This window comes from Bradyrhizobium sp. G127, assembly GCF_021502575.1.
Lineage (GTDB): Bacteria > Pseudomonadota > Alphaproteobacteria > Rhizobiales > Xanthobacteraceae > Afipia.
The window spans coordinates 514,305-571,235 of sequence record NZ_JAKFGN010000002.1 but is presented as its reverse complement, the minus strand read 5'-3'; the positions used below and the strand labels follow the sequence as shown (position 1 = coordinate 571,235).

Genomic DNA, 56,931 nt, shown 5'->3' with positions numbered 1-56,931 from the left:
CGAAGAAGTGCGGGCGAAATTTATCCTCCAGCCCCGCCAGCGCCGGGCCTTCCGGCGCGATCCTCGTCGCAAAGCCTTCCGGATACATCGTCGTGACGTCGGGATTCCATACCAGATCGACGCCCTCGGCGGTCAGGCGCGCGATATCTTCCTTCCAGGTGCGGGGATAGGAGCCGAGGTCCTCGTGCGCGGCGAACTGCGTCGGGTTCACGAAGATCGATACTGCGACCTTCTTCGCGCGCCGTTTGGCAAGACGAACCAGCGACACATGGCCGTCATGGAGCGCCCCCATGGTCGGCACGAGGGCGAGGGTGGCATTGCGCTTGCCGAGCTCGGCGCGGGCGCGATGAAGCGAGGAGAGGGTGCGTGCGATGATGGGGGAACGGGTCATTCGTGCCGATGTCTGAAGGGGTTTGTCGGGGCGTGTGCGCGGACCTTAACAAGGCAGCCCGGGCGAGCCAACGACCTCAGGCATCGATCGTCGCGCGCCGCCGATTCATCATGAAATCTGACGCCAGCCGCATTTCGCTTGATTCTTTCCGCGCTTATCGGAAGATATCCACAGGGGATCTTGCATGCTTTTGCAGACGAGTCAGGGGCAGTCCGGGTCGGCGCATGTCGTCGTGCTGGGTAACGAGAAAGGCGGGTCGGGGAAGTCCACCACCGCGCTTCACATCGCGGTGGCCTTGCTGAAGGCCGGGCAGCGCGTCGCCACCATCGATCTCGACTCCCGTCAGAAGAGCTTCACCCGTTACATCGAAAATCGCCGGGCCTGGGCGCAGCGCACAGGCCTCTCCCTTGAACTGCCGCATCATTGCTGCATCGCGTTGGGCTCCAGCATGCAGATCGACGACAACGAGGCGTCGGAGTTCGAGCAGTTCTCGGCGGCGATCAGCGCGGTCGAGCGGGCCTATGACTTCATCGTCATCGATACGCCGGGGGCGGACAGCTATCTGATGCGGCTGGCGCACTCGATGGCTGACACCTTGGTCACGCCGCTGAACGACAGCTTCCTAGATTTCGACGTTCTCGGGGCGGTCGATCCCACCACCTATTCCGTGATCGGTGAAAGCCACTACGCCACGATGGTGAAAACCGCGCGTAAGCAGCGGCGCGATCTCGACGGTGCCACCACCGACTGGATTGTGGTGCGGAACCGGCTGTCGATGCTGGGCTCGCGCAACAAGCAGCTTATCGCCGAGGGGCTCGACCAGCTCTCGTTCCGGCTCGGCTTCCGTCCGGTCGACGGTTTTGCCGAACGGGTAGTGTACCGCGAGTTCTTCCCGCGCGGCCTGACCGCACTGGACGATCTGGACGAGGCGACGCTGGGCACCCGTCCGAACATGGCCCACGTCACCGCCCGCGAGGAGGTCACTGGCCTTCTGCGGCACCTGAAGCTGCCGCTCGACGAGCGGGGCCGCCGCCGGGCTGCGACTCGGGCAGAGTGGTTCGCTCAGGTGGACCGGCCGCTGGAAACCCACGGACTGACGGCCTAAATCCGGTTCAGGCGGACCGGTTCCCTTGGGTATTTTTGCGGCGGATCAAACCCCGTTTTCGGATTAAGACTACAATTTTAAATGTTCCGACCCGAACTCATTGGGAGGTGGGGGCTTATAATCCATAGGCTGGGGGAAGAAATGGCACATTTGATGCATCGCACAAAATAGGTGTCGAACATCAGGTACATTCCCAGGAATTATTTTGGTTTGTCACATCCGTGTTACGATCGGGCTGGACAAGCGAGAAGGATTCCAAAACACTATGACCACGGGCCGATGCCGGAAAACATTCGGCCGGTTCTGATATTTCGAGGACGTGATGAAGCGCGGAATTTGCATCCTGCTTGGTCTGAGTGCGGTGGCGGTCGTCGCCTACTTCACTGCGAGCAAATGGGCGATCCGTCACGAGACCTTGACCTTCTACGACGCGGAACGGGGGCGGCCGATTGACGTGGCCATTGCTGTCCGGCGCGACAAGGAAATGGCCGCGAACGCGGGCATGAACGTGTTGCCGGTTGCGATTGTTAATCACGGCAATACCGTCAAGTTTACGGAATATTCGTTCCTTGCAAACGTCCTCGCCGCCCGCGGCTATATGGCGGTCAGCATCCAGCACGATCTGGCGAGCGATGCGCCATTGGTTACCAAGGTTGGCGAACTCTATGTCGGCCGGCTTCCGGTCTATGAGCGCGGCGTCAAGAACATCGAGTTCGCCGTCGCCCAAATGAAAAAGATTCAGCCGAATGCGGACTATGGTCGCCTGACCATGGTGGGCCATTCCAATGGCGGCGATATCTCGATGTATTTCGCCAAGATGCGTCCGGACGAGGTGAAGAAGGTTGTTACGCTCGACAATCTGCGCGTCCCGTTCCTCACCGAGGGCAAGTTCAAGATTCTTTCGTTCCGCTCGAAGGATCCTGTGTTCAAGGCCGATCCTGGAGTCGTGCCGGATGACGATGTCTGCGAGCAGACGGGAATTACGGTGGTCAACACCGGATTCCAGCACACTGACATGAGCGATCGCGGACCGGACAATGTGAAGACATCGATTCAGGGTGTCCTCGACAAGTTCCTGGAGGACGACAGCAAGCTGGGGCCGGTCAACACCAACAAGATCGTGGTGCCGAAGCCCAGCCCTGTGGCGCAGGCTCCTGCCACCAACTGAAATCTCATTGCGAAGCTGCGTCTGACCTCCGGGGCGCAGGTCACACGTTTGCGTGAATGCAATTCCGGAATCGACCGCTCACCTCGTACCGCCACATTCCATTGATGGCATGACTTCTGCTTGCGTTGATTCACCCAAGTCCATGAGGTGACAGTCATGACCACCAACAGCTTTTTTCGGTCTCCTGCGCTCGCACCGTCGGCAGACGAGCGGGCCACTACACCCGCTGTTAGCGACGACGAATGCCTGTCGCGTCTGGCGCAAGCCGTTGCGGAACACGATGACCGGCGGCTGACCGAGGTGGCGCAACTCATCGGGCGGCTTGCGGTTCCTATCGAGTAGGCAAACCCCGACGGAGCATCATTGACCGCTCTGTAATCGCGCTCCACATAAGACGCGCAACCGAATGCGAGACTTGATGGCCCGCGATCCGACCATACCAACACCCGGCACGTCGCCGGTCACCGGCGGCAATCGTACCGTCCCGGAAACGCAAACGTCGGCCGCCGACATCGCAGCATTCGTTGCCAAGGCGCGCGCGATGACGCCGGGCAAGTCCGGTACGGGCCGTCTGATCTTCGCGCTCGACGCCACCATGAGCCGGCAGCCGACATGGGACATGGCTTGCGCGCTTCAGGCCGACATGTTCCGCGAGGCGGGCAGCATTGGCGGCCTGTCGGTTCGCCTCGTCTATTATCGCGGCATGAACGAATGCCGCGCGAGTCCGTGGATATCCGATACCGCACAGCTTGCCAGGTTGATGGGCAAGATCGATTGCCAGGGCGGCCAGACTCAACTCGGCCGCGTGCTGTCGGACGCGCGCCGGGAAGCGATTGCGTCGGGCGTGCGCGCCATTGTGTTCGTCGGCGACGCCATGGAGGAGAACGTCGATGCGCTGTGCGCCACGGCCGGCGAACTTGGCCTGCTCAAGGTGCCATGCTTCATGTTTCAGGAGGGGAATGACCCGACGGCGGAAGCCGCGTTTCGCGAAATCGCGCGCCTGACCGGTGGCGCGTGGTGTCGCTTCGACATGGGGTCGGCGGCGCAGTTGCGCGAGTTGCTGCGCGCTGCGGCTGCTTACGCGGCCGGCGGACGCGACGCCCTGATGCGGCTGGCGAAGAATACCTCCGGTGCCGCGGCGCTGCTCGGGCAGATGAAGTAAGCGTGTTTCCGAAGCGGGAACCGGTTTTCGAACAGGTCACACTTAACCTGCGAACCATGCTGCGCTATTTCGCAACAAACCGGTTTAACAAGCCCCGGTATCACCATAGATCGGGTATGCGTATTGCTGGCGCGTGTCGAAGACTGACTTTGCAAGGATGATCTGATCCCCATGCCGACCCTGATCGCAGGCATTGTCGCCGTCGCGCTGATCTACGTTGCTCTCAACGTCATCAAGGGCGCAGATCCAAAGTGGCTCGCAAAAATCATCCGCGGTGGCGGAGGCGTGGTCACGCTGGCCGCGGCGCTGTTCATCGGGATCAGGGGCGAACTGGCTGTTGCGATTCCGCTCGGCGTTTTCGGCGCGGGCCTGCTGGGGTGGTCGCCGTTCGGCGCGCAACTCGGCTCGGCCTGGGGCAGCTACGGCCCCGGCGCGTGGAAATCACAGGGGCAGAAGTCCCAGGTACGGTCCCAGTTTATAGAGATGACGCTCGACCACGACACCGGTGCGCTTGAGGGGCTTGTTACCGCCGGACCCGAAGCGGGGCGCGTACTGGACGAATTCACGCTCGACGAACTCGTTGCTCTGGCGCGGGGGTTCGACGCGGAGAGCTGGGCGCTTCTTGAAAGTTATCTGGACCGCAGGTTTCCCGCCTGGCGTGAGCACGCGCAGGGCGCAGGGGCAGGCGGGGGTGGCGGCGAGGATCGCCGTGCGGCGTCGAGCGGCAAAATGACGGCGGAGGAGGCTTATCAGATCCTTGGCCTGAAGCCCGGCGCGGGGCGCGACGACATCAGCCGGGCTCACCGGGGTCTCATGAAGAAACTTCATCCCGACCAAGGGGGCTCGACGTACCTCGCTGCCCGTGTGAACGAAGCCAAGGACACTCTTCTTCGCAATCATCGCTGACTCCAGCACGCAACATCACGCTACAAACTGCGAGCAGCCTTTCCGTCTCTGTTTTGAATGCCCCTGCGGACGCCCGCCGTTGTCCGGCGTGATCGTTTCCACGATTAAGGTTTTAGAGACCAAATCTTGAAAAAGGGTTGTCGTGCGCACTCCGTGTTCAAAAAGAAAAAAGCCCGCGGCAGCGCTGCGGGCTTTTTTGTATTCGGCAGTCTGACCGAATTGGCGATCAGTTTCTGATTGCGATGCAGGAAATGTCCGAGCGCTTCAGCGTACGGCACGCGGCTTCGGCGGAATCCTGATTAAGGCCCGCGAAGCGGGCGCGATAGAGCGTCTTGCTGCCTTTGGAGACGGTCTCGGTGAATTGCTCGGCGTCGCTCAGCAACTTGCTGGCACTGCCGCGTGCGGCATTGAGACGCTGACGAGCCTCGCTTTCGCTTTCGAGTGCGCCGACCTGAATGATCCACCCCGAGCGTGCCACCGCCTTGATCGCGCCGTTCTGCTGCACGGTTTGGACAGGCTGTTGCTGAACGGGGGACAGGGCGGCTTGCTGGACCGGTTGTGGAGCGGGTTGCTGCGGCGCGGACGACGTCTGGAGCGCCATGGCTTGCGCGCCCAGCGTGGTCGGAGGCGTGCCGCGCGGATTGGGATCTGCGTAGGCTAAAGTCTGCGCATGAGGTGAGGACGATGAAGAGGCGGGAACGCTGCCGATGATGCCTTGTCCGATCCCATTGCTGGTGTTGGGCTGGGCCGGCAGCGGCGCCGGGAATTCATTGCGCGGCTGCGCGTAGGCGGCGGGCCAGGGTTCTGCGCGGCGCTCGGCCTTCGGCTCCACGGCAACGTCGGGCTTGATCTCGGCCTTGGCGACGACGGCCTTCGATGTTTCGGCGACATCCGCCTTGCGCGGTGCAGGGATTGTGCTGGTCGAGGCCGGAGCTACCGGCGCGGCGGAGGCAACCTTCGTCTGTCCCATGCGGACCTGAACGGTTTTCACCCGCACCGGGGTCATCGGTTCCGCCGAACCTGGGATCGTCGCGAGCGGCGACGAAATCACGCCGCTGGTGAGCGGAGCGGGCGCGGGCTTGTCCTGAGCAAGTCTATCCTGGACCGGATTGTCCTGGGCTTCCGCTGCAGCCTTCGCCGGAGTGGTGGGCGCGCGCGGCAAAGGAAGAGGAACGGGCTCCGCCGGGGTGGACGCAACCTTGATCGCGCCCTGCACCTGAACCACCGGCGCGGGGCGGGACTTGGTCTCCACCTTTGTCTCGGTGTCGTCGGCATCTGCTGCGCTGGCAATTCTGGTATCGCCGCTGCTGCGTTCGGTGATTGCCGCGACGGTGCGGCGGGTCGCGGCTTCATCGAGATGTTCGGCGAGCAGGTTGCGCATGATGGCGTCGCGCGAACCGCCGCTGCGGCCGCCCATCACGACGCCCACCAGATAACGGTTGCCGCGTTTCATCGATGTGACGAGGTTGAAGCCCGACGCCCGCGTATAGCCAGTCTTGATGCCATCGACGCCTTCGACGCGGCCGAGCAGCTTGTTGTGATTGCGGATCGAACGGCCGCGATAGTTGAAAGCCTCGGTGGAAAAATACCGGTAGTACCTTGGGAAGCGGTCCTGGATGGCGCGGCCGAGCGTTGCCTGGTCACGAGCAGTGGTGACCTGATCGTCATCCGGAAGACCGGATGCATTCTTGTAAATCGTTTTGCTCATGCCGAGCGCGCGCGCCTTTCGCGTCATCAGTTTGGCGAAGTCGTCTTCGTCACCGGCAATTGCTTCGGAAATCACGACGGCTGCGTCGTTGGCGGAGCGTGTCACCAGGCCCTTGATCGCGTCCTCGACGCGCAACGTCTGGCCGGGGCGAAGCCCGAGCTTGGTCGGCGCCTGTTGCGATGCATGCTGCGAGACGTCCATCTCTGTGTCGAGCTTCATCTTGCCGCTCTCCAGCTGCTCGAACAGCAGATAGAGCGTCATGATCTTGGTCAGCGAGGCGGGATGGCGCAGGCTGTCGGCGCTGGTCGCCTGTAGCGTGCCGCCGGAATTGGCATCAACAATGATGGACGAGAAGGCAGGACTGTAACTGGAGACGGCAACGCGGTGTTGGCGGTGGCGCCGCCGCGCGTCTGCGGTGTCGGTGGTGAAGGCAACGGCCACGGAGATCGTGGCGAGGCCGAGAAGGCAAAGACGAAGCGCGCGTGACGCCGCCGACGATTTGACCCCAAGCATGAAATTCCCCGTCCGATTCCCAGTTTATTCGCCTCGTTCTGAGGCCAAATTTGGTCCGCGCAGCCATTCCTTCGCGGCCACGGCGTCCATGCGAAGCCGCTGCTCCGGACCTCTTCGGCCGGATGCTCGTTCATCCGGCTAAGGTGTTGGAGCAGCGCCGCTTTTTCGGATTCTCGACCGAACGCGAAAAGCGCAGGGAATCAAACTAGGAGGCGACGGTTTCAAAAGGGTTAAGCAAGCGTTTCCGCGATCGGCGGGATTCATTGCGGATTTGAGACAATTGTGCGACGCACCAGATTCTTGACATTTTTTGTGCAATGCGGCATATTTAGGCGTGGTTAGGGAGCCGGGTACCTCCCGGCATGTGCAGGTTTCAGTCTCAAGTCTGGGAAAGGATACCGTTAATGGCTCAAGTTGAAGAAATTCAGAAGTACGGCAAAGAGCAGTTCGAGGCGGCTGTCGCTTCGGTCAATACGTTCTCGACCGGCATTCAGTCGATCGCGAATGCCTACGGCGAATACGCCAAGAAGTCGTTCGAAGACACCAAGGCTTTTGTGGAAAAGCTCTCCGGCGTGAAGTCGGTCGAGAAGGCCATCGAAGTCCAGACCGAATTCGCGAAGACTTCTTACGAGACCTTCGTTGCCGAGTCGCAGAAGATCGGCGAACTCTACAGCGATCTCGCCAAGCAGGCCTTCAAGCCTTTCGAGACGCTTGTCGCCAAGGTCGCTCCGACCACGCACTGATCTCACGGCTCTCCACCAACGAAAAAGCCCGGCGAGCAGCCGGGCTTTTTTATTGGTCGCGTCGCCGCGGCCTTATTTTGCGAGGCGCAGTTTCGACAGGGATGCCCCGATCGAACTGAACGCTGTGTTGATGCCATCCGCAGTGGTCGTCGAGAAGTAGTTTGTGCTGCCGCTCGCGCAGTACGACATGACACTCGAATTGTTGTCGTTGTTGGTGTTCACTTGGATCGTGTAGATCGTGATGCCCGCCGCCTTGGCGTTGTCGCAAAGCAGTCTCTGGCGCGCGTCGATGGTCGATACGCTTGTGCTGGTGCGGTTCTGCGTGTTGTCGCCGTCCGATAGCAGGATGATCGCCTTCGTATATTTGAAGTTGGAATCCTCCGCCGGCGCGTTGAACGGATTTTGCTGCAGCAGGGACAGCCAGCCCCAAGCCATGCCGATGGCCTGGTTGGTGTTGCCCTCCGGCTGCATCGCATCGACCTTGTTCTTCAGTACCGTCCAATCGTAGGTCAAAGGCAGGATCGAGGTCGGACAGTCGGAATAGTTTTCTGCGGGGAATTGCGTGTTGCGATTGGAAGCATTGTTTGCAGTCTGGGTCGTGCTGTAGGGCGCTGTGCTCAGCGTGTCGTAAGCGGTCGGTGTGTCGTAACGATCCGAGACGCAGCCGGTCCAGCCGGTTTTTGTTGTCGCGGTCCAGGACGAGTTGTTGATGTTCTGGCAGTCGCTCTGGGTCATGAAGCCCTTCCAGCTCGAACTCCAGCCATTTGATTGATAACATTGCCCAAGATCCCAGCGCAGCCACTTGGTGCTGGTATTGGCGATGCTGCTGACATTGACGTCCTTTGCGAAGGGGACGATGGAAATATAGACGTCGCCGTTGGTTTTCGCCGCGGTTTGCATTTGATCGATCAGGCTCTTTGCGGCTGTTTTCAGCGCGCTCATCTTGCCCGCACTGGACATCGAGCCCGTATTGTCCAGCACCATCGCCACGCGCAGCTTGGTCGTGCCCCACGCCGTGGTTGAACTCGCGCCAAAGTCGATGGTCGGGTAGCCCACGACTTTCATGAAATCGGTTGCCATGCTGGCCGTGCCGGTCACAACCACCCGCGACCCCTGGCTCGCGCTGTTGGTGTAGGTCGCATTCACAACGACGTTTTGTGCCTCGGGATGCTTGTAGAGCGAGTTGAAATAGGTCTGCGCTTTTTGATTGATCTCCGCGGCGGTCATGGTGCTCGTCGCGTCCCTGGAAATCATCAGGGCTGCGGTATCGAGCGCCGCCTGCATCGCCGTGCGGGCGTTATTGACGCGGGAATAGTCAATCGCGCCGCCGACGAATCCCAGTATCGGGAGGATTGCGATGCCAAACAGCACGGCTACGTTGCCGCCTTCGTCGCGGCGGAAGCGTGTGATGGAACTGCGGACCCGGTCGAAGATCGATGCATCAGGCATGACGTCACCAGAAAAATGAGGTTCTGGGACGCGGGATAGTCCGCAGGCATGAAGAGGTAGTAAAATGCGCCGCAGAATAACGGGTACACCTGAGACGCAGGCGTCCGGGGAGGCCGGCCCGGTAGCTTCATCGTAAAGGTCCGGTTGCCCGCTTCGTTCGAATTTTATCGATTTCCCAGCCGCACGAGCAGCAGTCGAAGGCAGGGAACGCTTCAAAATCGATGCAACGGTCATGGCAATCACCAGAAAATGGGTCGTGCCAAGTCGTAGGGATGGGCGATGAAGGGGCGGTAAAAGTTGACGCCAATCTGGCTAAAATGCCCGATTAAGTGCGGACTCTGGCGTTGATTCGGCGCTTATCGCCAACAGTGCCTCAACGGATAGCGACGGAATTAGCGTGATTTTCCGGCAGCTGCATTAACCAAAGGCATCAGCGGCGAGATGACGGCGGCGATTGTTAGGCCCAGCTCCCGTCCGTCACGGCGTGCTTGCGGGCGGCGCAATGGCGACCCATATTGTTAATGTGATCCGGGGGTGCTTTGCCGCCTACGGACCGCGTTTTGTGGGGATTTCGAACTCTCAGGCCATGCTGCAATTGACTTCATATCCGGAACCGATCGCGGCGCCTCAGGTGACCGGCGAGCGAACCGCCAGCGTCAACCCGCGCATGAGCAAGGATGACAACGGCAATAGCGGGCGGGGTGGTCCGGGTACGTCTGTCATCACCAAGGTCAAGCCGAAGACCAAGCGGCCGAACCTGTATCGCGTCCTGATCCTGAACGACGACTACACTCCGATGGAGTTCGTTGTTCATGTTCTAGAGAAGTTCTTCAACAAGGATGTTGAAGCCGCGACCACGATCATGTTGCATGTACATCACCACGGCATCGGAGAATGCGGCGTTTTTACATACGAGATCGCCGAAACCAAGGTGACGCAGGTGATGGACTTTGCACGAAAACATCAGCATCCTTTGCAATGCGTGATGGAAAAGAAGTAGCATTTGAGTCTGATCCGGAATTGGGAACCGGATTGGGGAGATTACAACGCTGACAGGTTGCAGGAACTGATCAAGCCGGACCGGAGACCGAACGATCAAAGTGAACTGGCGGGGGCCATAAGGGACGCGAATGCCGACTTTTTCTCAGAGCCTTGAACAATCCCTGCACCGCGCGCTGGCGATCGCAAACGAGCGGCATCATCAATATGCGACGCTTGAGCATCTCCTGCTTTCGCTGATCGACGACTCCGATGCAGCCGCCGTGATGCGCGCATGCAGCGTCGATCTCGACAAGCTGCGTGGCAGCCTTGTCAATTATCTTGAAACCGAATTCGAAAACCTGGTGGCGGAAGGTACTGACGACGCCAAGCCGACGGCCGGATTCCAGCGCGTTGTTCAGCGCGCCGTCATCCATGTGCAGTCGTCCGGCCGCGAGGAAGTCACCGGCGCCAACGTGCTGATCGCGATCTTTGCGGAGCGCGAAAGCCATGCGGCGTATTTCCTGCAGGAGCAGGACATGACGCGCTACGATGCGGTGAACTACATCAGTCACGGTATCGCAAAGCGTCCCGGCGTGTCCGAGGCTCGCCCGGTGCGCGGCGTTGACGAGGAAACCGACGCCAAGGGTGCTGAGGATTCCAAGAAGAAGGGCGAAGCGCTCGACACCTATTGCGTCAACCTCAACAAGAAGGCCCGCGAGGGCAAGATCGATCCCGTGATCGGCCGCAACGCCGAGATCAACCGCGCGATCCAGGTGTTGTGCCGCCGCCAGAAGAACAATCCGCTGTTCGTCGGCGAAGCCGGTGTCGGCAAGACCGCGATCGCGGAGGGGCTCGCCAAGCGCATCGTCGACAGCGAAGTGCCGGAAGTGCTGGCTGCGGCGACGGTGTTCTCACTGGACATGGGAACGCTGCTCGCCGGCACCCGTTACCGTGGCGATTTCGAAGAACGCCTGAAGCAGGTCATTAAGGAACTGGAAGCGCATCCCAATGCGATCCTGTTCATCGACGAAATCCACACCGTGATCGGCGCCGGAGCCACCTCTGGTGGCGCGATGGACGCATCGAATTTGCTCAAGCCGGCGCTGGCCTCGGGCTCGCTTCGCTGCATGGGTTCAACGACCTACAAGGAGTATCGCCAGCATTTTGAGAAGGACCGCGCGCTGGTGCGCCGGTTCCAGAAGATCGACGTCAACGAGCCGTCGGTCGAGGATGCGACCGCTATCCTCAAGGGCCTCAAGCCGTATTTTGAGGACTACCACAAGCTGAAATACACCAACGAGGCGATCGAAGCGGCGGTGAACCTGTCGGCGCGCTATATTCACGACCGCAAACTGCCGGACAAGGCGATCGACGTGATCGACGAGTCTGGGGCGGCGCAGATGCTCGTGCCGGAGAACAAGCGCAAGAAGACCATCGGCATCAAGGAAATCGAGACCACCATCGCGACGATGGCGCGGATTCCGCCGAAGTCAGTTTCCAAGGACGATGCCGAGGTGCTCAAGCATCTCGAGGCGACTCTGAAGCGCACGGTGTTCGGTCAGGACAAGGCCATCGAGGCGCTGGCCGCGTCGATCAAGCTCGCGCGTGCGGGGTTGCGCGAACCGGAAAAGCCGATCGGCTCCTACCTGTTCTCGGGACCCACCGGCGTCGGCAAGACCGAAGTCGCTAAGCAATTGGCCGCATCTCTCGGCGTCGAACTGATTCGCTTCGACATGTCGGAATACATGGAGCGGCATACCGTCTCGCGCCTGATCGGCGCGCCTCCGGGTTACGTTGGATTCGATCAGGGCGGCCTGCTGACCGATGGCGTGGATCAGCATCCGCATTGCGTGGTGCTGCTCGACGAAATCGAGAAGGCACATCCGGATCTCTACAACGTGCTGCTCCAGATCATGGATCACGGCAAGCTCACCGACCACAACGGCAAGCAGGTCAACTTCCGCAATGTCATCCTGATCATGACCACCAATGCCGGCGCGGCCGACATGGCGCGTCAGGCGTTTGGCTTCACGCGTTCCAAGCGGGAAGGCGATGACCATGAGGCGATCAATCGTCAATTCGCGCCGGAGTTCCGTAACCGTCTCGACGCCATCGTGTCGTTCGGACATCTGAATACCGACGTGATCGGAATGGTCGTCGAGAAGTTCGTGCTTCAGCTCGAAGCTCAGCTCGCGGATCGTGACGTGACCATCGAACTGTCCGAGCCAGCGAAGGCGTGGCTGGTCAAGGAAGGCTACGACGAGCAGATGGGTGCGCGGCCGATGGGGCGCGTCATCCAGGAGCACATCAAGAAGCCGCTGGCCGACCAGCTTCTGTTCGGCGAACTCAAGGGCGGCGGCCATGTGCGCGTTATTCTCGCCAAGGACGAGGCGGGCGCGGACAAGATCAGCTTTGAATATGTCGAGGGTCCGGTCACGCCGAAGCCCGAGAAGCTGCCCGGTGCTCGCAAGCGCACCGCGCCACGCAAGCCGAAGGGCAATGACGGTCCGAAAGGCCCGGCCAAGCCGCCGCTTGTGAAGGTCTGAGCGCGCCGCTCAAGCCGCTATACAGATGCAAAACCCGGCGATCGCAGATCGCCGGGTTTTTCTTTGCCCATTGCGGGAAATCAGAAGCGTTTCAGCGCTGCGATGATGAGTTCGAACTTGGCGTTGATGGCTTTGCCCGCCGTGGAGGCTACTGTGATCGCGGCTAGTCCGGCTAACACGGTCACGATGACATATTGAGCCGTCGCGATGGCGATTAGCGGCTTCAGCAGGGTGTGGCTTATGCCTTTGGCGTTGCGGAGAGGGTGTGTTTGCGCGGTTGTTTGGTGAAGAGGCGCGGCATTGTCATTCGATGCAGCGGCAGGATGCGCCCGCGCTGGGTTCAGTTCGTCGATCTGTATGCTGACGTCGCGCGTTTCCGAGTGCGCGAGGTCATGCATCCCGCCGCCCGGTGATGCGTTGCTGTCATTGTGTGCGAGCAAGCCGTTGATCCTGCCGTTTTCACTATTCACTAACCCTAGGCCGCCGGTAACGGCGGGGCTATGACGCTGTCCGGAAAGGTCTTGTTAAGGTAAACCACTGCCGCGCCGGGATCGCTTTTGCGATGACGTGTTCACCTGATGGATGACGGACTTTAGGCAAGCTCTGTCACTGATGTGATTTTTTGAAATCGGCTATGCTTTCCGATAGGTCGATCTGCTTTTCGACACGCTCCTCTGGGATGCATGCAGCATGAAATGTCGGGCTCCGGCGACATGGTTGGCGTGTCTGGTGGCGGTCGTGGCGCTGATGTCGGTCGCGCGCGCCGCGCAGGCGGAGGATCCGGTTCCGTCCAACACGGTTGTGCCGCCGGATCCTCAGCCCCCCGAGCAGGGAGACACTGGCGCTTCCACCCGCGCAGCGCCGGATGGGAAACCGGCAGTGGAGACGCCAGCGACATCGACTACGAAAGACGCAAACGCGCGCGAGGCGATGTGTCTGATGATCGAGTCTGCCGCGACGACGCATGGTTTGCCGCTGGAGTTCTTCGCCCGCGTCATCTGGCAGGAAAGCCGGTTTCAGCCAGACGCGGTGGGGCCGGTAACGCGCAACGGCCAGCGCGCGCAGGGCGTCGCGCAGTTTATGCCGGGGACGGCCAGCGAGCGGCGATTGCTTGATCCATTTGATCCCGTGCAGGCATTGCCGAAGTCGGCGGAATTCCTGCGCGACCTGCGCGAGCAGTTTGGCAACCTCGGGCTCGCCGCGGCTGCGTATAATGCCGGACCGCGCCGCGTGCAGGAGTGGCTTGCCGGCACCGGCTATATGCCTTCCGAGACCCGTAACTATGTCTATGCGATCACCGGCACGCCGGTGGACGATTGGGCCGCAGCGGGAAAGAACGGCGCGATCAAGGGTCGCGCACCGCCAGCCGGATGCCGCGAACTGATGACGCTGCTGCAGCGTGCGCCGAATCCATTCGTGGCGGAGCTTGAGCAGCGTGTGAAACTCGGCGCCGATGCGCCGTGGGGCGTGCAGCTTGCAGCCGGCTTCTCGCGTGATCGGGCGCTGGCGATGTATGCCCGCTCCATGAAGCGCCTGAGTGCCGTGATCGGCGACCGCGACCCGAGCTTGCTGAGTTCGATCTTCCGCAGCCGCGGCACGCGCCCGTTTTATCAGGTGCGGGTCGGGGCAGACACGCGCGCCGCCGCCAACGATCTGTGCGAGAGGATCAAGCGGGTGGGGCAGGCCTGCATCGTTCTAAAGAATGCGCAGGGGCACGGTTAACACCGAAGCGCGGCCTGAATGCCGCTAAGCAGGCCAGCGCGATGAATCTCTTGCGACGGTTAACGGCGAGCGCGCGACTGGAGGCAAAGAAACCCAATGATTCCAGGCGTAATTTGAGTTCATCGCCAAAAATTTATGCTCAACGAAATGCTAACGGGATTGCCGGCTTTTTCCTTTAATTTTTGTGAAACCGTTTTCCAATCATCTGGCCGGGTGCTGTGGAAAATTTTTCCGTGACCCTCGGGAGGCTGTTGTGTTGATTTTTGTAATTACCGGTCTTGCGTTTGCGGCGCTGTGCGTACTCGGTACATTGTCGTCGTCGGTACGCGAGCCATCCATCTGATTTCGTATTTTCGCTGTTCTCGGAACCGCCGTAATGCGGCTTACCGAACGCGTGCAATGCGCGATTCCGGTCTTGACGTCAGGGCCGTTTCACCCGCGTGATGAATCCAAAGATTCATCCGGTATTCCGTCCCCTTGGCCCTTCCAGCCCTCGATTCTCCGAAATGGCAAAGCGCGTCCGCGGCCTTCGCGTTCGGCGTGAAGTCGGCGCTGTCGTCAATTCTGGCACTGGTGCTGTTCGGCACCTTCATCGGCATCGGCGCGTTTGCCCATGATACCGGATTCACACTGGCCTGGGCGGTGGCGAGCACGGTGCTGGTGTGGGCCGGTCCGGCGCAGATCATCCTGATTTCGACGTCCCATGCCGGCGCGACCGTGCTGGAATCGGCGCTGGCAGTGACCATCAGCGCGATCCGCCTGTTGCCGATGGTGGTGGCTGTGCTGCCGATGATGCGCACTCGGCAGACGAAGATGTATCAGCTTGCGCTCCCGGCTCATCTGACGGCGGTCACGGTGTGGGTCGAGAGTTTCCGTCTTCTGCCGCATGTGCCTCGCGAGCGGCGGATCGCGTTCGTGAACGGGCTCGGCTGCGGGCTGGTTTTCCTGAGCTGTGTTGCGACCACAATCGGCTTCGGGCTCGCGGCCAACCTGCCGCCGCTGCTGGGCGCGGGAATTCTGGCGCTGACGCCACTGACGTTCCTGCTGTCAACGGCGCGCAACGCGCATCGTCTGGTGGACAAACTCGCGCTTGCGCTCGGGCTTGCGCTCTATCCGCTGGTGCAACTGCTGCATACCGGCGTGGACATCATGATCTGCGGTGTGACATCCGGCACCATTGCCTATGCCGTTCATCGCTGGCGGAAACGCGCATGACCGGGCTTTTCGGCGATGGACACGCGATTGCGCTGCTGCTGTTTGCGGGTTTTCTCTCCAACGAGGTCTGGCGTGTGCTCGGCCTCGTGATCGGCGGCGGCATTGACGAGGGTTCAGAATTTCTTGTTTGGGTGAGGGCGGTCGCTGCGGCGATCCTCGCCGGCGTCATCGCGCAGATCCTGATTTCGCCGCCCGGTGCGCTGGCGGCGGTGCCGGACGTGGTGCGATATGGTGCGGTCGCGGTCGGCTTCGCGGTTTATCTGGCGGCGCGCAAATCGGTTTTCGTCGGCGTTGCGGCCGGCGAAATCGTGGTTCTCGCAGGCGCGTGGTGGATGGGCTAGGGCATGATCCCGAAAAGTGGGAACCGGTTTTCGGAAAGGATCATGCCCTCTCGAAAAAGCTTAGCCCTTCAGCGCGGCAATCAATCGCGTGGCGTGATCCTCCAGCACCTTGACGTCTTCCTTGCGGCTTGCCGCCGGCAGCAGCGCGACGCCCTCGACGCGCGGCATGATGTGGACATGAAGATGGAACACGACCTGTCCGCCGGCCTGTTCGCTGAATTGTTGTAGCGTGATGCCGTCGGCGTTGAACGCCTTCTTGCCGGCGATGGCGATTTTCTTCGCCGTGCGCGCGACATGGGCCAGACTGTCCGGATCGATGTCGAGGATGTTGCGCGCAGGTTGCTTCGGGATCACCAGCGTGTGGCCCGGCGAGCGCGGCATGATGTCGAGAAACGCCAGCGTATGCTCGTCTTCATAGACCTTGTGGCATGGCAGTTCGCCGCGCAGGATCTTCGCGAAGATATTGTTGGTGTCGTAGATGGTCATAATGCATTCCCGGAATGAACTGGCCGAACAATCGCCGCCCGGCGCCGTAAGGTCAAGCGGCCATCCGGATGCCGGTATGTTACGAATTTGTCGTGCGTTCCGGTATGCCGACTGCGATCTCATCGATCCGGTCCGCGAGGTCGGTCAGGTCGCGGTGAAGGCCATCCAATGCGAAGGCGAGTCCGAATGTGCGTCCCACTGCGTTGAAGTCGAGCGCGCGCATGACGCCGGACTGCCGCAATCCACTGAATGTTTCCGTGAACGCGAGATGGACCGCCGGGACATCGTTACGTGAAACCGCAGCGACAGCATTGAGTGCGGCCGCACATCGGCCCGTCAATTCGGCTTCGGCGCGCAGCAGAGTTGCCGCCGCCGGTGCGAGGGCCGGTGCGATGGGGGCGGGAAGCGGCTCCCGAAGCACATTGCCGATAGCGACGAGGTCGTTGCGCACGCGCCAAAGGGCGCGCGGGATCGCGGCGGGAATCCGGTGATCGGCAAGGCGAGAGGCGCGCTCCCTGTCTGCGTCCTTCATCGCCTGTTCGACCGCCATCAGCGCCTGCCGAAGCGCCGGGTGTTCGCTTGAAGGGACCAGCGCCGCGCCGCGTTCAAGCGCGTCGGCTTCGGACGACAGCAACCTCTGGATGCGGGTCAGAACCGCCACGGAGCGGGCTACGACAACCGCGTGGGAGCGGGCGGGAAATATCAGCACGGCCGCCAGCACGCCGATCAGTCCACCCAGTCCGATTTCGATGATGCGGTCGATGACGAACTGCTCGACGGGCGCGCCTGCTGGGTCGGTCAGCAGCATGATCGCCGCCGTGACCGGAGCGACCCGCAACTGCGGCCGAATCGCCGCGCCCCACACCGTCGCGCATGTCACCAGCACGAGAGCGATGCCGACACCGGCCGTCGTATTCGAGTGAAACGCAACTGCTAGCCCGCCGAAAATGGCGCCCGCAAGCGTGCCGATCATCCGCTCCGTCGCGGCGCCGAGTGTTCCGCCGATCGATCCCTGCATGACGATCAGCACGGTGAACACCGCCCAATACCCCTGTTGCAGGCCGATAAATTTGTAGGCGATATAGGCAGCACCGGTTGCGATGGTGACGCGAACGGTTTGGCGCAATTCCGGAGCGCGGCGCGTCAGGAATTCGCGGATTTTGGTGGCGATTGAACTCACGGCGTTTCCGATGCGGCTGTGACAAGCAGAGGCGGATTCAGGTTAGGTTGCCGGCGGAATGGTCACAACGCCCCGCTGCGTCAGTCGCCGTCATCCGTCTTGCGGAACGGTCCAGCCTCGGTCAGTTCGCGCACAGCCTCCTGCACGTAACTGCGCTCCTGCTTGAGATAGTCGCGGATCGCGCGGCGCAGCGCGGGGTCGGCAATGTAATGCGCAGAATAGGTGGTCTGCGGCAGGTAGCCGCGGGCGATCTTGTGCTCGCCCTGCGCTCCGGCCTCCACGCGTTTCAGTCCACGTTGAATGGCGAAGTCGATGGCCTGATAGTAGCAAACCTCGAAATGCAGGAACGGATGGTGTTCGACGGCGCCCCAGTGGCGGCCGAACAGCGTGTCCGATCCGATGAAGTTGATCGCGCCGGCGATCCATCGGCCATCGCGTTTGGCCATCACCAGCAGCACGTCCTTCGCCATGGTCTCGCCGATCTGGGTGTAGAACGCGCGCGTGAGATAGGGACGCCCCCATTTTCGCGAACCGGTCTCCATGTAGAACTCGAAGAATGCATCCCACGCGTCGGGCGTGATATCATCCCCGGTGAGATGATGGATGGTGATGCCGTTGGCGAGCGCGTCGCGGCGTTCGCGGCGGATGCCCTTGCGATGTCGCGACGCCAGCGTGGCAAGGAAATCCTCGAACGCGCCGTAGCCTTCGTTGCGCCAGTGAAACTGCTGATCGGTACGTTGCAGAAATCCGCGCTCGGCGAGAAACGTCCATTCATCTTCGCGGGCGAAAGTGACGTGTACTGAGGATGCCTGCGTCAGACCGCATAGTGCAACCAGCCCGCCCGCCAGCGACTCGCGAACGCGTGTCGCGTCGACGCCGTCGCGCACCAGCAGCCGAGGGCCGGTTGCCGGCGTGAATGGAACGGTGGCTTGCAGCTTGGGATAATAGCTGCCGCCGGCGCGCGCATAGGCGTCGGCCCAGCCGTGATCGAACACGTATTCGCCTTGTGAGTGATTTTTCAGATAACAGGGAACGATGCCGACAACCCGATCGCCCATACGCGCCACAAGGTGGCGTGGAGCCCAGCCGGTCCGGGCTACGGCCGAGCCGGAGGCTTCCAGGGCAGCAAAGAAAGCATGGGAGACGAATGGATTGTAGCTATCGTCCGCACTGGCGCACGCATTCCACTCGTCGGCCGTGATCTGGCTGACCGAGGAGATTGCTTCAAGGGTAATCTCGCAGGAATCCGTCAAGGGCGAGGGGCACCGTGGCCGTGAGAAAACTGAAACTGCTCAGCACTATAGATCGGCTTTCGCCCGGATGACTTCAAGTATCTGGCATCGTTTTCCGGCTTACGGAATGAAGCCCTCGAAGGTCATCTGATCGGCATATCGGGTGGTGCGTGCGCGCTGTTCCTGCGTCCGCACGGTCCAGGTCAGCAGTGCGCAGCCGAAAATGTTGCGTGCGATCCAGGGTGCGGGGGCCGGCAGATCATCGACCCGATAACTGACGAAATGCGGTTGCGTGCGGAAGGCATGGCGCAGGCCGGTCATCTCGCGGGTTTTCTCGCGCGGCAGCTGCGTCCACTCGCCCTCGGTATAGTGCCGTTCGGCGACGATACCGCGCGGCACCTCGGGCATCAGTTCGCGGATCGCCATGACCTGCTCGGGATCAAACGACATGGCTGCCACCGGTCCTGTGTAAGAGGCCAGTACCTCTGCCATCCGCTTCACCAGCGTCCGGTCGCCGTCGAACCGGCTCTTTACTTCGAGCACCAGCGGCACACGGCCAGCGACGCGCGCGCAAAGATCGCCGAGCGTCATCATGTGCTCCGCCGTATGCTTGAATCCCACCTGCTTGAGTTCGGCGGCGGTCAGCGACAGAAGCTCGCCGCTGCCTTGCGTCAGGCGGCCGAGTTCATAGTCGTGATGCACCATCGCCTCGTTATCGGCGGTGGGTTGCAGATCGACCTCGATGGCGAAATTGCCGGCGACGGCGGCATCGATCGCCGACGGCATATTCTCGATGATGCCGCGCGCGCGGTCGTGCAGGCCGCGATGAGCGATCGGGCGAGCCGTCAACCAGCCGGGTGCGCGGGAAAACATTGGCTTGTCTTTTTGATCATGATCTTATCCGAAAACCGGTGCCCACTTTTCGGGATCATGCTCACGCGACCTCGAAGATGCCTTCGACTTCGACCGCGGCGTCGGATGGCAGGGCGGCCACACCGACCGTGGTGCGTGCGTGGCGGCCCTTGTCGCCGAATGCCGCGACCATCAGATCCGACGCGCCGTTCAGCACCTTCGGCCCGTCGAGAAAATCCGGCGTCGCATTGACGAAGCCGCCAAGGCGAACCACGCGCGCCACCTTGTCGAGATCGCCGAGCGCCATCTTGACCTGCGCCAGCAGGTTGATTGCGCAGCCCCGCGCAGCCGCAGCACCTTGCTCGACGGTCACGCCGGCGCCCAGCTTGCCTTTTGCGATCAGCTTGCCATCGGGGGTGTTGCAGACCTGACCGGAGACGAACAGCAGATTTCCGGTGCGCACGAAGCCAACGTAGTTCGCGACCGGCGGGTTGGGTTCATGCAACCGGATACCCAGCGCGCTCAACTTCTGCTCGACCGTTCCCGCCATGTGTGTCCTCGATTGTTTTTGGATTGGTTCGTCCGCAGTGAAATCCGGCAAGCAAGCGCCGAGGTGAAACACTCCACTGGCAGGCCATATTTCGCCCATCGCGATGGCACATGCAAGCGAACTGGAAATCCGAATTTTGCTATTAAATTCAGACGATTTCGCACGGCTGCCCCGGTTGCGGCGCAATGTTGCGGCTATTATTCTTCGATTCTCGCATTTCAAGGAGACGCCATGCGTCGCGCGCGCCGGATTTCAGATTGTGGATCGCTTGCTTTCTCGATGGTGCTGTCGGTCGCGTTTCTCGCGCCGAGTGCAGGCAGGGTGCAGGCTGCGCCAAGCGTCGCCTTTCTTGCCCATCAGGCGGTCTACGATCTGAGCCTCAAGACTTCACGCGGCAACGCCAGCGTCAACAGTGCCCGGGGCCGAATCCTTTACAATTTCGCCGGCAGCGCCTGCGAGGGCTACACCACGGAATTCCGGCAGGTGTCGCAACTCGAAACCGGCGAGGACAAGACGACCACAAGCGATCTGCGCTCCACGAGCTGGGAAGACGCGGACGGCAAGAGCTATCGCTTCAAGATCGAGACCCGCATGAACGAGGCGGACGTCACGTCCGTGGATGGCGTCGCGGAGCGTGACGGCAAGACCATCAAGGTCAAGCTGAAGCAACCTACGGTGAAGACATTCACTATCGACGATGCGGTATTTCCGACCGAACAGGTCAAGCTCATCATCGAAGCCGCGCGCGCGGGCAAGTCGCTGCTCGAACTCACCGTCTACGACGGATCGGACGACGGCGAGAAAGTCTATAATACACTGACCGTAATCGGACAGCCAATTCCCGGGACCAAGGCGCCGGCCACGCCGGACGCTGCGACGGGGAACGAGAAGTTCAAATCCCTGACGCGTTGGCCGGTCACAGTGAGTTACTATGATCGTGCGGCGCAATCCAAGTCCGGCGAGCAGACACCGGTCTATGCGATGTCGTTCGAACTGTACGAGGACGGCGTATCGCGTGCGCTGGTGCTGGACTACAACGATTTCGTGATTGCTGGCGCCATGGGCAAGATCGAGATCAAGGAAACCAAGCCCTGTAAGTAGGTCTCACTCCGCCTTCGGAGGGCCGTTATAGGCAATCCCGCGCATCACGGCGGCATTTCCGAACTTCTTGCGGACATCGTCCATCGCCCGCTCGGCGTGGGCCGAGCGCTGATCCAGAAGATCCTGATCATCGGCCTCAGCGCCGGGCTTGAGCGCGCTGACGCCTGCGCCAATCAGCCTGAATGCGGTGCCGTCGATCTCGCGGCCGAGCATCTCGCGCACGGTGCCGAAAATCCGCGTGGCAAGCTGCGTCGGAACGGAAAGCGACTGCGACCGGGTGCGCTGCCGGAAGTCCGCAGTCTTCAGCTTCAGCGTAATGGTCGAGCCCGACAGGTCGCCGCTCTTCAGGCGGGAAGAGACCTTTTCGCACAACCGCCACAGGATTTTCTCCAGCGTCGCGAAATCCCGTACGTCCGTTTCCAGCGTGGTCTCGTTCGAAATCGTCTTGGCGCCGCGATCGGCAACCACCTTGCGGTCGTCGATGCCGCGCGCCAGCCGCCACAGCCGCCGGCCTTCGGACCCGAACTGTTTCATCAGATCGGTCTCATCGGCGCGCTGCAGATCCTTGATCAGTCGAAAGCCGCGTTGCGACAGTTTTTCCTGCGAGGCGGGACCGACGCCATAGATGAATCCGACCGGCCGTTCGGCGAGCATCTCGCGCGCGTCCTCCTGATCTAGCGCTGCGAAACCGCGCGGCTTGTCGAGGTCCGAGGCGATCTTGGCCAAAAACTTGTTCACGGACAGGCCGACCGACACGGTGATGCCGATATCGCGTTCCACCATGGAGGCGAAGCGGGCCAGCACCTTGGCCGGGATCATGCCGTGTACCAGCGTGGTGCCGCTGAGATCGAGAAACGCCTCGTCGATCGACAGCGGCTCGACCAGCGGCGTCAGCGCCATCATGGCGTGACGAACTTCGCGGCCGACGCGGACATACTTCGCCATATCGGGACGGACCACGATCGCGGAGGGGCAGAGGTCGAGTGCCTTGAACATCGGCATCGCCGAGCGCACGCCATAGGTGCGCGCGATATAGCAGGCCGCCGAGACCACGCCACGCTTGCCGCCACCGATGATGACGGGCTTGTCGGCGATCTCCGGATTGTCGCGCTTCTCCACGGTGGCATAGAACGCGTCACAATCGATATGCGCGAGCGTCAGCGCCGGGAGCGAGCGGTGCCGGATGAGACGCGGCGAGCCGCATTCCGCGCAGCGAACCGCCTTCGCTGCGGCGTCCGTCAGGCAGTCGCGGCAGAATCCGGGCGAATCGGGGGGCGGGCGGTCGATCAACGCGTCACTCCCAGCGCGGATCCAGCACCTCGCGTGCGTTTGTGACGGCCTGCGGTGTCAGTTGCGAGGCTTCGGCGAAGGCTTTCACGGTTGCATCATCGCGCACGATGAAATCCAGCACACCCGCGAGGAATTTCGGGTCGGTCGCGGCCGTGCGCAGCGTCTGCGGACCGATACCGCTCTCGGTTAGGAACAATCCCAGCCGCTCGGGATCGGAGGCCAGGAACGAAAGTGCCTGAATCGCAACAAATTCAGCAGCTTCCTGAGGGTTTTTCGGGCCCTTTGTCATTGATCGTGTTTGCCTTTCCGTAACTTATCGTCTCTATTTTCTCCGATCATGCCCGAGTCATCACGGCGTGGCGAATTTCATTGGTTTCAGCACGCACGGGCATTTTGCGGGAATTGGAGGGCAGGGTGGCGAAAACCGTCCTGATCGTGGAAGACAACGAGCTCAATATGAAGCTCTTCCGCGATCTGCTGGAGGCCCATGGATATCAGACGGTCGGTACGCGCAATGGGGTTGAAGCACTCGATCTTGCTCGCAAATACCGGCCCGATCTCATTCTCATGGATATTCAGCTTCCCGAGGTTTCCGGGCTCGATGTGACGCGCTGGATCAAGGCGGACGCCGAATTGCGGGCGATTCCGGTAGTCGCAGTGACCGCCTTCGCAATGAAGGGCGATGAAGAACGCATCCGTGAAGGCGGCTGCGAAGCTTACCTGTCCAAACCGATCTCGGTTGGAAAATTTATTGAAACCGTTCGACGGTTTGTGGGCTAGGAGACTACGATGTCCGCGCGCGTTCTGGTCGTTGACGACGTTCTCGCCAACGTGAAATTGCTTGAGGCGCGTCTGTCCGCCGAATATTTCGACGTAGTGACGGCGAATTGCGGAATGCAGGCGCTGGAAATCTGCGAACGCGCGGAATGCGACATCGTGTTGCTCGATGTCATGATGCCCGACATCGATGGTTTCGAAGTCTGCCGCCGCCTGAAATCGAACCCCAAAACCCATTTCATTCCCGTCATCATGGTGACGGCGCTCGACAGCCCGTCCGATCGCGTGCGCGGTCTCGATGCCGGCGCCGACGACTTCCTCACCAAGCCGGTGTCGGATGTGGTGATGATCGCCCGCGTGCGCTCGCTGACGCGGCTGAAGATGATGACGGACGAATTGCGCATGCGCGCGATCACGTCGCTGGAGATCGGCGTTAATGCGCCGGAGCGCAATGCGGTTGCCGATACCGGGAAGGGCGGTCGCATCCTGCTGGTGGACGACCGGCCGTCGTCCTACGAGCGGCTGGCTCCGGTGCTGGCCACCGAACACAGCGTCGATGTCGAGCCCAACCCGGCCGAAGCGGTGTTTCATGCCGCCGAAGGCAACTACGACCTGCTGATCGTGTCGCTGGGGTTGGAGAATTTCGACGGGCTGCGGCTTTGCAGCCAGGCCCGTTCGCTGGAGCGGACGCGCAGCGTACCGATCCTTGCGATAGCCGACGCTGATAACAATGCGCGCCTGTTGCGTGGCCTCGAAATCGGCGTCAACGACTATCTGCTGCGTCCGGTGGACAAGAACGAACTGCTCGCGCGGGCGCGGACCCAGATTCGCAAGCGCCGCTACACCGATCATCTGCGCGACAACGTGCAGAACTCCATCGAAATGGCGATTACCGATCCGCTGACCGGGCTGCACAACCGGCGTTATATGGAAAGCCATCTGACAACGCTGGCGGAACAGGCCTCGCTGCGGGCAAAGCCACTGGCGCTGATGATGCTCGACATCGATTACTTCAAGTCGATCAACGATCGCTATGGCCACGATGCCGGCGACGATGTGCTGCGCGAATTCGCGGTCCGAATCCGCAAGTCGATCCGCGGCATCGATCTCGCATGCCGCTACGGCGGCGAGGAGTTCGTCATCGTGATGCCCGAGACTGACCTGCACGTGGCGGGAATGGTGGCCGAGCGTCTGCGCCGGTCCATCGCCGGCGAACCGTTTGCCATCGAGAAGGGTGCAAGGCGCATCGAGGTTACGATTTCGATCGGCATCTCGACTCTCGAGACCAAGGGCGAAGCCATCGGCGACGTCCTCAAACGCGCTGATCAGGCGCTCTATCGCGCCAAAAACGACGGCCGTAACCGGGTTGTTGCCGCTGCGGCATAACGCGGGTGTTGCAGGTTTGAGGCAGGCGCTCGGCCGGGCATATTTGAGCGTCGGCCCTGACGTTCGCTTCGCGAGGCCGAAAGGCGCTGATTGATGATCCGCCAATCCATCAAAAGACAAATCGTCGGGATCGCCGTAGGGCTCATCATCCTGATGGCGATCACCTCGGTTCTATCGATGGTGATGTCGGGCAGGGTGGCCACCTATCTCGACGAACTCACGTCCAAATACGTTCAGGCGTATGGACATCTGGCGCGAATGAACGTCCGTGCGCTGGAGCAGGCGCTGGCACTCCGCCAGATGGCCATCGCCAAGATCCAAATCCCTCCCGATGATGCGTCCTACGCGGAGCGCAAGCGGGTTTATGAAGCCAAGGGTCTGGACGTCGCACGCGAGGCAGACGGCGCACGTTCGCTCATCAATACGATCATCACCAATACAACAACCGATTCCGACAACGCGACGCTGGCTCGTATCGATAGCAGGATCGAATCCGTCAACAGCGATATTCAAAGGTACATCAACGAGGAAAGCCAGCGGCTGTTTCGGTTGCTTGAGAGTCGGGATACTCCGGGGATCAACAGCAGCCTCGTTCGCATCGACGCTCTTCGAGACGATTTCAATGCGAAGATCGACTCCATCCGGGCCGACATGCTGACGCAGGTCCGCGCGGACGCCGTCGTGACCATGGGGCATCAGCGGCAGGCGATATTCATTTCTGCAATTGTAACGGCTCTGGCTGCGATCCTCGGACTGACGGTATCGGTTCTCGTCAGCACCGGCATTACACGGCCAGTGCGCAGATTGTTGGATGGCACGCGGGCGGTGGAAGCCGGACACCTCGATGGCTCGATCAGCATCACGACGCGGGACGAGATAGGACAATTGACGGCGGCTTTCAACCGCATGGTGGAGCAGTTGCGCCAGAACGAGCGTGTCCGCGAGACCTTTGGCAAGTATATCGATCCGCAAGTTGTGCAGGGACTGATCGATCGTCCGGCGTTGACGGCGTCGGAAGGCCAGCGCCGCACTATGACGGTGCTGTTCTGCGACATGAAGGGATTCACCAGCCTCAGCGAGGGCATGACGCCGCAAGGTCTCGTCAAGGTGATGAACCACTATCTGTCGACGATGTCGGAGCCGATCCGCAAACACAAAGGGATCATCGACAAATATATCGGCGACGGCATCATGGCCTATTGGGGGCCTCCGTTCACCGATGAGAATGATCACGCACGGCTTGCGTGCCTCGCTGCGCTCGAGATGATCGATCATATCGCAGCATTGCGGACCGAGATTCCTGAATTGCTGGGCGTGCGCTCCGTGCCCAGCGACTGCGATCTGCGGATCGGCATCGCGACGGGAGAGGTGCTGGTCGGCAGCATCGGTTCCGAGTTCATGATGAGCTACACGGTGATGGGCGACGCGGTGAACGCCGCGTCGCGCCTCGAGCTGCTCAACAAGGTTTATGGGAGCCGCTCGCTGGTTTCGGGTGCGACGATTGCCGCCGCCGGTCCGGCGCTCGAGGTTCGCGAAATCGACCGCGTGGTGTTGTCCGGTCAGACTACCGCTCAGGTGATTTTCGAACTGATGGCGCGCGCAGGCGAACTCACCCCCGAGCAGGTTTTGCTGCGAACCCGGTATTCAGAAGGGCTTGCCGCATACCGTGCGCGAAACTGGGATGAGGCAAGCCGCGCCTTTGGTGCCGCGCTGGAAGCTGTGCCCGCCGATGGGCCGGCGCGAACGCTTGCCGCGCGCGTTGCTGACTTCAAGGCGAAGCCGCCAGCCCAAGACTGGAATGGCGCGTGGCTATTCGATCATAAATAGCCGACGCGAGTCATTTCGGGGGATCGGTATTGCTGCGTCCCTGTGTTATCAGGCGCGCACCGCGCTGGTCACGGGTATGAATCCACAGCCAGTTTATGGCGACGGCGAGACGATTGCGCAGACCGATCAGAAAGTAGATGTGGGCGACGCCCCAGATCCACCACGCCAGCGCCCCGCGCATCTTGATCCATCCGAAGTCAATCACCGCGCGCTTCTTGCCGATCTGCGCGAGATTCCCCGAGTGCTTGTAGTGAAAGGGCTTCGAGGACGTGTCGCCCTGCATGCGCGCCTTGACGATGCCGGCGACGTGGCGTCCCTGTTGCTTGGCGGCCGGCGCGATGCCGGGAACGGGCATGCCGTCGGCAGCGGTGATCGCCGCGGTATCACCGATGGCGAATATCTCCGGGTGACCGGGAACGGTGAGATCGGCAGACACGATCAGACGGCCGGCACGGTCTGCGCGGACACCAAGCCATTCCGCAGCCGGCGAGGCCCGCACGCCGGCGGCCCAGATGATGGTTTTTGAAGCCAGTTTCTCTCCGCCATAGACGACGCCCTCCGCTGTGCAGTCCGAAACCGGCTTGCCGAGGACGACCTCGACACCGATCCGTTCGAGCGAACTCTGAGCGTAAGCCGACAGGTCTTCGGTGAACGCCGGCAGGACACGCGGGCCTGCCTCGATAAGAACGACACGCGCCGTCCGCGTGTCGATGTTGCGGAAGTCCGGCGGCATGGTCACCTTGGCAAGCTCCGCGATGGTCCCAGCAAGTTCAACGCCGGTGGGGCCGCCGCCGATCACGACGAAGGTGAGCAGGGCATTGCGCTTCTGCGGATCGCTCTCGCGCTCCGCAAGTTCGAAAGCGAGCAGAATTCTGCGCCGAATCGTTGTCGCATCCTCGAGCGTCTTGAGACCGGGTGCGAACGGCTCCCATTCGTCGTGGCCGAAATAGGCGTGCCGCGCGCCGGTGGCCAGGATCAGCGTGTCGTAGGGAAGCGATCCGCCATCATCGAGCAGAACGCGGCGCGCATTGGCGTCGATGCCGGTCACAGTGGCCAGCAGCGTGGTGACTTCGGGGCGTCCGCGCAGCAGGTGCCGGACCGGCCAGGCGATCTCGGAGGTCGCCAGCGAGGCGGTGGCCACCTGGTAGAGCAGGGGCTGGAACAGGTGGTGATTGCGGCGGTCGACGATCGTGATGGTGACTGGGGCTCCGGCGAGCCGGTACACAGTTTCCAGCCCGCCAAAGCCTGCTCCCGCAATAACCACGCGATGGCGGTCCGGAAGGGCGGGGAGGCTGTCCTTGTCAGAGACGGTCGGTTCCGTGGTCATGGCCGTCAGCGCTCCGCGGTGGAGACCGCAGTGTCACCTGAAACGCAAAACGGAGCCAGACGGCTCCGTTCAACTAAATAAGTATTTGAAATTATTACTTGATTTTGGCTTCGCGGAATTCAACGTGTTTCTTCGCGACCGGATCGTACTTCTTCTTGACGAGCTTGTCGGTCATCGTGCGGGAGTTCTTCTTGGCGACGTAATAGAAGCCAGTGTCCGCGCTAGAAACGAGCTTGACCTTGATGGTGACCGCTTTGGCCATGTTCAGAACCTCGAATGTCAGGAATCAGGAGCAGTCCCGACAGGCCGGGCCGCGTTTGGCCGCAAACTAGCTTCGAACGCCCCAAAGTCAAGGTTTTAAGGGAAAACCGGTTTTAGGCCCGGATCGCACGAAATGCCCGGAATAGCTCGGTTCAGCGCGGCCAAACCGGCGCCGAAGGGGCTATTCAGCGGCATCAGCGGCCCCCGTGGTCCCGAAAAACCGATTTTTAGGCCGTGGCAGGCCGAGGTTTTCGCGCAGCGTGTGGCCCTCGTAATCCTTGCGGAAGATGCCCCGGCGCTGAAGTTCCGGCACCACTTTGTCGACGAAATCGTCGAGCCCCTGTGGCAGGAACGGGAACATGACGTTGAAGCCGTCCGACGCATAGGTTGTCAGCCACTCTTCCATTTGATCGGCGATGGTGACCGACGTGCCGACGAATGACAGGCCGCCGTAGCCGCCGACGCGCTGGGCGAGCTCGCGGACAGTGACCTTATGAGTGGCGGCATACTCGACCATGCGATCGCGGGCGCTCTTGCTGGCGTTGGATTCCGGAATGGGAGGCAATGGAACATCGGGATCAAACTTTGATGCATCGGTGCCGAGGATCACGGACAGGCCTGCGATGGCGCTCTCGTAGTGAACGAGACCGTCGAGCACATCGCGCTTCTTCAGAGCTTCGTCCATTGTATCGCCGACCACGATGAACGCGCCCGGAAGAATCTTCAGGTGCTCGCGGTCGCGCCCGAGTTTGTCCATGCGGCTCTTGATATCCTCGTAAAGAGCCTGCGCCTGTGCGAGCGTGCCGCCGCCGGTGAACACCGCCTCGGCGGTCTCGGCCGCAAGCTGTTTGCCGGATTCGGATGCGCCTGCCTGTACGATGACCGGCCAGCCCTGCGGCGGACGCGCGATATTCAGCGGTCCTTTCACCGAGAGAAACTGTCCCTTGTGATTCAGCGTGTGCATTTTTTCAGGATCGAAATAGATCCCGCTTTCCGCGTCGCGCACGAAGGCGTCATCGGCGAACGAGTCCCACAGGCCGGTCACGACATCGAAGAATTCGCGCGCGCGCTTGTAACGCTCGCTGTGCTCCATGTGATCGTCCCAGCCGAAGTTCAGCGCGGTTTCCGGATTGCCGGTGGTGACGACGTTCCAGCCGGCGCGACCGCCACTGATATGGTCGAGCGAGGCGAAGCGGCGCGCCACATGATACGGCTCGTCGTAGGTGGTCGATGCCGTTGCGACCAGTCCTATGTGTTCTGTCGCGCCGGCCAGCGCCGCCAAAAGCGTGAAGGGCTCGAACGATGTGACGGTATGGCTGCGCTTGAGCGCATTGATTGGCATGTTCATCACCGCGAGGTGATCGGCCATGAAGAACGCGTCGAACTTGCCGTGTTCGAGCTTCTGGATGAAGCGTTTGAGGTGAGCGAAGTTAAAATTGGCGTCGGGGAGGCTGCCCGGATAGCGCCATGCCGCGGTGTGGATGCTGACGGGACGCATGAACGCGCCGAGGCGCAACTGGCGTGGGCTCATTTTATTTCCCCGGATGCGATCAAGAAGCGTGAGCGGACCGACAGACTCTATGGTGGCGCGCCGGGCACATTGCTACAGACGATTATTGCTTTTTGTTCTCTTGGGAGGGATGAATTTTCCGCGCTGTCATCACGCTCCGGGGAGGTCACGCGCGTCCCGCGACCATCTATCCGCCCTTGAAGTCCTTCGGTGTAAAGGCGAGATCGAGCATGCGCCATTCATTGTAGCGGTTCGCCGGAAGCATGGCGTAGGGCTGGCAACTCGCCAGCGCTTTCATTGCGCTCTGCATCAGCGCGGGCCCTTTTTCAGAGGCGCTGGCTTCGATCAGAAGCGGCTCCTTGCCGAGGCGCCCGTCGGGAAGAAAGGCCACGCGAAGCACGATGCGCACATTGTCGGACGGCGACACCGATTTCGGCAGGATCGAACAGGTCTTGAGGTGGGCGCGGAGCGCGGCGGCATCCTCGACCTTGATATTCGCGCTGGCCGTCGCCTTGGCATCGAAGTCACCACCAGCTCCAGGCTCGGGTAGCGTGAACATCATGCCGAACTTGGACGTAATGTCTGGTTGCGCGGTCGGAACGACCGGTTGTTCTTGCTCTTGGGGCGTTGCTGCCGGCTGGTCCTGGGGCTGCGATTGAGGCCGGGCTTGCTGCTGCTCGACAGGCTTCATCTGTTCGACGGGCTTTGGCGGCTCGACCGGTTTCTGCTGCTGGAGTGCCGCCTGTTTGGCGTCGGCTTTGGATTTTTCAGGCGGCGCGGACATTGGCGCGGGTTGGGGTGGCTCGGGAGCTTTTTCCGCGGCCTCCTCTTGCGCCTTCGATTGGTCCTGCTGCTCTTTTTCCGAGAGCGTGGGGAAGTCGTAGGTCGGGTCCGGCTCTTTCGGCAGCGGCGGTGCCTGGTCCGGCGTCACGATATCGACCGTGATGGCTTCCGCGGTCGTCGGATCGAACGGGCGCACGCCGGCGAGAAGCAGACACACTGTCAAAGCCGCTACATGAGCAGCGACCGATATGGCAGCGCCGATACGCATGACAAACGTGTTCTATCATCCCTGACGGCACGCTGCCGCCTTTCGCCAGCCAGCATAGCGGCCCGCGGGATCGTTTGGTTGATAATTTTTGATGGTCGCGGACTTCTTAAAGACGTGTGTGCTAGATGGTGTCGCGCCGCCAGTCACCGCCCTGGAAATGATAGAACGGCACCTCGGCAGCATGAGACAACGGCCCCATTGCAAGGCGTTGTGCGAGCTCACGCAGTACATTTTTCGTCATCGAATGCAGACCCTCGAGTGACGGCGACCCGAGTTCGAGCCAGACCAGTTCCACCAGCTCGGCTTCAGCGTGGACGACACCTTCAACCCTGTGCGCAATGGACGATACGTCGGCGGTAAAAAACCGCGTATCGAACCGGCGGATGCGGCCGGGCGGAGTAATGGCGCGGGCAATCAGAAACAGCCCGGACGGATCGGGCAGTAACCCGGCCTCGGCAAACGACGTCCACTCACCGGTGAGCTTTGCGGCGGCGCCGTTCATGCGAGCGACTTTGCGCCCGAGACAAAGACCGGTTTCCTCGCAAGCTTCGCGAATTGCTGCGACAGCAAGCGCGCGGGCGCGGGCGGGGGCGATCTTGGGGCTGCCACCTGTGAGTTTCTTTTCAAGAGCCTTGGGGATGTCTGCGGCGACTGGAATCTTGCTGTCGGTCGCATCGACCCGGCCACCCGGAAACACGAACTTTCCGGGTTGGAATACGACCTTGTCGTGCCGCTTGCCGACCAGAACCTTTGGCACGCTCGCGCTGCGATCGACCAGGATCAGTGTCGCGGCGTCTTTCGGGCGTCGATAAGGGTGGCTGTCGTCTTCTTTTTCTTCTTTTTCCGGTTCGTTCATTTCGCCACGTTCAGATTCTCGATAGTGCCTTCCTCGACGCCCTCGGGCCGGCTCTCATCGAAGCCGTGCATGCGGAACGCCCACTGCAATCCTACCACGGCTCCCTTGACCGGTTGCAGGAGCAACAGTGCGGAGATCAGCGTCAGCGGCAAATAGATGGCAAGCTGCAGGGGAACGGGCGGTGCATAGTCCGTCTCGATCCACAGCACGATCGGCACGATGATATGGCCGACAATGACGATCACGAGGTAGGCGGGCAGATCGTCGGCGCGATGACCGCTGAAATCCTGTCCGCATTCGGAGCATTTGTCGGCGACCTTGAGGAAGGCGCGGAAAATCTTGCCTTTGCCGCAGTTCGGACAACGGCAGCGCAGGCCGCGGGCCATCGCCTGCCACACATCGCGGCGCGGCAATGGCTGAGAGGCCTGGGTCCAGGTCGCTGCGGGTATTGAGGGCTGGCGGTCCATAATGTTGCTCCTGTGAAGGTTGTCCTCGCAGATCAGCCCTTCTTCGGTTTGCGCCCCTTGCTGCCGGAAGGCTTGCGCGATTTTTTCTTTCCATCTTTCTTGTCGCGTCCCGGCCGTGTCTTGCCGCCGGCGTGCGGCTTGGTTTTGCGACCATCGCGAATGCGGCCTCCGCGTGGAACGGTTCGTCCTTCGGACAGCAACTCGAACCGCAGCGCGCCGGCCACTGGCGCAGCTTCTACCAGACGAACCTGCACCACGTCACCTAAACGATGCATGGCTCCGCTGCGAGAGCCGATCAAGGCATGTCGCGCTTCGTCGTAGTTGTAATATTCGCTTCCCAGCGTGCGAACGGGAATGAGACCGTCGGCGCCAGTTCCAGTCAATTTTACGAACAATCCCGCGCGCGTGACGCCGGAAATTCGTCCGTCGAATGTCGCGCCGATGCGATCGGCGAGAAAATGCGCGATCAGCCGGTCCGCGGTTTCGCGTTCCGCTTTCATCGCGCGGCGTTCGGTGAGCGAAATCGCTGCGGCCACTTCGCTCAGCGTTTCAAACGTTTCGGTGTCCGGCAACGCGCCTTCGCCTAGTCCGAGCGCGCGGATCAGCGCGCGATGTACGATCAGATCGGCATATCGGCGGATCGGCGACGTGAAATGCGCATAACGGCGAAGGTTCAAACCGAAGTGGCCATAGTTCTCGGCGGAATATTCAGCCTGCGCCTGCGAGCGCAGCACGACTTCGTTGACGAGAGATTCCGCATCGCGGCCTTTCACCTGCACGAGAATGCGGTTGAAGACGGACGGCCGCAGTGCACCGGTGGCCGAGAACGGCATGTCGAGCGTCTTGAGAAACTCCTGGAGATTGTGAACCTTCTCTACCGTCGGCTCGTCATGCACGCGGTAGATCAGCGGCAGCGCCTTCTTCTCGAGCGTCTCGGCGGCGGCGACGTTGGCGAGAATCATGAATTCCTCGATCAGCCGGTGCGCGTCGAGGCGCTCCGGCGTCACCACGCGATCGACCGTGCCGTCGGGCTTCAACAGAATCTTACGCTCAGGCAAATCCAGATCGAGCGGATCGCGTTCGTCGCGGGCTCGCTTGACCAGGCTATAGGCGTCGTAGAGCGGCTTCAGGATCGGATCGAGCAGGGGGCCAGTGGTGTCGTCGGGGCGGCCGTCGATGGCAGCCTGCGCCTGCGCGTAGTTCAGCTTCGCGGCCGAGCGCATCAGCACGCGATGAAATGTGTGCGAGCGTTTGCGGCCGTCCTTGTCGATCACCATGCGGACGGCCAGCGCGCCGCGTGGTTCACCCGGTTTCAGCGAACACAAATCGTTTGAAATGCGCTCCGGCAACATCGGGACAACGCGGTCGGGGAAGTAGACCGAGTTGCCGCGCTTCACGGCCTCGCGGTCGAGCGGCGATTGCGGCCGGACGTAAAATGCAACATCGGCGATGGCGACGTTGACGATATAGCCGCCTTTGTTGTGCGGATCGCTATCCGGCTCGGCATGAACTGCGTCGTCATGGTCTTTCGCGTCCGGCGGATCGATGGTGACCAGCGGCACGTTGCGCCAGTCTTCGCGACCCGCCAGCGTCGCCGGTTGGGCCGCTTCGGATTCGGTGATAACCCCGGCGGGGAATTCCTGCGGGATTTCGTGAGCATGAATTGCGATCATGCTGACGGCTTTCTCGGTCTTCAGCGAACCGAGCCGTTCCTTCACCTTGCCGGACGGCAGTCCATAGCCGCGCGAACGCATCAGTTCGACGCTGACCAGATCGCCATCCTGCGCGCCGTTGGCCTGGGCGGCGGCGATGGCCAGTTCGCGGCCAACTTGTTTCTTGTCGACCGGGATCAGCCGGCCGTCGCCGTTCGGCAGCGCACGGAAAATTCCGAGCACGCGATGCGAAGTCTTGTCGAGCAGTTTGATGACACGGCCGCGATACGCCTTCTCGTGTTTGCTGTCGGGCTTCTCCACGCGCAGCAGCGCACGATCGCCAATTCCGGCGGCTGTACCTGGTGGCGGGCGGCGCGGAACGTGGATGCGAATGATCGGAGCGGGGCCGTCGGTCTCCTCCAGCCATTCCGCGGGGGACGCGAGCAGTTCGCCATCGCTATCGCGTCCGGTGATATCAGCGACGATGGTCGGCGGCAGCGATTTCGGCTCGGCGATTTTCTTGCCGCGCTTCTCGATCAGGCCTTCGTCGGCAAGCTCGCGGATAATCCGCCGCAACGCCGCGCGGGATTCGTTCTTCAATCCGAAATGCCGGGCCAGTTCGCGCGTGCCCGCTTCACCGGGCTGCGCTCGCACGAACGCGACAATGCTCTCCCGGTCGGGAAAGGGATTTGTCGCGTCGCTTTTCTTTTTCATTATCCGCGTGCTTTACCGGCGCTCTTCTTTTCAGCGACCTTGGTGATCTTGGCTGCGGCGACTTTCGACGCCTTGGCCTTGGCGGCGTCCTTCAGGGAAACGGGCTCGGCCGAGGCCTTTTTGGGTGCGGCCTTTTTCGCCACGGCCTTGGCGGCCTTTTTCTTCGCAGCCGGCTTTTTTGCAGGCTTTTCGGACTCTGCTGCATCGCTCGCGTCAGCCGCAGGCTTGGCAGCCTTCTTCGTTGTCTTCTTGGCGGCGCGCTTCGGTTTGCCGCCTGTCTTTGTCGCGCGCGCCTCGATCAGAGCAATGGCTTCCTCGAGGGTCAGCGTCTCCGGCTCCCGGTCATCCGGAATCGTCGCATTGATGCCGTCGATGGTGACATAAGCGCCATAGCGGCCCTTCTTGAGCATGATCTTGCCGCCGCGGGCCGGATAGTCGCCGATCTCCTTGCCCGGATCGGCACCGAAACGGCGGCCCGGTCCTTTCGCGACTTTCTCAGCGATCAGCGTTACAGCCCGATTGAGGCCGATGTTGTAAACGTCATCGCCGGCGTCGAGGCTCGCGTAGATCTTGCCGTGACGCACGAACGGACCGAACCTGCCGATACCGGCGGTAATGACTTCGCCATCCTCCGGATGCGGCCCGACATCGCGCGGCAGCGACAGCAGCTTTAGCGCAAGTTCGAGTTCGACGTCGGCAGGCGACATGTTCTTTGGAATGCCGGCACGCTTCGGCTTCTCATCCTCGGCGTAATCCTTCGCCTCGCCAAGCTGGATGTACGGACCGAAACGTCCGGCCTTCACCATGACTTCGAGACCTGACACCGGATCCTTGCCAAGGGGGCGATCGCTCGCGCCGCTGGAGGAGGCGAGGGGGCGGGTGTAGCGGCATTCGGGATAGTTCGAGCAGCCGACGAAGGCGCCGAACTTGCCCGCCTTGAGATTCAGTTTGCCGGTGCCGCAGCTCGGGCACTGGCGTGGGTCGCCGCCGTCGGCGCGCGGCTCGTAGATGTGCTCGCCGAGCATCGCGTCGAGTACGTCGAGCACTTCGGTGACGCGCACATCCTTGATGTCGTTGACCGCGCCAATGAAGTCCTTCCAGAAATCCGCCAGCACCTGCTTCCACGAGATTTCATTGTTCGAAATCTTGTCGAGCTTTTCTTCCAGATCGGCAGTGAAATCGAATTCGACATAGCGTGCGAAATAGTTCTCAAGGAAGGCAACGACAACGCGGCCCTTATCCTCGCCGTGCAGGCGCTTCTTCTCGAGCTTCACATAGCCACGATCCTTCAGCACTTGCAGGATCGACGCATAGGTCGAAGGCCTGCCGATGCCGAGTTCTTCCATGCGCTTTACCAGCGAGGCTTCGGAGAAGCGCGGTGGCGGCTCGGTGAAATGCTGGGTGACGCTGAGGCTTTCGCGCTTGAGGTTTTCGCCCTGATTGATGACGGGAAGCCGCTTGCTTTCCTCATCATCAGGGTCGTCATCGCGCCCTTCCTGGTAGACTGCAAGGAAACCGTCGAACTTCACCACCTGACCGGTGGCGCGCAGCTCGAGCATGCGCGCGCCGGCCTTCGCGGCGATATCCACGGTGGTGCGTTCCAGTTCGGCGGATTCCATTTGGCTTGCAACGGTGCGCATCCAGATCAGTTCATAAAGCCGGGCCTGATCGTTATCTAGCCTGGCTTTCAGCGAGGCCGGGCGGCGCGACAGGTCGGTCGGGCGAATGGCTTCGTGAGCTTCCTGCGCGTTCTTGGCTTTTGATGTGTACTGGCGCGGCGCGTCCGGGACGTAGGCGTTGCCGTAGTCCTCACCGATGACCTTGCGGGCCTGGGTGATGGCTGACGGATCGATCTGCACGCCGTCGGTACGCATATAAGTAATGAGACCGGTGGTTTCGCCTCCGATGTCGATACCTTCATAGAGACGCTGCGCGATGCGCATGGTGTGCGCCGGCGCAAAGCCGAGCTTGCGGCTGGCTTCCTGCTGCAGCGTGGAGGTGGTGAAGGGTGACTGCGGATTGCGGCGCGCAGGCTTTGCTTCCACCGCGGTGACGGTGTAGTTCGCGGATTCGAGCGACTTCTTGAAGTCCTCGGCTTCCGCGCCGCTGCCGATGTCCAGGCGCTGGATCTTCTTGCCGTCGGCGCCGACGAGGCGCGCCTCGAAGCTGTCGCCGCGCGGTGTCCCAAGGGTTGCGAGCAACGACCAGTATTCGCGCGGGACGAATTTCTCGATTTCGAGTTCGCGGTCGCAAACCAGTCTCAGGGCCACCGACTGCACGCGGCCGGCAGAGCGTGCGCCCGGCAGCTTGCGCCACAGCACGGGGGAGAGAGTGAAGCCGACCAGATAGTCCAGCGCGCGGCGCGCCAGATAGGCGTCGACCAGTGCGCCGTCGATCTGCCGCGGATTCTTCATGGCCTCGGTGACGGCCTGCTTGGTGATGGCATTAAAGACGACGCGCTCGATCTTCTGATCCTTGAGTGCGCGCTTTTCCTTCATGATCTCGAGGACGTGCCAGGAGATGGCCTCACCTTCGCGATCAGGGTCGGTTGCGAGGATCAGTTTGTCGGCACCCTTGAGCGCCTTGGCGATGTCGTTGAGACGGCCGGCCGCCTTGGGGTCGTTTTCCCAGATCATCTGGAAATTGGCTTCCGGATCGACCGATCCATTCTTCGCCGGAAGGTCGCGGACATGGCCATACGAGGCCAGAACCTCATAGGAGGAGCCCAAATACTTGTTGATCGTCTTGGCCTTGGCAGGCGACTCGACAATGACGAGATTCATTTGATTCCAATAACTTACAGGGGATACGCAGGCCGGAATCGTGAGATTCCTAGAGGCTGGCTTGCCCGATACATGGGTAAAAGGGGGGCCGCTGTCAAATCGTGACCGAGTGATCGGCTGCCGCTTGAGTGCCAGATTCGCGCTATGGTTGTAGATGACGGGTGCTTGTGATTGTACAATTTATGCGTGTATTATTTAAAAAAACACCTTTAACGTTTGATTCTCGCCTTGGAAGGGTTTGCCTAGATGGCCGCTCGCGAAAGCCGCAGCGATTTCTTGCAGGCCCATGATGCCGCTACCGATGGAGGTCCGATCGAAGCGGCGAGCTTCATTTCCGGAGCGGTGGCGGAGCTGTCGCAACTCGCCAAGAGGCACCGGCTCGACTTGCTTGGCTACCTGCTCGACATGGCCAAACTCGAAGCCGATGAGATCACACGGCGGGAACCCACGCCGGGCAAGTTTTAGCTGCTATTGCGGGGCTGAAGTGGGGATCGCCACCCTGGTCTCAGCCTGACTGAGCAGGCGGCCATCGTGCGCGCGGATTTCAAGTTTGCGCAGGGGCAGGCCGTCCTTTCGATCGACCAGCGGCGTGAAATTCTCGCCGGGCTGGATCACGAATTCCTCACCCCACTGGCGCAACGCCACCAGCACCGGAAACAATCCGCGGGCCTTCACGGTCGGGAGATAGTCCTGATAAGAGCCGCCGTCCGACGCGGGCTTCGTTTCCAGAATGCCTTCGGCGACCAGCGTCCGCAGCCGCACGGTTAGGATGTTTTTAGCCACCCCGAGATTTTTCTGGAATTGGCTGAAGCGCCGGGTGCCGAGCAGGGCGTCGCGCACGATCAAAAGTGACCACCAGTCTCCGATGACATCCAGCGACCGTGCGATCGGACACATATCTCCCTGAAGACTCTTGCGTTTCACGATCGGGGCCTCCTACTGGCACAATCTGGTTGCATTATAAAACTAATGTGGGTACAGATCAAGGTGAGTTTCATTATTAAACTAGTACATAGAGGAGAGTTCCATGAGGCTGAAGGGCAAGACTGCGCTCATTACGGGCGGCAATAGCGGCATCGGCTTGGCCACCGCCAGACTGTTTGTGGCTGAGGGAGCGCGCGTCGTCATTACGGGCCGAGATCAGGCCAAGCTTGATGCCGCGGTCAAGGAATTGGGCGGGAACGGTTTCGGCATTACGGCGGACACCAGTGACGTGTCTGCGCTGGAGAAAGCATTTGCACAGGCCGAAGCAAAATTTGGCAAGCTCGACATCGTATTTGCCAATGCGGGCATCGCCGGCAACACGCCTCTTGGCGGCACGACCCTCGCGGCGTTCGAAAACGTGATCAAGACGAATCTCACCGGTGTGTTCTTCACGGTGCAGGCGGCGGTGCCGCATCTCAACGACAATGCGTCGATCATTCTCAACGGCTCCGTAATCTCGGTGCTCGGCAATCCGGGTTACTCGGCTTACGCCGCGACCAAGGCCGGCGTCCGCGCGATGGCCCGTGTAATGGCCTCCGAACTGTCTCCCCGCGGCATCCGCGTCAATGTCGTGGCGCCGGGCGGCACGCGCACGCCAATCTGGGGGCCGGGCATTGCGACGCCAGAAGCGGAGAAGGTGCTGGAAGCGCGTATCTCGCGTTCGACTCCGCTGGGCCGGATGGGCGAAGTCGATCATATCGCCAAGACCGTGCTGTTCCTCGCGTCCGATGATGCAGCGCATGTGCAAGGACAGGAAATCTTCGTCGATGGCGGTGCGACCGCATCGCCCGCCGGTGCGCCGATCTTTCGATAACATCTATCTAAAGAAGCGACACCATCCCGCCGCCGTGGCGTTCCAGCCGTCCTGCCAGTTCAAGTTCGAGCAGGACGGTGCGCACGACGGCGGGCGAGACGTCCGTCATCCGGATAAGATCGTCGATGCCGACGGGCGAGGGGCCAAGAAGATTGATGATGCGTGCGCGGTCGTTCGCGTGAGGCTCATCGTCCACGGGACGCGACTCGTCAGGTTCCCCGATCGGCAACTCTACCGGACGTCCCATGATCGGGCCCACGGCGTTGATGATGTCGGCGGCTTCGGTCACCAGCGTCGCGCCTTGCTTGATGAGCTCGTTGGTGCCTGCGGCGCGTGGATCGAGCGGCGAGCCGGGGACGGCGAACACCTCGCGGCCCTGCTCGTTGGCGAAACGCGCGGTAATCAGCGAGCCGGAGCGGTGCGCGGCCTCGACCACAACCACACCGAATGCAACGCCGGAAATCAGCCGGTTGCGGCGCGGAAAATCCCGCGCGCGCGGGCCGTGGCCGAGCGGCATTTCAGAAATCGCGCCGCCGCCTTGTTCGATGATGTCGAGCAGCAGATCCTCGTGCTCCGGCGGGTAGATTTTGTCGTGGCCGCCCGCGAGCACAGCAACAGTGCCGTTCTGGAGTGCAACGCGATGCGCAGCCTGATCGATGCCGCGCGCCAGCCCCGACGCGATGACCAAGCCTGCATCGCCAAGATCGCGCGACAATGTTTGCGCAAATTTCAATCCAGCCCCCGACGCATTGCGTGAACCGACAATCCCGATCATCGGCCGCATCTGCACATCTGAAGCGCCGCGTACGCCGAGCAGCGGCGGTGCATCGTCGATCAACGCGAGACGCGGCGGATAGCCGGTCTCTCCCGGTGAGAGCAAGGCGACACCCATTCGTGCGCTCTGCGCAATTTCGCGTTCCGCATCCGCCTGAGTGCAAATGCGTCCAGGTTTGGATGCACCGCCACGCCGCGCTAGATCGGGCACACGCTCCAGCGCTGCGCGGGCGCCGCCGAAATGATTGACAAGTGAACGGAAGGTGCGTGGTCCAACGTTGTCCGAGCGGATCAGCCGCAGCCAATCGACGCGTTGCGCGTCGGTCAGTCTGGTCGTGGCTGAGGTTTCGATGTCCACGCGGCCCCCCGTGGGTCGAGAGTGTTGCGCAAGTTGCGTGACGGGACAATCCGTTTCCGTCAGCGGCGGAGAAAATCGGTCACAATGGGATTGATAACATCGGGGTGCGACAGCGGTGCCATGTGGCCACCGCTCGAAGCGACATAGGTCCAGCCGGGGCACGTCGCGCGCAACAAATCGTCGATTTGCCGGATGGGCAGCACGGTGCCGGGATCGCATACGGCGAGGGTGGAAGTCGGCAGAACCGTCGCCCATTCTTCCAATGGGGTGGTCTCGTTCAACATCGCGTCCCATTCATGGAAATTCGGCTTGATCGCTTCAGTGAAGGTCACACGACGATCCTGCGGCATGTCCCGCCATGTATTTTCGCCGCCCCAGTAATCGGCAAAACGTTCAGCTGCGACGACCCATTCGCCGCATGCACCCGACTCCTTGATGATGTCGCGGAGTTTTATGCCTTCGGCGAAACCATCCATCTTGCCTGCCTGTGCGAGCAGATGAAATGGATTGGCTTCGAGCAACGCGAGCTTGGCAATGCGCCCATTCTGGCGGGCGGCCAGTTTCATGGCGACGGCTCCCCCGAAGGAATGGCCAACGAGATAAATCCCGTTCCCGTCACTGGGGAGTACTGTCTCGACAAGGCGCGCCTGATCTTCAAGTGATTGCGTGCCTGATCCCGTCCAGGGCGGAGACTTGCCGTAACCGAACAGATTGACGGCTCGGACTTGAAATCGATTCTTGAGATCGTCCATCAGTCTGCGCCATTGCCGCGCGCCCGACACGCTCGAATGAATTAAAACGACGTGCGGACCGGAAACGCCAGCCTGGATGAATTCAGCTTGAATGGAAGGGGTAATGGTCAAATGCCACCTCGGAATATTTTCCGGAGCGGTCAACGTGCTCCTCAGGACACATCCTAGAGGTCAACATGCGCGGGGCTAGTATTGGAACTGTACCGAAGAAAGTCTTACTTCCTTCCGATCTTCCCTTCGGTCCCGTCCATCAGCCGTTTGATGTTGGCGCGGTGCATGATCCAGAGCACGGCGGACAGCAGCGCGAACACCGCCGCGAGGGTCTGATGCTGCGACCAGAACAACATCAGGGGAATGATCGCACTCGCGACCAGCGCCGCCAGCGACGAGTAGCGGAAGATCAGCGCGACCGCGATCCAGATCGCACAGAATGCCAGCGCCGCCGGCCAGAACAGTCCCAGTAGCACGCCGATATAGGTCGCGACGCCTTTCCCGCCTTTGAATTTCAGCCAGATCGGAAAAAGATGTCCGACGAAGGCGCCGATACCTGCGGTGATGGCGGCGTCAGGTCCGGCGAAATGTCCCGCTGCAATGACCGCGATCGTGCCCTTGAGCATGTCGCCAATGAGCGTCGCCGCGGCAAGACCCTTGTTGCCGGTGCGCAGCACGTTGGTCGCGCCGATATTGCCGGAGCCGATGGAGCGCAGATCGTCCGTGCCGGCCAGTCGCGTGAGGATCAGGCCGAAAGGCACCGAGCCGCACAAATAGCCGAAGACGAGAGCGCCCAGCAGAATGCCGATCATGACTCATCACCTGTTATCGAGAGGCGCGATCTAACACAAAACCGGTGATCGCGCTCAGACATGTTCATAGACGGTGCGCCCGCCGACGATGGTGCGTGCGACACGGCCGGTGAACCGCGCCTCGTCGAATGGGGTGTTCTTGCATTGCGATTTCAGGTCGGCCGGGTCGAGCACCCACGGAGTGTCGAGATCGATCACGATCACGTCGGCGGGCGATCCGGGCCGCAGCGAACCGCCGGGCAGGCCGAGCAGTTCGGCGGGGCGGGTGGACATGGCGCGGATCAGGGTCTTGAGTTCGACTTCACCGGCGTGAACCAGACGCAATCCCGCCGAGAGCATAGTCTCGAGCCCGATGGCGCCTGCTTCGGCTTCCGCGAACGGCAGGCGCTTTACCTCGACGTCCTGTGGATTGTGATCCGACATGATGACATCGATTAGCCCCGATGCGACAGCGGCGACCAGCGCCAGCCGGTCATCCTCGGTGCGCAGCGGCGGCGACAGCTTGAGGAATGTGCGGTATGGGCCGATGTCGTTTTCGTTCAGTGTCAGATGATTGATCGAGGCGGATGCGGTCACCTGAAGGCCGGCTTCTTTTGCGCGCTTGAGAATGTCGAGCGAGTCGATACAGGTCAGTGAAGCCGCGTGATAGCGGCCGCCGGTCAGCGCCACCAGCCGCATATCGCGCTCCAGCACCACGGCCTCCGATGCATTTGGAATGCCGAACAGGCCGAGCCGGGAAGCGAACTCTCCTTCGTTCATCACGCCTTCGCCCACCAGATTCGGATCTTCGGTGTGATGCACGATCAGGGCGTCGAAGTCGCGGGCGTAGGTCAGCGCGCGGCGCATTACCAGCGCGTTCATCACGCTGTTGTCGCCGTCGGTGAAGGCGACCGCACCGGCCGCCTTGAGCAGGCCGATTTCGGTCATCTCCTCGCCCTTCATGCCCTTGGTCAGCGCGGCCATCGGATGAATGTTGACGATGGCGGTGTCGCGGGCGCGGCGCAGAATGAAGTCCACCGTGGCGGAATTGTCGATCACCGGACTGGTATCCGGCTGGCAGACGATAGTGGTGATGCCGCCTGCTGCTGCCGCCAGGCTCGCCGAGGCAATGGTCTCGCGATGGCCGGCTCCGGGTTCGCCCACGAAGGCGCGCATGTCGATCAGGCCGGGAGCGACCACCTTGCCCGCGCAATTAATAATGTCTGTGCCTTCGGGGACGCCGGCTGCGCCGATACCGCGCCGGGCATCGCGGATGGTGCCGTCGGCGATCAGCACGTCGCCGGGGCCGTCGAGATCACGCGATGGATCGATCAGGCGGGCGTTGGCGAGCAGGATGGGGCGGCGGTCTGTCAGCATTTTCAACATACCCGTCACGCGTTCGGCAGGTTGCGCGCCAGCGCTTCAAGCACTGCCATGCGCACCGCCACACCCATTTCGACCTGTTCGCGGATCAGCGATTGCGCGCCGTCTGCCACGATCGAATCGATCTCGACGCCGCGGTTCATCGGCCCGGGATGCATCACAAGCGCATCGGGCTTGGCATAGCCGAGCTTCTTTTGGTCAAGGCCGTAGTAGTGAAAATATTCGGAGCTTGAGGGCACGAACGAGCCGTTCATGCGCTCGCGCTGCAGGCGCAGCATCATCACGATGTCCGCGCCGTCGAGGCCCTCGCGCATGTCGCGCGCGATCTCGACGCCCATGCGTTCGATGCCGGGCGGCAGCAGTGTGGAGGGCGCGACCACACGGACCCGCGCACCCATCGCATTCAGGAGGATGATGTTGGAGCGTGCTACCCGCGAATGCAGCACGTCGCCGCAGATCGCCACCAGCAGGCCCTCGAGCCGGCCTTTGTTGCGCCGGATGGTCAATGCGTCCAGCAGCGCCTGTGTTGGGTGCTCGTGCGCGCCGTCGCCGGCGTTAATGACCGAGCCATCGACTTTCTGGGCCAGCAGTTCCACTGCGCCGGACGCATGGTGCCGCACCACCAGAATGTCCGGGTGCATTGCGTTGAGCGTCACCGCCGTATCCATCAGGGTTTCGCCCTTGCGGATCGACGAGGAAGCGACCGACATGTTCATCACATCAGCGCCGAGCCGTTTGCCCGCGATCTCGAACGAGGATTGCGTGCGCGTGGAGGCTTCAAAGAACAGGTTGACCTGGGTGCGGCCGCGCAGGTTGCTGCGCTTCTTGTCCACCTGCCGGTTCAACTCGACGAACTCTTCGGAGAGGTCCAAAAGGCCGCTAATGTCGGCCGCGGAAAGGCCCTCGATGCCCAGCAGATGCCGGTGTCCGAGGACGAAACTCGATTTCGATGCGGTTGTCATTAAAGCAAGAGCTATAGGCAGAGTTGGATGGGGGGGCAAGCCGGATTCGGCCTCAACGGAGTTTTCCCCCGGTGAAGTCCGGGCAGGGTAAATGGATGGGAATGAGACACGGAACATTTCGCATTTTTGTCATCTTGGCCGGAATCGGCGCTTCCGGCGGCGCGCTTGCGGCCCAGCCCTTGCCGGCTGATTTCGTTTATCTGCGCGACATCGATCCGACCATCATCCAGGATATGCGCTACGCCACGCCGAATAACTTCGTCGGCCGTGTGCTGAACGGCTATGAGGCGGGGGAGTGCATTGTCACCCGCGCTGTTGGAGCGGCGCTCAAGCGCGTGCAGGAGGATCTTGCGCGGCGGGGACTTTCGCTGAAGATGTACGATTGCTACCGCCCGCAGCGCGCCGTCGATGACATGTATGCGTGGGCGCAGGATGGACGCGAGACGCCGGCGCAGCGCCGCTACAATCCGAAGATCAGCAAAGCGGATCTGTTTCGCCTCGGCTATATCGCCCGGCATTCCGGACATTCGACCGGCAACGCGCTGGATCTCACCCTGGTACAGTTGCCTGCCGCGGCGGCGCCGCGGTTCGATTCCAGTGCGGACTACGCCGATTGCACAGGGCCTCAAAATCGTCGTGCGCCGGACAACAGCGTCGACATGGGTACCGGTTACGATTGCTCCGACGATAAGGCGCATACCGGTTCGAAAGCGATCAGCGCACAACAGCGCAAGTGGCGGGACGCACTTGTCGACGCGATGGCCCGGCAGGGATTCGCCAACTACCGGTTGGAATGGTGGCATTTCTCGCTGCCGGGGAATGGCAACACCGCATACAATTTTCCGGTCAAGAATCGATAGCCTCGTGTCGCTTGCGAGGTTGAATCCGCGCCTCATGGTCTTACCTTTGTGTAGGCGCACGATATGGCGCCGGATACGAAAGGGCCTCATCATGAGCAGAGGCGATATAACAATCACAGCGGTTCTTCTGGCTATTCTCGCAGCAACCATCTGGTGGGCGTGGCAGGGCTGGACCGCGCACTCCGACGTGCAGATGTCAGTCCACGGCTTCATCGCCATGGGGCTGGGAATTTTCTTCTCGCTTTTCTTCGGCTTCGGTTTGATGGCGCTGACTTTCTACAGCAGCCGCCAAGGTTACGACGATCTCCCGCAGGCCAAGGAGAAAGCGGCGGAATCAGCTGGCAACAAGCCTCCCGCGCACAATATTCCTTGATCGAAGCCACGTGAAACCGGTCGCATTCCGGTATAGCCTGTTGTTCTCATCTCCGGGAACAACACATGACACAGTCGATTCTGTCCGCCACCACTGAAGTCTTCAATCAGTCGCCGCCATTCGAGGATATCGACCTGTTCACGCTTGACCGTCCGCTTGCGGAAGCGGTTGCGGTCAATGGCGGGGAAGGCGCGCGGGCGGAGCTGGCGGACTTCGGCAGGCATTGGGGCTCGGCGGCCATGGCTCAGCGTGGCCGCGTTGCAAATGAAAATACGCCGAAGCTCAGGACGTTCGATGCGCGCGGCTTCCGCCGCGACGAGGTGGAATTCCATCCGGCCTATCATGAATTGATGGCGCACAGCGCCCATGCCGGAATTCACAATTCGACATGGAATGAGAATGGCGAAGCCGCGGGTGGCGCATCGGAAGTGGTGCGTGGTGCGAAATTCTTCATGGCGGCGCAGGTTGAGACGGGACATCTCTGTCCCATCACCATGACGCGGGCGGCGGTCGGAGCGTTGTCGGTGGATCCCGCCTTGCGCGCAAAGGTGATGCCGGTGCTCGGCACGCGCTCTTATGATCCGACCTTCGCGCCGTGGTGGACCAAGCGCGGCATGACGATGGGCATGGGGATGACCGAGAAACAGGGCGGCACCGACGTGCGCGCCAACATCACGCGCGCAATCCGTGACGGCGACACGTATCGCATCACCGGACATAAGTGGTTCATGTCCGCGCCGATGTGCGACGCGTTCCTCGTGCTCGCGCAGGCCGAAGGCGGGCTGACCTGCTTCTTCATGCCTCGCTTTACCCCGGACGGTGCTGTCAACGGTCTTCACTTTCAGCGCCTGAAGGACAAGCTCGGCAATCGCTCCAACGCGTCATCGGAAGTGGTATTCGACAATGCCTATGCATTGCGGCTCGGCGGCGAGGGCCGCGGCGTGCCGACGATCATCCAGATGGTTTCTCTCACTCGGCAGGACTGCGCGCTCGCATCCGCGGGCCTGATGCGGTCGGGGCTCGCCCATGCCGTCAACCACACGCGCCACCGCAGCGTGTTCCAGAAGCATCTCGCCGATCAGCCGTTGATGAAGAGTGTGCTGGCCGATATGGCGCTGCATGTGGAAGCCTCGACGGCGCTGGTGATGCGGCTGTGCCGGTCGTTCGACCGCGCGCCGGTGGACAAGGCGGAGGCGGCCTACATGCGGCTGCTGACGCCGGTTATCAAATACTGGACCTGCAAGAGTTCGCCGGGATTCCTTTACGAGGCGATGGAGTGTCTCGGCGGCAATGGCTACGTCGAGGAAGGGATTCTCGCGCGGCATTACCGGGAGGCCCCGGTCAATGCCATCTGGGAAGGCTCGGGCAACGTGATGTGCCTTGATGTACTGCGCGCGCTCTCGCGCGAAGCCGATGCGGCGGCGGGTGTCCTGCGCGGCCTTGTCGAGCAGACCAAGGGGTTGCCGGGCATGCTCGAGGCGGTTGCTTTCATCGCGAAGGCGTTCCGGCAGCCCGACGCCGAGCGCATCGCGCGGCTCGCCGTGGAGAAGCTGGCGCTGGTCGCCGCAGCCGCGGCGCTCAATGAGGTGTCGCCCAGGCACGCCGAACTGTTTGCGGCGACGCGGCTCGCGGCCGATCACGGCAATCTCTACGGCGCGGTGGATCTCGCTGATAACGATATTCGCGGCCTGCTGGATCGCGCGATACCAGCATGACATTCAGCCTGGATTTGCCGGAGATCCATCATGAGCGTTGCTGAAGGTTCGGTTGATGCGCCGCCAGTGTCGCCGCCAGGCAAGAGCCGTGAGCCGCGCGTCTGGAAATTCGTCGGGACCAGTCTGTGGGGGCTTGTCCTGTTCGGTGCGATGTTTGTCGGGCAGATCGCTGTGGTGGCCTGGTTTCTCTGGCGCGGGGGCGGTTCGCTCGACCGCGACACCTTGGTGGCCTTGACGTCCAACGGCCGCATCATCTCGCTCTCGGTCATCATGGGATTGCCTGCGATCCTGCTCGCGCTGTGGGTCGCGATACGCTGGTCGCGGATTTCTTTTGCGGATTATCTCGCGTTGCGCTGGCCGTCGTGGCGGATGCTTGTAGCAGGCATGGCGAGTCTCGGGTTGCTGATGGTCGTCTGTGAAATCGTTTCCCGCGCGGCAGGCCGGGAGTCGTCGCCGGGATTTATGGTGGATGTGTTGAAAACGGCGCGAGCTGACGGCGCGCTGTGGCTTCTGGTATTCGCCTTCTGCGTAGCGGCGCCGATCACGGAAGAGTTCCTCGCGCGCGGATTTCTCTATCGCGGATGGTCGGAATCCTTTCTGCGGCCGGTGGGCGCGATCCTGTTGTCGTCAGCGGTTTGGACCGCGATGCATTTGCAATACAACTGGTTCTTCCTTGCGCAGGTCTTTTCCATCGGTCTGTTATTCGGCTACCTGCGTTATCGCAGCAACTCGACATGGCTGACGGTGATCCTGCATGGCGTCAACAACCTCGCCGCGACCCTGCAGACCTTCCTGCTTGCGAACAATTCGTAGCGATCAAGCCACAAGTGCAATGGCGATCGGCATGGTGATGACGGCGAGCACCGTCTGCAGGGTCAGGATCTCCGCAACGAGCGGTGCATTGCCGCCCATCTGCCTCGCCAGCACATAGGCACTCGATGCGGTCGGCACCGACGCGCAGCAGGCAACGATGGCGAGGTTGGGACCTGAAAGTCCGAAGGCAAGACCGAGCGACACCGCAATGACCGGCATCACGACCAGTTTCAGGGCGCATGCCAGAAGCGCAGGTGCTTCGGGGCGCAGCACGCTCTTGAGCTGCAACCCTGCGCCGACAACGAGCAGTCCCAGGGCGAGCGACGAACGTCCCAGCGCATCGATGAATTCATCGATCCATCTCGGGAATGTCAGGCCGCAGAGATTGGCGGCCAGTCCGAGCGCGCAGGCCCAGATAAAAGGATTTTGAGCGATCGTCAAAAGAATGCGCGGCCATGACAGTCGCGTGGGAGCGGCGTAGTGCGCCAGCACCCACACCGCCATGACGTTCAGGATGGGGATCATTGCCACCATCGCCACCGAGGCCAGCGTCAGACCGATGTCGCCATACAGACTGCCAGCGACCGCTAAGGCGACGTATGTCTGCCAGCGGCAGGCACACTGAAAGACCGAGGTGAATGAAGGACCGCTGATTCCGAGCCGCTTCATCAGAACCGGCCGCAACGTCAGGCAAAGCGTGGCCATCAACAGCACGGCGATCAGCAGTGCACCGCCGACACCGAACAGCGGAACTTCCGAAAGCTTGGCCCGGCTTAGCGTCCGGAACAGCAGGGCGGGGAACAGCACGTAGTAAACGAGTTGTTCGGTGCCGAGCCAGTGGGTCTCATCTTTCACGAGAACGCGCCGAAGAACGAAACCGGTTACGATCAGCAGGAAGGTCGGCACGATAGCCGCAACGATAGGCAACATCGGTCAATTCACTCCCGATTGCCGCAGCGTATGCAGCCGATCCAGCGCGCCTTGCAGAATGAAGATGGCGGCGTGTTCGTCGATCACCTTGGCGCGTTTGGCGCGGCTCATGTCCATACCGATCAATTCGCGCTCCACCGCCACGGTGGACAGGCGCTCATCCCAAAGGCCGATGGGCAATTCCGTCAGTCTCGAGAAATTCCGCGCGAAGGCGCGCGTCGATTGGGCGCGTGGACCTTCGCTGCTGTCCATGTTGATCGGCAGGCCGAGAATGAATCCGGTGACATTGCGCTCGCCAGCCAGCGCCAGCAGCCGGGCGGCATCGGCGGTGAAGGTCTTGCGCTGAATGGTCTCGATGCCGGTTGCGAGCTTGCGGTCGGGATCGGACACCGCGACGCCGATGGTCTTGGTGCCAAGGTCGAGCCCGATCAGGGAGCCTCGTGCAGGCCAAAGGGCGGCGGCCTCGATCAGCGGTAAAACGGGTGCAGGCATTGCCCCGCATAACACGCAGCATGCGGATAGTGCAAAGCGGGGCTGCACGCCAGGCGCAGAGAAGGTGCATGGCTGTTTCGCATCGCGATATGCTAAGTATGTGTTGGCCCCGCAACGACGCCCGCGCCAATTCCCAACTATCATGAAGAGTAATCCCATGTGGCCCGACCGCAGACTTCTCGACCTGTTCAAAATCGACGTTCCGATCGTGCAGGCTCCGATGGCGGGCGTGATGGACGCCGATCTCGTGATCGCCGCGTGCGAGGGCGGAGCGCTCGGCTCATTGCCTTGCGCGATGCTTTCGGCCGAGAAGGCGCGCGAGCAGATCAACATCATCCGTCAGCGCGTTAGTGCGCCGGTCAATATGAACTTCTTCTGTCACACAGGGGTCGACGCCGACCCGGAGCGGGAGGCGGGCTGGCGCAAGCGGCTGGCGGACTACTACAAGGAACTGGAACTGGACCCGGAAATGGACGTCCAGGCCGCCAACCGCGCTCCGTTCGATGTGGCGATGTGCGAACTGGTTGAGGAATTGAAGCCGGAAGTGGTGAGCTTTCATTTCGGCCTGCCAGACAAGGTCCTGCTGAAGCGTGTCAAGGCCGCCGGGTCCATCGTGATCGCCTCGGCAACCATTGTGAAGGAGGCGGTCTGGCTTGAGCAGAACGGTGCGGACGCCATCATCGCACAAGGAGCGGAGGCGGGCGGTCATCGCGGCATGTTCCTGACCGAGAACATCGCAGCGCAGCCCGGGACCATGGCGCTGGTGCCGCAGGTGGCGGATGCGGTGCGTGTGCCGGTGATTGCGGCGGGCGGCATCGCGGATGGACGGGGAATCGCCGCCGCATTCGCGCTCGGCGCGGCCGGCGTCCAGATCGGAACTGCTTATCTCCAGACGCCGGAATCCAAAGCCAGCGCCTTGGGGCGGGCCGCTCTGGCCGGTGCGACGGATGATTCCACTGTCATCACCAACGTGATGACCGGCCGACCGGCGCGGGGGGTAGCAAACCGCCTGATGCGCGAAGTCGGGCCGTTGTCGCCTGATGCGCCCGCGTTTCCTCATGCGGCGACGGCGCTGGCTCCGCTCAAGGCGGGTGCCGAGAAACTCGGCCGGGTGGATTTCACCAATCTCTGGGCCGGGCAGTCGGTCGCTCTCAGCCGGCAGACCGGTGCGGCGGAACTGACCCGCACCTTGGCGGCGGAAGGTCTTGCGCGGTTATCGAAGCTGGCGAAATAGGACCACGCAACCTCCTCAATCAAAAGGACAATTTACACCTGCAAAGCGGTTTCCCCTTTGCTGTAAAATGTTCTATGAGGGCGGCAGAAACGGTTACCCGGAGTCTTCCTCCCATGTCTGTCGATGCCGCCACGGTCCGCCGGATTGCGCGTCTTGCGCGGATCGCGGTGAAGGATGAAGAAGTATCTCATCTTCAGGGCGAGTTGAATGCAATGCTGGCGTTCATCGAGCAACTGTCTGAGGTTAGTATCGACGGTGTCGAGCCGATGACCTCTGTGACGCCGATGGAGATGAAGAAGCGGCAGGACGTTGTGACCGACGGCGAGATTCCGGACAAAGTTCTCGCCAATGCGCCCGCGACGGAGGATCACTTCTTCCTGGTGCCCAAAGTCGTCGAATAACCTCCGAGGCAAACGTCATGTGCCTGTTATGCAGCGACGAAAAGGCCTACGCGGCCTACATGGAATATCTCGACGCCATGGAGCGGCAGGGCAAGGAAGCCGATCCCGACAAGGCGATGGATGCCGTGCTCGATATGCTTCAGGCCGCGGCAGCCAAGCCCAAGAAGAACGCTTCACCTTTCCACTGCGACCCGATTGATGAATGAATGACTGATCTGACGTCCCTGACGCTCGCCGAAGCCCGCGAGGGCCTCGCGCAAAAATCCTTCACGGCGCTTGAACTCACCGACGCACATCTTGTCGCGATGGAGAAAGCGCGCGTACTCAACGCCTATATTCTGGAAACCCCGGATCAGGCGCGCGATCAGGCGCGCGCAGCGGATGCGACCATTGCCAAAGGCGAGGCGGGACCGCTCGCGGGGATTCCGCTTGGCATCAAGGATCTGTTCGCCACTAACGGCGTTCGCACCACGGCGTGCTCGAAGATCCTCGGTAATTTCATCCCGCCCTACGAATCCACGGTGACATCGCAGCTCTGGCGCGACGGCGCGGTAATGCTTGGCAAACTCAACAACGACGAATTCGCCATGGGCTCGTCCAACGAGACTTCGGCGTTTGGCCCGGTAGTGAACCCGTGGCGGCGCAATGGCTCGGACGCGAAACTGGTGCCGGGCGGATCGTCCGGCGGCTCCGCCTCGGCGGTTGCTGCAAACCTGTGTCTCGGCGCGACCGGCACCGATACGGGTGGATCGATCCGCCAGCCTGCGGCATTTACCGGCATCGTTGGTCTCAAGCCGACCTATGGCCGCTGCTCGCGCTGGGGAATCGTGGCGTTTGCTTCTTCTCTCGATCAAGCCGGGCCGTTCGCGCGCACCGTGCGCGATACCGCGATGCTGATGCGCTCGATGGCCGGTCACGATCCAAAGGACACGACGTCGGTCGATCGCCCCGTGCCGGATTACGTCGCCGCGGTTGGCAAATCGGTGAAGGGCATGAAGATCGGTATTCCGAAGGAATACCGGCTCGACGGCATGTCCGCTGAAATCGAAAAACTCTGGGCCCAAGGTGCCGACTGGCTGAAGGCGGCGGGCGCCGAGCTTGTCGAGGTCTCACTGCCGCACACCAAATACGCGCTGCCGGCCTATTACGTCGTCGCGCCAGCGGAAGCCTCGTCCAATCTGGCGCGTTATGACGGCGTGCGCTACGGCGCTCGCGTCAACGGCAAGAACATCGCGGAAATGTACGAGAACACCCGTGCCGCGGGGTTCGGGCCGGAAGTGAAGCGCCGCATCATGATCGGCACCTACGTCCTTTCTGCTGGCTATTACGACGCCTACTATCTGCGCGCGCAGAAGGTCCGTACCCTGATCAAGCAGGATTTCGAGGATGTATTCGCGCAGGGCGTGAATGCGATCCTGACGCCCGCGACTCCGTCCGCAGCGTTCGGCATCGGCGAGAAAGGCAAGGCCGATCCGGTCGAGATGTATCTCAATGACATCTTCACGGTGACCGTCAACATGGCGGGATTGCCCGGCATCGCGGTACCGGCCGGCAGGGACGGCCACGGCCTGCCGCTCGGATTGCAATTGATTGGCCGGCCATTTGATGAAGAAACGCTGTTCTCGCTCGGTGACGTCATCGAGCAGGCGGCGGGACATTTCACGGCGAAGAAGTGGTGGTGAGCCCATGAACGCACCCGTCAAACCGTCGAAACTCCTCAAGGGTGCCACCGGCGACTGGGAAATGGTCATCGGCCTGGAAATCCACGCCCAGGTGACCTCCAACTCCAAGCTGTTCTCGGGCGCCTCGACCGAGTTCGGCGGCGCGCCGAACGACCATGTCTCGCTGGTGGACGCGGCGATGCCCGGCATGCTGCCTGTTATCAACGAGGAGTGCGTAGCGCAGGCCATCCGCAGCGGGCTCGGGCTGAATGCCAAGATCAACCTGAAGTCGACCTTCGACCGGAAGAACTATTTCTATCCGGACCTTCCGCAGGGCTACCAGATCAGCCAGTTCAAGTCGCCGATCGTGGGCGAGGGCGTGGTGACCATCGAATTGCGCGACGGCCAGACGGTGCCTGTCGGAATCGAGCGCCTGCATCTGGAACAGGACGCCGGCAAGTCGCTGCACGACCAGCATCCGACCATGTCGTTCGTGGACCTCAACCGGTCCGGTGTAGCGCTGATGGAGATCGTCTCCAAGCCGGACATGCGGTCATCCGAGGAGGCACAGGCCTATGTCGCCAAGGTGCGGACCATTTTGCGCTACCTCGGCACCTGCGACGGTGACATGGAAAAGGGCAACCTGCGTGCGGACCTCAACGTCTCGGTACGCAAGCCCGGCGAGCCGTTCGGCACTCGCTGCGAGATCAAGAACGTGAATTCAATCCGCTTCATGGGACAGGCGATCGAGTACGAGGCGCGCCGTCAGATCGGTATCCTCGAGGACGGCGGCACCATCGAGCAGGAAACCCGCCTCTACGATCCGAACAAGGGCGAGACCCGCTCGATGCGTTCCAAGGAAGAGGCACACGACTACCGCTACTTCCCCGACCCTGATCTGCTGCCGCTGGAGTTCACCGCCGCCTATGTGGACGACCTGAAATCAAAGCTGCCCGAACTACCTGATGAAAAGCGGGCGCGGTTCATGGCCGATTTCGGTCTGACGCCGTACGACGCCAGCGTGCTGGTAGCCGAGCGGGAGAGTGCGGATTTCTACGAAGCCGTGCTGGCAGAGCTCGCCGACAAGGCGCGCGACGGCAAGCTCGCGGCCAACTGGGTGATCAACGAATTGTTCGGCCGGCTCAACAAGGAAGGGCAGGATATTTCCTCGTCGCCCGTCTCGGCTGTGCAGATGGCGGCGATCGTCGACCTGATCGGAGAAGGAACCATCTCCGGCAAGATCGCCAAGGATTTGTTCGAAATCGTCTGGACCAAGGGCGGTGACCCGCGTGCGCTCGTCGACAGCCTCGGCATGAAGCAGGTGACGGATCTCGGCGCGATTGAGAAGGTGGTGGATGACATCATCGCCGCCAATCCGGACAAGGCCCAACAGGCGCGCGCCAAGCCGCAGCTCATGGGGTGGTTTGTCGGCCAGGTCATGAAGTCATCCGGCGGCAAGGTAAACCCGCAGGCGGTGAACGACCTGCTCAAAACCAAACTCGGCATCTGAATATTGTTAACGCGCCGCCGCCGGCGCGTTCAGCATCGCTCTCGCGCGTCGTTCGGTCAGTCCGTTTTACGTTTTACGACATGGCGACGAGCGCGCGACACGGTCACACCGGTTTGGAAAACGTCTCAGGACCGGAAACGGTTTTGCGAATCGGCTCTTGGAAAATTCCGAAAAAGTTCGCCGTTGCGAGCGGCGATCGCGCAAAAAGCAAATTTTCCCGAAAATATTTTTATTGCCAAAATTCGCGACTCAGAGTCCGCGAAACGTCATTTTTGGCCGCCGTGACCGTCTGCTTGAATTCATAATCATTGCGATGCGCATTGTGCGACGATGAAAGAAACAATTGCGGCACAGTAACTTCTTTGAATTCCGATGTGATGCCGCGCGTGTGTTTCGTACAAGCGACGCAGTGCCGCGCGACTGTCTTTCAATGCTTGTGTGAAGTGTTCGCGTCGTGCGTCGCGCCTCGCACGTAAACACTTCCTTAAGCGGGACACTGTTTTTTTGAATGCGTTGGTGTAATCCAGATGAAGTGCATTTCGATTCCCGAGTGCACACAGCGATTAAGCCATCTCACTAACTTAGGAGGGCAACATGGCCAAGAAAGCGAAGAAGGCGAAGAAGGCGAAGTCGGCAGTGAAGAAGACTGCCAAGAAGACCCGCAAGGTCGCCAAGAAGAAGAAGTAAGGCTCCGCCTTATGGAATTGTCGGCACATGATGCCGGCATCGTCACAAGAGCCGCCAGACTGATCAGTTCGCAAGAACGAGTTTGAACCGGCGGCTCAGGTCGACGAAAGAGGGTGTCGGCGAGACATCAGGCGAGACGGCCCGGCCAAATCTGCGAGAGCTTGCTCTCAACGGCGGTCAGGCAGAAGAGTTCAAGAGCTCTTCGTTCGTTGCGGGGGATGACCTCGCAGTTTCCCGGCAGTCTGCCTCGGCAGGCATGTTGGTGAGATCTCGGTCCTGACGTGTTCACCGACGCCCTCGTTTTTTTTGAGCCACTGCCTGATCGTGCCTTCGCAGCCCAGCGGCAGTCGGCAGCCTTGGACCTTTCCAAGAGCTTTGGTGCCTCCAAGAATTTTGACATCCGGAAACCGTCGTGTGTGAGGCGCGTCCTCTGGACGAGGGCTGCCGTTGCGAAGACGGGGCCACGGTCGCAGTGCCCTTGCATCCGGTGACCGGACCTGCCCAAGGGGCCGGTGGCGCATCTGAACGTCACTCATATCAACCGGATCGCGCAATGGTTATCGCTTCGCCAAATACAAAGGTGAATCGATTTTCACGCCTGTCGAAAAACCCTTATAAAATGGCTATTTCTTGGAATTTCGTGACCGCTGCCGGAAAGGGGCGTTCAGATTCGATTCATCGCGATACTTAAACTGCCATTCAAATTTTACGGGTCATATGGTCCCAATAAGCCGGGAAACGGCGAACGCGTATTCCGCAAGAACGGAAACCGGATTTGCGGAATACGCGTCACTCAAAATAACAGCGCATCGAACAGTATACGGACAGGGGCCGCGCTCGCCGCGGCGGGAAATCGGAGAACCAGGATGTTTCAGGGAACGATCGATACCGGCACCGCGATGCCGATCGAAGCAACAGTGAACGGCGACGTGCTGTTCGACCTCGGCATGATCTATTCGACCGGCCGCAGCGGCCTGATCGATCTGGTCGCCGCGCACAAATGGTTCAATCTCGCGGCGCTGAAGGGCAGGGTGGACGCCATCGCGTTGCGGCGGGAAGTCGCCGACCTGATGTCGGAGGCGGAAATCGCAGCCGCCCAGCGCGAAGCCAGGGCCTGGATGACGACGAACTTGAGCCGGTTGGATAATTCCGGGAACTATCATGTCACCTGGGCGCGGCCAGCCCTCCAGCCGGCGGCTCAAACGGTGGAATCCTTATAGGGACAACGATGTGGGCGCTTCGCCCGCCTGCGCGCGCTGCCACATCTCGAGACAAAGCGCTTCCAGATTTCGCGTGAACCGCTCCGTATCCAACAATGGCGTCGTTTGTCTTGTCTGATGGAGGCGAGAAGAGAAGGCCGGGATCGGTCGCCAGTTTCAAGGCAGGCGCCTCGTAGTCTTCCAGCAACGCCGTGACGAACTCTCAGGCTGGCCGAGAGCCTTGAACGCGCTCGCTCCGACGCGTCCGGCGAATGTCAATCCAATGCATGTGATGAGGAGGACGCCTCTGCCCAGACAGCGTCGCGCGCCGCCGTTGAGTGGACATTATTGCTCGGCGGAGAAAGAGGTCGGCAAAGGCGACAGGTGCACGTTTTCGTGCTGCTCGGAGCAGGGCGAAACTAGGGGGTGTTGATTGGCTTGCTGCCCCAAGGTTTTCGGCCGGTTTCTTCATATATGCTCAGGTCTTGAATTTTCTGAGTTATGCGGGCGTCAAGGGGCGCGTTAAACACCGATCGCTATGGCAAGGCTGGCGGAGACGGAGGGATTCGAACCCTCGATACCCTTTTCAAGGTATGCTCATTTAGCAAACGAGTGCCTTCAGCCGCTCGGCCACGTCTCCACAGGCTCGATATGCCTTACACATCGGCAGGCTGCAAGTCGCCCGGACGTTTTTCAGGGTTAGCCCCTTCATTGCGCCGCTTTCACCGTCCTGTCGGCATGATCCGCCAGCTACCATGACGGATGGAGGCATTGTTTGGATTCGCAAGCCGCAAATTCCGTTTACCGCCCCCTTACAAGGCATGCTTCGAGTTGGTCCGTGGCGTCTTAGTAATGAGAGTACGTCGCGGCGGATCAGCGATTTCATCGATCGGGACCGCGAGCGTAATCATCAACGCAGTAATTTTTTGCGGAGCTTCGATTCGGGCATATCGAACTCTCAGAGGGGCGTGAGCCGTTTGTGGCACCCGTTGGTC

Annotated in this window: 53 protein-coding genes, 1 tRNA gene and 1 pseudogene (1 of these 55 cut by a window edge); 27 read left to right on the top strand and 28 right to left on the bottom strand. The window is 61.3% G+C overall.

All coding sequences use genetic code 11. The annotated features are described in order from the left end of the window. A protein-coding gene (panC, locus tag LVY71_RS14645; protein ID WP_235100594.1) for a pantoate--beta-alanine ligase crosses the window boundary here: on the bottom strand, positions 1-391 show its 5' portion. Its footprint begins 461 nt before the window's first position; the window shows 391 of its 852 coding nt (coding positions 1-391); the start codon lies at positions 389-391; its stop codon lies off the left edge, out of view. A 184-nt stretch (positions 392-575) separates the two neighbouring features. Here panC and LVY71_RS14640 point away from each other — a divergent pair, with 184 nt between their 5' ends. From LVY71_RS14640 to LVY71_RS14620, 5 genes are all read left to right on the top strand, one after another. Beyond that, the gene (locus LVY71_RS14640) at positions 576-1,496 is read left to right on the top strand and encodes a division plane positioning ATPase MipZ (protein ID WP_235100593.1); all 921 of its coding nucleotides are present in this window, start codon (positions 576-578) and stop codon (positions 1,494-1,496) included. A 322-nt stretch (positions 1,497-1,818) separates the two neighbouring features. Beyond that, a complete protein-coding gene (locus LVY71_RS14635; RefSeq protein ID WP_235100592.1) occupies positions 1,819-2,664 on the top strand; it encodes an alpha/beta hydrolase in 846 nt (281 codons plus the stop codon). 156 nt (positions 2,665-2,820) lie between these two features. Next, entirely contained in the window at positions 2,821-3,006 is a 186-nt protein-coding gene (locus LVY71_RS14630; RefSeq protein ID WP_235100591.1) for a hypothetical protein, read from the top strand. A gap of 76 nt (positions 3,007-3,082) precedes the next feature. Beyond that, complete coding sequence (locus LVY71_RS14625; RefSeq protein WP_235100590.1) at positions 3,083-3,826, top strand: vWA domain-containing protein; 744 nt, start codon at positions 3,083-3,085, stop codon at positions 3,824-3,826. 171 nt (positions 3,827-3,997) lie between these two features. Then, on the top strand, positions 3,998-4,732 hold the full coding sequence (locus tag LVY71_RS14620; protein ID WP_235100589.1) for a DnaJ domain-containing protein: 735 nt from the start codon (positions 3,998-4,000) through the stop codon (positions 4,730-4,732). Positions 4,733-4,958: 226 nt separating this feature from the next. On the opposite strand, the gene LVY71_RS14615 is transcribed toward LVY71_RS14620, so the two are convergent. Then, on the bottom strand, positions 4,959-6,953 hold the full coding sequence (locus tag LVY71_RS14615) for a D-alanyl-D-alanine carboxypeptidase (RefSeq protein ID WP_235100588.1): 1,995 nt from the start codon (positions 6,951-6,953) through the stop codon (positions 4,959-4,961). 404 nt (positions 6,954-7,357) lie between these two features. Here LVY71_RS14615 and LVY71_RS14610 point away from each other — a divergent pair, with 404 nt between their 5' ends. Next, the gene (locus LVY71_RS14610) at positions 7,358-7,696 is read left to right on the top strand and encodes a phasin family protein (RefSeq protein ID WP_235100587.1); all 339 of its coding nucleotides are present in this window, start codon (positions 7,358-7,360) and stop codon (positions 7,694-7,696) included. A gap of 72 nt (positions 7,697-7,768) precedes the next feature. On the opposite strand, the gene LVY71_RS14605 is transcribed toward LVY71_RS14610, so the two are convergent. After that, positions 7,769-9,145: a vWA domain-containing protein gene (locus LVY71_RS14605; RefSeq protein WP_235101509.1), complete on the bottom strand. Its 1,377-nt coding sequence runs from the start codon at positions 9,143-9,145 to the stop codon at positions 7,769-7,771. Positions 9,146-9,731: 586 nt separating this feature from the next. Here LVY71_RS14605 and clpS point away from each other — a divergent pair. Further along, a complete protein-coding gene (clpS, locus tag LVY71_RS14600; protein ID WP_235101508.1) occupies positions 9,732-10,145 on the top strand; it encodes an ATP-dependent Clp protease adapter ClpS in 414 nt (137 codons plus the stop codon). 130 nt (positions 10,146-10,275) lie between these two features. Continuing rightward, positions 10,276-12,672: an ATP-dependent Clp protease ATP-binding subunit ClpA gene (clpA, locus tag LVY71_RS14595; RefSeq protein WP_235100586.1), complete on the top strand. Its 2,397-nt coding sequence runs from the start codon at positions 10,276-10,278 to the stop codon at positions 12,670-12,672. Positions 12,673-12,752: 80 nt separating this feature from the next. Here clpA and LVY71_RS14590 read toward each other — a convergent pair whose 3' ends face one another. Next, positions 12,753-13,112 (bottom strand): hypothetical protein, encoded by a 360-nt coding sequence (locus LVY71_RS14590; protein WP_235100585.1) that lies wholly within the window; start codon positions 13,110-13,112, stop codon positions 12,753-12,755. Between the two features lie 250 nt (positions 13,113-13,362). Between LVY71_RS14590 and LVY71_RS14585 the strand changes: the two genes are divergently transcribed. From LVY71_RS14585 to LVY71_RS14575, 3 genes are all read left to right on the top strand, one after another. Beyond that, positions 13,363-14,394, top strand: a complete 1,032-nt coding sequence (locus tag LVY71_RS14585) for a lytic transglycosylase domain-containing protein (protein ID WP_235100584.1) — start codon at positions 13,363-13,365, stop codon at positions 14,392-14,394. 477 nt (positions 14,395-14,871) lie between these two features. Continuing rightward, on the top strand, positions 14,872-15,609 hold the full coding sequence (locus LVY71_RS14580) for an AzlC family ABC transporter permease (protein ID WP_235100583.1): 738 nt from the start codon (positions 14,872-14,874) through the stop codon (positions 15,607-15,609). Further along, a complete protein-coding gene (locus LVY71_RS14575) occupies positions 15,606-15,950 on the top strand; it encodes an AzlD domain-containing protein (RefSeq protein WP_235100582.1) in 345 nt (114 codons plus the stop codon). Before LVY71_RS14580 ends, LVY71_RS14575 begins: the two co-directional genes overlap by 4 nt. 60 nt (positions 15,951-16,010) lie before the next feature. On the opposite strand, the gene LVY71_RS14570 is transcribed toward LVY71_RS14575, so the two are convergent. From LVY71_RS14570 to LVY71_RS14550, 5 genes are all read right to left on the bottom strand, one after another. Continuing rightward, complete coding sequence (locus LVY71_RS14570) at positions 16,011-16,436, bottom strand: HIT family protein (RefSeq protein WP_235100581.1); 426 nt, start codon at positions 16,434-16,436, stop codon at positions 16,011-16,013. A gap of 79 nt (positions 16,437-16,515) precedes the next feature. Continuing rightward, the gene (locus LVY71_RS14565) at positions 16,516-17,616 is read right to left on the bottom strand and encodes an FUSC family protein (RefSeq protein ID WP_235100580.1); all 1,101 of its coding nucleotides are present in this window, start codon (positions 17,614-17,616) and stop codon (positions 16,516-16,518) included. An 80-nt stretch (positions 17,617-17,696) separates the two neighbouring features. Further along, positions 17,697-18,869 (bottom strand): GNAT family N-acetyltransferase, encoded by a 1,173-nt coding sequence (locus LVY71_RS14560; protein ID WP_235100579.1) that lies wholly within the window; start codon positions 18,867-18,869, stop codon positions 17,697-17,699. Between the two features lie 99 nt (positions 18,870-18,968). Continuing rightward, positions 18,969-19,721: a glycerophosphodiester phosphodiesterase gene (locus tag LVY71_RS14555; RefSeq protein WP_235100578.1), complete on the bottom strand. Its 753-nt coding sequence runs from the start codon at positions 19,719-19,721 to the stop codon at positions 18,969-18,971. A gap of 61 nt (positions 19,722-19,782) precedes the next feature. Continuing rightward, positions 19,783-20,250, bottom strand: coding sequence for a RidA family protein (locus tag LVY71_RS14550; protein ID WP_235100577.1), 468 nt, complete (start codon positions 20,248-20,250; stop codon positions 19,783-19,785). A 231-nt stretch (positions 20,251-20,481) separates the two neighbouring features. Here LVY71_RS14550 and LVY71_RS14545 point away from each other — a divergent pair, with 231 nt between their 5' ends. Continuing rightward, entirely contained in the window at positions 20,482-21,351 is an 870-nt protein-coding gene (locus tag LVY71_RS14545) for a cell envelope integrity EipB family protein (protein WP_502797582.1), read from the top strand. A 3-nt stretch (positions 21,352-21,354) separates the two neighbouring features. On the opposite strand, the gene LVY71_RS14540 is transcribed toward LVY71_RS14545, so the two are convergent. After that, a complete protein-coding gene (locus LVY71_RS14540; protein WP_349629910.1) occupies positions 21,355-22,638 on the bottom strand; it encodes a DNA polymerase IV in 1,284 nt (427 codons plus the stop codon). 7 nt (positions 22,639-22,645) lie between these two features. Next, positions 22,646-22,930 carry a DUF3572 domain-containing protein gene (locus tag LVY71_RS14535; protein ID WP_235100576.1) on the bottom strand — a complete coding sequence of 95 codons (285 nt, stop codon included), beginning with the start codon at positions 22,928-22,930 and terminating at the stop codon, positions 22,646-22,648. A 125-nt stretch (positions 22,931-23,055) separates the two neighbouring features. Here LVY71_RS14535 and LVY71_RS14530 point away from each other — a divergent pair, with 125 nt between their 5' ends. From LVY71_RS14530 to LVY71_RS14520, 3 genes are all read left to right on the top strand, one after another. Next, on the top strand, positions 23,056-23,421 hold the full coding sequence (locus LVY71_RS14530; protein WP_235100575.1) for a response regulator: 366 nt from the start codon (positions 23,056-23,058) through the stop codon (positions 23,419-23,421). Between the two features lie 9 nt (positions 23,422-23,430). After that, positions 23,431-24,804, top strand: coding sequence for a PleD family two-component system response regulator (locus tag LVY71_RS14525; protein WP_235100574.1), 1,374 nt, complete (start codon positions 23,431-23,433; stop codon positions 24,802-24,804). Positions 24,805-24,897: 93 nt separating this feature from the next. Next, positions 24,898-26,631, top strand: coding sequence for an adenylate/guanylate cyclase domain-containing protein (locus LVY71_RS14520; protein WP_235100573.1), 1,734 nt, complete (start codon positions 24,898-24,900; stop codon positions 26,629-26,631). A gap of 10 nt (positions 26,632-26,641) precedes the next feature. Here LVY71_RS14520 and LVY71_RS14515 read toward each other — a convergent pair whose 3' ends face one another. The 8 genes from LVY71_RS14515 to topA form a co-directional block, all read right to left on the bottom strand. Further along, the gene (locus tag LVY71_RS14515; RefSeq protein ID WP_235100572.1) at positions 26,642-27,958 is read right to left on the bottom strand and encodes an NAD(P)/FAD-dependent oxidoreductase; all 1,317 of its coding nucleotides are present in this window, start codon (positions 27,956-27,958) and stop codon (positions 26,642-26,644) included. Between the two features lie 94 nt (positions 27,959-28,052). Continuing rightward, on the bottom strand, positions 28,053-28,220 hold the full coding sequence (rpmG, locus tag LVY71_RS14510) for a 50S ribosomal protein L33 (RefSeq protein WP_002712167.1): 168 nt from the start codon (positions 28,218-28,220) through the stop codon (positions 28,053-28,055). A 180-nt stretch (positions 28,221-28,400) separates the two neighbouring features. Then, on the bottom strand, positions 28,401-29,750 hold the full coding sequence (locus tag LVY71_RS14505; protein ID WP_235100571.1) for an LLM class flavin-dependent oxidoreductase: 1,350 nt from the start codon (positions 29,748-29,750) through the stop codon (positions 28,401-28,403). Positions 29,751-29,916: 166 nt separating this feature from the next. Further along, a complete protein-coding gene (tolA, locus tag LVY71_RS14500; RefSeq protein WP_235100570.1) occupies positions 29,917-30,780 on the bottom strand; it encodes a cell envelope integrity protein TolA in 864 nt (287 codons plus the stop codon). Between the two features lie 121 nt (positions 30,781-30,901). Then, positions 30,902-31,636, bottom strand: coding sequence for an NUDIX hydrolase (locus tag LVY71_RS14495; protein WP_235100569.1), 735 nt, complete (start codon positions 31,634-31,636; stop codon positions 30,902-30,904). Then, entirely contained in the window at positions 31,633-32,103 is a 471-nt protein-coding gene (locus LVY71_RS14490) for a DUF983 domain-containing protein (RefSeq protein ID WP_235100568.1), read from the bottom strand. Before LVY71_RS14490 ends, LVY71_RS14495 begins: the two co-directional genes overlap by 4 nt. Before the next feature lie 32 nt (positions 32,104-32,135). After that, positions 32,136-34,469 (bottom strand): ribonuclease R, encoded by a 2,334-nt coding sequence (gene rnr / locus LVY71_RS14485; RefSeq protein WP_235100567.1) that lies wholly within the window; start codon positions 34,467-34,469, stop codon positions 32,136-32,138. After that, complete coding sequence (gene topA / locus LVY71_RS14480) at positions 34,469-37,252, bottom strand: type I DNA topoisomerase (RefSeq protein WP_235100566.1); 2,784 nt, start codon at positions 37,250-37,252, stop codon at positions 34,469-34,471. The genes rnr and topA overlap by 1 nt, the downstream gene beginning before the upstream one ends. 246 nt (positions 37,253-37,498) lie before the next feature. On the opposite strand from topA, the gene LVY71_RS14475 reads away from it, so the two are divergent. After that, positions 37,499-37,717: a hypothetical protein gene (locus LVY71_RS14475; RefSeq protein WP_235100565.1), complete on the top strand. Its 219-nt coding sequence runs from the start codon at positions 37,499-37,501 to the stop codon at positions 37,715-37,717. A gap of 3 nt (positions 37,718-37,720) precedes the next feature. Here the strand turns inward: LVY71_RS14475 and LVY71_RS14470 are convergent, their stop codons facing one another. Next, complete coding sequence (locus LVY71_RS14470; protein WP_235101505.1) at positions 37,721-38,179, bottom strand: winged helix-turn-helix transcriptional regulator; 459 nt, start codon at positions 38,177-38,179, stop codon at positions 37,721-37,723. Positions 38,180-38,279: 100 nt separating this feature from the next. Here LVY71_RS14470 and LVY71_RS14465 point away from each other — a divergent pair, with 100 nt between their 5' ends. Continuing rightward, positions 38,280-39,050 (top strand): SDR family NAD(P)-dependent oxidoreductase, encoded by a 771-nt coding sequence (locus tag LVY71_RS14465; RefSeq protein ID WP_235100564.1) that lies wholly within the window; start codon positions 38,280-38,282, stop codon positions 39,048-39,050. A 7-nt stretch (positions 39,051-39,057) separates the two neighbouring features. Here LVY71_RS14465 and dprA read toward each other — a convergent pair whose 3' ends face one another. The 5 genes from dprA to LVY71_RS14440 form a co-directional block, all read right to left on the bottom strand. Then, entirely contained in the window at positions 39,058-40,182 is a 1,125-nt protein-coding gene (dprA, locus tag LVY71_RS14460; protein WP_235100563.1) for a DNA-processing protein DprA, read from the bottom strand. A gap of 59 nt (positions 40,183-40,241) precedes the next feature. Beyond that, positions 40,242-41,078 (bottom strand): alpha/beta fold hydrolase, encoded by an 837-nt coding sequence (locus LVY71_RS14455; protein ID WP_235100562.1) that lies wholly within the window; start codon positions 41,076-41,078, stop codon positions 40,242-40,244. A gap of 71 nt (positions 41,079-41,149) precedes the next feature. After that, positions 41,150-41,737: a glycerol-3-phosphate 1-O-acyltransferase PlsY gene (plsY, locus tag LVY71_RS14450; RefSeq protein ID WP_235100561.1), complete on the bottom strand. Its 588-nt coding sequence runs from the start codon at positions 41,735-41,737 to the stop codon at positions 41,150-41,152. 54 nt (positions 41,738-41,791) lie between these two features. Next, entirely contained in the window at positions 41,792-43,093 is a 1,302-nt protein-coding gene (locus LVY71_RS14445) for a dihydroorotase (protein WP_235100560.1), read from the bottom strand. A 14-nt stretch (positions 43,094-43,107) separates the two neighbouring features. Continuing rightward, a complete protein-coding gene (locus tag LVY71_RS14440; protein ID WP_235100559.1) occupies positions 43,108-44,061 on the bottom strand; it encodes an aspartate carbamoyltransferase catalytic subunit in 954 nt (317 codons plus the stop codon). Between the two features lie 101 nt (positions 44,062-44,162). On the opposite strand from LVY71_RS14440, the gene LVY71_RS14435 reads away from it, so the two are divergent. The 4 genes from LVY71_RS14435 (at position 44,163) to LVY71_RS14420 (ending at position 47,822) form a co-directional block, all read left to right on the top strand. Next, positions 44,163-44,921 (top strand): M15 family metallopeptidase, encoded by a 759-nt coding sequence (locus LVY71_RS14435; protein ID WP_235100558.1) that lies wholly within the window; start codon positions 44,163-44,165, stop codon positions 44,919-44,921. Between the two features lie 91 nt (positions 44,922-45,012). Next, positions 45,013-45,294, top strand: coding sequence for a hypothetical protein (locus LVY71_RS14430; protein ID WP_235100557.1), 282 nt, complete (start codon positions 45,013-45,015; stop codon positions 45,292-45,294). A 65-nt stretch (positions 45,295-45,359) separates the two neighbouring features. Further along, a complete protein-coding gene (locus tag LVY71_RS14425; RefSeq protein ID WP_235100556.1) occupies positions 45,360-47,009 on the top strand; it encodes an acyl-CoA dehydrogenase family protein in 1,650 nt (549 codons plus the stop codon). Between the two features lie 30 nt (positions 47,010-47,039). Beyond that, positions 47,040-47,822: a CPBP family intramembrane glutamic endopeptidase gene (locus LVY71_RS14420; protein WP_235100555.1), complete on the top strand. Its 783-nt coding sequence runs from the start codon at positions 47,040-47,042 to the stop codon at positions 47,820-47,822. A 3-nt stretch (positions 47,823-47,825) separates the two neighbouring features. Here LVY71_RS14420 and LVY71_RS14415 read toward each other — a convergent pair whose 3' ends face one another. Further along, positions 47,826-48,752: an AEC family transporter gene (locus LVY71_RS14415; RefSeq protein ID WP_235100554.1), complete on the bottom strand. Its 927-nt coding sequence runs from the start codon at positions 48,750-48,752 to the stop codon at positions 47,826-47,828. Between the two features lie 3 nt (positions 48,753-48,755). After that, positions 48,756-49,244, bottom strand: coding sequence for a Holliday junction resolvase RuvX (gene ruvX / locus LVY71_RS14410; RefSeq protein ID WP_235100553.1), 489 nt, complete (start codon positions 49,242-49,244; stop codon positions 48,756-48,758). 157 nt (positions 49,245-49,401) lie between these two features. Between ruvX and LVY71_RS14405 the strand changes: the two genes are divergently transcribed. From LVY71_RS14405 to LVY71_RS14380, 6 genes and pseudogenes are all read left to right on the top strand, one after another. Further along, on the top strand, positions 49,402-50,478 hold the full coding sequence (locus LVY71_RS14405; RefSeq protein WP_235100552.1) for an NAD(P)H-dependent flavin oxidoreductase: 1,077 nt from the start codon (positions 49,402-49,404) through the stop codon (positions 50,476-50,478). A 113-nt stretch (positions 50,479-50,591) separates the two neighbouring features. Beyond that, positions 50,592-50,879 (top strand): Asp-tRNA(Asn)/Glu-tRNA(Gln) amidotransferase subunit GatC, encoded by a 288-nt coding sequence (gene gatC, locus LVY71_RS14400; protein ID WP_235100551.1) that lies wholly within the window; start codon positions 50,592-50,594, stop codon positions 50,877-50,879. A 17-nt stretch (positions 50,880-50,896) separates the two neighbouring features. After that, the gene (locus LVY71_RS14395; RefSeq protein ID WP_235100550.1) at positions 50,897-51,085 is read left to right on the top strand and encodes a hypothetical protein; all 189 of its coding nucleotides are present in this window, start codon (positions 50,897-50,899) and stop codon (positions 51,083-51,085) included. Next, the gene (gene gatA / locus LVY71_RS14390; protein WP_235100549.1) at positions 51,086-52,561 is read left to right on the top strand and encodes an Asp-tRNA(Asn)/Glu-tRNA(Gln) amidotransferase subunit GatA; all 1,476 of its coding nucleotides are present in this window, start codon (positions 51,086-51,088) and stop codon (positions 52,559-52,561) included. Between the two features lie 4 nt (positions 52,562-52,565). Continuing rightward, positions 52,566-54,050, top strand: coding sequence for an Asp-tRNA(Asn)/Glu-tRNA(Gln) amidotransferase subunit GatB (gatB, locus tag LVY71_RS14385; RefSeq protein ID WP_235100548.1), 1,485 nt, complete (start codon positions 52,566-52,568; stop codon positions 54,048-54,050). 1,553 nt (positions 54,051-55,603) lie between these two features. After that, a pseudogene (locus tag LVY71_RS14380) lies at positions 55,604-55,867 on the top strand (SEL1-like repeat protein); the annotation flags it as partial. 617 nt (positions 55,868-56,484) lie between these two features. Here the strand turns inward: LVY71_RS14380 and LVY71_RS14375 are convergent. Then, positions 56,485-56,576: transfer RNA gene (locus tag LVY71_RS14375), tRNA-Ser, on the bottom strand. Positions 56,577-56,931 lie beyond the last annotated feature (355 nt).

Coding starts and splice junctions, on each gene's coding strand:
- LVY71_RS14640 (WP_235100593.1), top strand. CDS start 576: ATGCTTTTGCAGACGAGTCAGGGGCAGTCCGGGTCGGCGCATGTCGTC.
- LVY71_RS14635 (WP_235100592.1), top strand. CDS start 1,819: ATGAAGCGCGGAATTTGCATCCTGCTTGGTCTGAGTGCGGTGGCGGTC.
- LVY71_RS14630 (WP_235100591.1), top strand. CDS start 2,821: ATGACCACCAACAGCTTTTTTCGGTCTCCTGCGCTCGCACCGTCGGCA.
- LVY71_RS14625 (WP_235100590.1), top strand. CDS start 3,083: ATGGCCCGCGATCCGACCATACCAACACCCGGCACGTCGCCGGTCACC.
- LVY71_RS14620 (WP_235100589.1), top strand. CDS start 3,998: ATGCCGACCCTGATCGCAGGCATTGTCGCCGTCGCGCTGATCTACGTT.
- LVY71_RS14615 (WP_235100588.1), bottom strand. CDS start 6,953: ATGCTTGGGGTCAAATCGTCGGCGGCGTCACGCGCGCTTCGTCTTTGC.
- LVY71_RS14610 (WP_235100587.1), top strand. CDS start 7,358: ATGGCTCAAGTTGAAGAAATTCAGAAGTACGGCAAAGAGCAGTTCGAG.
- LVY71_RS14605 (WP_235101509.1), bottom strand. CDS start 9,145: ATGCCTGATGCATCGATCTTCGACCGGGTCCGCAGTTCCATCACACGC.
- clpS (WP_235101508.1), top strand. CDS start 9,732: ATGCTGCAATTGACTTCATATCCGGAACCGATCGCGGCGCCTCAGGTG.
- clpA (WP_235100586.1), top strand. CDS start 10,276: ATGCCGACTTTTTCTCAGAGCCTTGAACAATCCCTGCACCGCGCGCTG.
- LVY71_RS14585 (WP_235100584.1), top strand. CDS start 13,363: ATGAAATGTCGGGCTCCGGCGACATGGTTGGCGTGTCTGGTGGCGGTC.
- LVY71_RS14575 (WP_235100582.1), top strand. CDS start 15,606: ATGACCGGGCTTTTCGGCGATGGACACGCGATTGCGCTGCTGCTGTTT.
- LVY71_RS14570 (WP_235100581.1), bottom strand. CDS start 16,436: ATGACCATCTACGACACCAACAATATCTTCGCGAAGATCCTGCGCGGC.
- LVY71_RS14555 (WP_235100578.1), bottom strand. CDS start 19,721: ATGTTTTCCCGCGCACCCGGCTGGTTGACGGCTCGCCCGATCGCTCAT.
- LVY71_RS14550 (WP_235100577.1), bottom strand. CDS start 20,250: ATGGCGGGAACGGTCGAGCAGAAGTTGAGCGCGCTGGGTATCCGGTTG.
- LVY71_RS14545 (WP_502797582.1), top strand. CDS start 20,482: ATGCGTCGCGCGCGCCGGATTTCAGATTGTGGATCGCTTGCTTTCTCG.
- LVY71_RS14535 (WP_235100576.1), bottom strand. CDS start 22,930: ATGACAAAGGGCCCGAAAAACCCTCAGGAAGCTGCTGAATTTGTTGCG.
- LVY71_RS14525 (WP_235100574.1), top strand. CDS start 23,431: ATGTCCGCGCGCGTTCTGGTCGTTGACGACGTTCTCGCCAACGTGAAA.
- LVY71_RS14520 (WP_235100573.1), top strand. CDS start 24,898: ATGATCCGCCAATCCATCAAAAGACAAATCGTCGGGATCGCCGTAGGG.
- LVY71_RS14515 (WP_235100572.1), bottom strand. CDS start 27,958: ATGACCACGGAACCGACCGTCTCTGACAAGGACAGCCTCCCCGCCCTT.
- rpmG (WP_002712167.1), bottom strand. CDS start 28,220: ATGGCCAAAGCGGTCACCATCAAGGTCAAGCTCGTTTCTAGCGCGGAC.
- LVY71_RS14505 (WP_235100571.1), bottom strand. CDS start 29,750: ATGAGCCCACGCCAGTTGCGCCTCGGCGCGTTCATGCGTCCCGTCAGC.
- tolA (WP_235100570.1), bottom strand. CDS start 30,780: ATGCGTATCGGCGCTGCCATATCGGTCGCTGCTCATGTAGCGGCTTTG.
- LVY71_RS14495 (WP_235100569.1), bottom strand. CDS start 31,636: ATGAACGAACCGGAAAAAGAAGAAAAAGAAGACGACAGCCACCCTTAT.
- LVY71_RS14490 (WP_235100568.1), bottom strand. CDS start 32,103: ATGGACCGCCAGCCCTCAATACCCGCAGCGACCTGGACCCAGGCCTCT.
- rnr (WP_235100567.1), bottom strand. CDS start 34,469: ATGAAAAAGAAAAGCGACGCGACAAATCCCTTTCCCGACCGGGAGAGC.
- topA (WP_235100566.1), bottom strand. CDS start 37,252: ATGAATCTCGTCATTGTCGAGTCGCCTGCCAAGGCCAAGACGATCAAC.
- LVY71_RS14475 (WP_235100565.1), top strand. CDS start 37,499: ATGGCCGCTCGCGAAAGCCGCAGCGATTTCTTGCAGGCCCATGATGCC.
- LVY71_RS14465 (WP_235100564.1), top strand. CDS start 38,280: ATGAGGCTGAAGGGCAAGACTGCGCTCATTACGGGCGGCAATAGCGGC.
- plsY (WP_235100561.1), bottom strand. CDS start 41,737: ATGATCGGCATTCTGCTGGGCGCTCTCGTCTTCGGCTATTTGTGCGGC.
- LVY71_RS14445 (WP_235100560.1), bottom strand. CDS start 43,093: ATGCTGACAGACCGCCGCCCCATCCTGCTCGCCAACGCCCGCCTGATC.
- LVY71_RS14440 (WP_235100559.1), bottom strand. CDS start 44,061: ATGACAACCGCATCGAAATCGAGTTTCGTCCTCGGACACCGGCATCTG.
- LVY71_RS14435 (WP_235100558.1), top strand. CDS start 44,163: ATGAGACACGGAACATTTCGCATTTTTGTCATCTTGGCCGGAATCGGC.
- LVY71_RS14430 (WP_235100557.1), top strand. CDS start 45,013: ATGAGCAGAGGCGATATAACAATCACAGCGGTTCTTCTGGCTATTCTC.
- LVY71_RS14425 (WP_235100556.1), top strand. CDS start 45,360: ATGACACAGTCGATTCTGTCCGCCACCACTGAAGTCTTCAATCAGTCG.
- LVY71_RS14420 (WP_235100555.1), top strand. CDS start 47,040: ATGAGCGTTGCTGAAGGTTCGGTTGATGCGCCGCCAGTGTCGCCGCCA.
- LVY71_RS14415 (WP_235100554.1), bottom strand. CDS start 48,752: ATGTTGCCTATCGTTGCGGCTATCGTGCCGACCTTCCTGCTGATCGTA.
- ruvX (WP_235100553.1), bottom strand. CDS start 49,244: ATGCCTGCACCCGTTTTACCGCTGATCGAGGCCGCCGCCCTTTGGCCT.
- LVY71_RS14405 (WP_235100552.1), top strand. CDS start 49,402: ATGTGGCCCGACCGCAGACTTCTCGACCTGTTCAAAATCGACGTTCCG.
- gatC (WP_235100551.1), top strand. CDS start 50,592: ATGTCTGTCGATGCCGCCACGGTCCGCCGGATTGCGCGTCTTGCGCGG.
- LVY71_RS14395 (WP_235100550.1), top strand. CDS start 50,897: ATGTGCCTGTTATGCAGCGACGAAAAGGCCTACGCGGCCTACATGGAA.
- gatA (WP_235100549.1), top strand. CDS start 51,086: ATGACTGATCTGACGTCCCTGACGCTCGCCGAAGCCCGCGAGGGCCTC.
- gatB (WP_235100548.1), top strand. CDS start 52,566: ATGAACGCACCCGTCAAACCGTCGAAACTCCTCAAGGGTGCCACCGGC.